Annotated in this window: 49 protein-coding genes, 1 pseudogene and 1 riboswitch (1 of these 51 running past the window's edge); of the genes and pseudogenes, 17 read left to right on the top strand and 33 right to left on the bottom strand. The window is 70.9% G+C overall.

The genetic code is table 11. The features are described 5' to 3' along the window. Nucleotides 1-316 precede the first annotated feature (316 nt). Nucleotides 317-1750, top strand: a complete 1434-nt coding sequence (locus EDD90_RS15080; protein ID WP_123973509.1) for an endo-1,4-beta-xylanase — start codon at nucleotides 317-319, stop codon at nucleotides 1748-1750. A 398-nt stretch (nucleotides 1751-2148) separates the two neighbouring features. Here the strand turns inward: EDD90_RS15080 and EDD90_RS15085 are convergent, their stop codons facing one another. Both EDD90_RS15085 and EDD90_RS15090 read right to left on the bottom strand, forming a co-directional pair. Next, the gene (locus EDD90_RS15085; protein ID WP_123981276.1) at nucleotides 2149-3027 is read right to left on the bottom strand and encodes a universal stress protein; all 879 of its coding nucleotides are present in this window, start codon (nucleotides 3025-3027) and stop codon (nucleotides 2149-2151) included. 123 nt (nucleotides 3028-3150) lie between these two features. Continuing rightward, nucleotides 3151-3807 (bottom strand): annotated as a pseudogene (locus tag EDD90_RS15090) (GNAT family N-acetyltransferase); the annotation flags it as partial. A 496-nt stretch (nucleotides 3808-4303) separates the two neighbouring features. Here EDD90_RS15090 and EDD90_RS15095 point away from each other — a divergent pair. Then, nucleotides 4304-5497 carry a S53 family peptidase gene (locus EDD90_RS15095; RefSeq protein WP_260327871.1) on the top strand — a complete coding sequence of 398 codons (1194 nt, stop codon included), beginning with the start codon at nucleotides 4304-4306 and terminating at the stop codon, nucleotides 5495-5497. 199 nt (nucleotides 5498-5696) lie between these two features. Here the strand turns inward: EDD90_RS15095 and EDD90_RS15100 are convergent, their stop codons facing one another. The 3 genes from EDD90_RS15100 to EDD90_RS15110 all read right to left on the bottom strand — a co-directional run bounded on the left by EDD90_RS15100 (nucleotide 5697) and on the right by EDD90_RS15110 (nucleotide 9314). Further along, nucleotides 5697-7973, bottom strand: coding sequence for a bifunctional polysaccharide deacetylase/glycosyltransferase family 2 protein (locus EDD90_RS15100; RefSeq protein WP_260327872.1), 2277 nt, complete (start codon nucleotides 7971-7973; stop codon nucleotides 5697-5699). A gap of 14 nt (nucleotides 7974-7987) precedes the next feature. Further along, nucleotides 7988-8665 (bottom strand): hypothetical protein, encoded by a 678-nt coding sequence (locus tag EDD90_RS15105; RefSeq protein WP_123973512.1) that lies wholly within the window; start codon nucleotides 8663-8665, stop codon nucleotides 7988-7990. A 187-nt stretch (nucleotides 8666-8852) separates the two neighbouring features. Continuing rightward, the gene (locus tag EDD90_RS15110; RefSeq protein ID WP_123973513.1) at nucleotides 8853-9314 is read right to left on the bottom strand and encodes a DUF1877 family protein; all 462 of its coding nucleotides are present in this window, start codon (nucleotides 9312-9314) and stop codon (nucleotides 8853-8855) included. Between the two features lie 490 nt (nucleotides 9315-9804). On the opposite strand from EDD90_RS15110, the gene EDD90_RS15115 reads away from it, so the two are divergent. Both EDD90_RS15115 and EDD90_RS15120 read left to right on the top strand, forming a co-directional pair. Beyond that, a complete protein-coding gene (locus tag EDD90_RS15115; protein WP_123973514.1) occupies nucleotides 9805-10437 on the top strand; it encodes an RNA polymerase sigma factor in 633 nt (210 codons plus the stop codon). Nucleotides 10438-10601: 164 nt separating this feature from the next. Continuing rightward, on the top strand, nucleotides 10602-11321 hold the full coding sequence (locus EDD90_RS15120) for a hypothetical protein (protein WP_123973515.1): 720 nt from the start codon (nucleotides 10602-10604) through the stop codon (nucleotides 11319-11321). Nucleotides 11322-11887: 566 nt separating this feature from the next. Here EDD90_RS15120 and EDD90_RS15125 read toward each other — a convergent pair. Further along, on the bottom strand, nucleotides 11888-13216 hold the full coding sequence (locus EDD90_RS15125) for a class I SAM-dependent RNA methyltransferase (RefSeq protein WP_123973516.1): 1329 nt from the start codon (nucleotides 13214-13216) through the stop codon (nucleotides 11888-11890). An 87-nt stretch (nucleotides 13217-13303) separates the two neighbouring features. Further along, nucleotides 13304-15352 carry an APC family permease gene (locus tag EDD90_RS15130; protein WP_123973517.1) on the bottom strand — a complete coding sequence of 683 codons (2049 nt, stop codon included), beginning with the start codon at nucleotides 15350-15352 and terminating at the stop codon, nucleotides 13304-13306. A gap of 363 nt (nucleotides 15353-15715) precedes the next feature. Between EDD90_RS15130 and EDD90_RS15135 the strand changes: the two genes are divergently transcribed. Continuing rightward, a complete protein-coding gene (locus EDD90_RS15135; RefSeq protein ID WP_123973518.1) occupies nucleotides 15716-16387 on the top strand; it encodes a TrkA family potassium uptake protein in 672 nt (223 codons plus the stop codon). Next, entirely contained in the window at nucleotides 16387-17058 is a 672-nt protein-coding gene (locus tag EDD90_RS15140) for a TrkA family potassium uptake protein (RefSeq protein ID WP_123973519.1), read from the top strand. Before EDD90_RS15135 ends, EDD90_RS15140 begins: the two co-directional genes overlap by 1 nt. Nucleotides 17059-17113: 55 nt before the next feature. Here EDD90_RS15140 and EDD90_RS15145 read toward each other — a convergent pair whose 3' ends face one another. The 9 genes from EDD90_RS15145 to EDD90_RS15185 all read right to left on the bottom strand — a co-directional run bounded on the left by EDD90_RS15145 (nucleotide 17114) and on the right by EDD90_RS15185 (nucleotide 25756). Next, nucleotides 17114-17869, bottom strand: a complete 756-nt coding sequence (locus tag EDD90_RS15145; protein WP_123973520.1) for a DUF3159 domain-containing protein — start codon at nucleotides 17867-17869, stop codon at nucleotides 17114-17116. A 3-nt stretch (nucleotides 17870-17872) separates the two neighbouring features. Next, a complete protein-coding gene (locus tag EDD90_RS15150) occupies nucleotides 17873-18271 on the bottom strand; it encodes an OB-fold nucleic acid binding domain-containing protein (RefSeq protein ID WP_123973521.1) in 399 nt (132 codons plus the stop codon). A gap of 69 nt (nucleotides 18272-18340) precedes the next feature. Continuing rightward, nucleotides 18341-19027, bottom strand: coding sequence for a response regulator (locus EDD90_RS15155; protein ID WP_123973522.1), 687 nt, complete (start codon nucleotides 19025-19027; stop codon nucleotides 18341-18343). Beyond that, on the bottom strand, nucleotides 19024-21582 hold the full coding sequence (locus EDD90_RS15160; protein WP_123973523.1) for a sensor histidine kinase KdpD: 2559 nt from the start codon (nucleotides 21580-21582) through the stop codon (nucleotides 19024-19026). Before EDD90_RS15160 ends, EDD90_RS15155 begins: the two co-directional genes overlap by 4 nt. Before the next feature lie 157 nt (nucleotides 21583-21739). After that, nucleotides 21740-22432 carry an ABC transporter ATP-binding protein gene (locus EDD90_RS15165; protein WP_123973524.1) on the bottom strand — a complete coding sequence of 231 codons (693 nt, stop codon included), beginning with the start codon at nucleotides 22430-22432 and terminating at the stop codon, nucleotides 21740-21742. 103 nt (nucleotides 22433-22535) lie between these two features. Next, nucleotides 22536-23702: an alginate lyase family protein gene (locus tag EDD90_RS15170; RefSeq protein ID WP_123973525.1), complete on the bottom strand. Its 1167-nt coding sequence runs from the start codon at nucleotides 23700-23702 to the stop codon at nucleotides 22536-22538. Nucleotides 23703-23866: 164 nt separating this feature from the next. After that, nucleotides 23867-24628, bottom strand: coding sequence for a DUF3710 domain-containing protein (locus tag EDD90_RS15175; RefSeq protein WP_123973526.1), 762 nt, complete (start codon nucleotides 24626-24628; stop codon nucleotides 23867-23869). Nucleotide 24629: 1 nt separating this feature from the next. Continuing rightward, nucleotides 24630-25175 (bottom strand): dUTP diphosphatase, encoded by a 546-nt coding sequence (dut, locus tag EDD90_RS15180; RefSeq protein ID WP_123973527.1) that lies wholly within the window; start codon nucleotides 25173-25175, stop codon nucleotides 24630-24632. After that, nucleotides 25172-25756 (bottom strand): PaaI family thioesterase, encoded by a 585-nt coding sequence (locus tag EDD90_RS15185; protein WP_123973528.1) that lies wholly within the window; start codon nucleotides 25754-25756, stop codon nucleotides 25172-25174. Before EDD90_RS15185 ends, dut begins: the two co-directional genes overlap by 4 nt. Nucleotides 25757-25814: 58 nt before the next feature. Here EDD90_RS15185 and EDD90_RS15190 point away from each other — a divergent pair, with 58 nt between their 5' ends. Beyond that, complete coding sequence (locus EDD90_RS15190; RefSeq protein ID WP_123973529.1) at nucleotides 25815-26282, top strand: DUF3093 domain-containing protein; 468 nt, start codon at nucleotides 25815-25817, stop codon at nucleotides 26280-26282. A 245-nt stretch (nucleotides 26283-26527) separates the two neighbouring features. Here the strand turns inward: EDD90_RS15190 and EDD90_RS15195 are convergent, their stop codons facing one another. From EDD90_RS15195 to EDD90_RS15210, 4 genes are all read right to left on the bottom strand, one after another. Beyond that, a complete protein-coding gene (locus EDD90_RS15195) occupies nucleotides 26528-27445 on the bottom strand; it encodes a hypothetical protein (protein ID WP_123973530.1) in 918 nt (305 codons plus the stop codon). Between the two features lie 13 nt (nucleotides 27446-27458). After that, on the bottom strand, nucleotides 27459-27755 hold the full coding sequence (locus tag EDD90_RS15200; RefSeq protein WP_003997302.1) for a DUF4193 domain-containing protein: 297 nt from the start codon (nucleotides 27753-27755) through the stop codon (nucleotides 27459-27461). Between the two features lie 401 nt (nucleotides 27756-28156). Further along, on the bottom strand, nucleotides 28157-29404 hold the full coding sequence (locus EDD90_RS15205; protein ID WP_123981279.1) for a HAMP domain-containing sensor histidine kinase: 1248 nt from the start codon (nucleotides 29402-29404) through the stop codon (nucleotides 28157-28159). Between the two features lie 5 nt (nucleotides 29405-29409). After that, complete coding sequence (locus EDD90_RS15210; RefSeq protein WP_003993508.1) at nucleotides 29410-30063, bottom strand: response regulator transcription factor; 654 nt, start codon at nucleotides 30061-30063, stop codon at nucleotides 29410-29412. A 418-nt stretch (nucleotides 30064-30481) separates the two neighbouring features. Here EDD90_RS15210 and EDD90_RS55455 point away from each other — a divergent pair, with 418 nt between their 5' ends. Further along, the gene (locus EDD90_RS55455; RefSeq protein ID WP_185149105.1) at nucleotides 30482-30655 is read left to right on the top strand and encodes a hypothetical protein; all 174 of its coding nucleotides are present in this window, start codon (nucleotides 30482-30484) and stop codon (nucleotides 30653-30655) included. A 705-nt stretch (nucleotides 30656-31360) separates the two neighbouring features. Here the strand turns inward: EDD90_RS55455 and EDD90_RS15220 are convergent. After that, nucleotides 31361-32176: an inositol monophosphatase family protein gene (locus EDD90_RS15220; protein ID WP_123973531.1), complete on the bottom strand. Its 816-nt coding sequence runs from the start codon at nucleotides 32174-32176 to the stop codon at nucleotides 31361-31363. 8 nt (nucleotides 32177-32184) lie between these two features. Further along, a complete protein-coding gene (locus tag EDD90_RS15225) occupies nucleotides 32185-33312 on the bottom strand; it encodes a ferrochelatase (RefSeq protein WP_123973532.1) in 1128 nt (375 codons plus the stop codon). Nucleotides 33313-33471: 159 nt separating this feature from the next. On the opposite strand from EDD90_RS15225, the gene EDD90_RS15230 reads away from it, so the two are divergent. From EDD90_RS15230 to sepH, 3 genes are all read left to right on the top strand, one after another. Continuing rightward, nucleotides 33472-34710, top strand: a complete 1239-nt coding sequence (locus EDD90_RS15230; protein ID WP_123973533.1) for an MFS transporter — start codon at nucleotides 33472-33474, stop codon at nucleotides 34708-34710. Next, on the top strand, nucleotides 34670-35989 hold the full coding sequence (locus tag EDD90_RS15235; protein ID WP_123973534.1) for a D-arabinono-1,4-lactone oxidase: 1320 nt from the start codon (nucleotides 34670-34672) through the stop codon (nucleotides 35987-35989). The genes EDD90_RS15230 and EDD90_RS15235 overlap by 41 nt, the downstream gene beginning before the upstream one ends. Nucleotides 35990-36449: 460 nt before the next feature. Beyond that, nucleotides 36450-37487 (top strand): septation protein SepH, encoded by a 1038-nt coding sequence (gene sepH / locus EDD90_RS15240; protein WP_123973535.1) that lies wholly within the window; start codon nucleotides 36450-36452, stop codon nucleotides 37485-37487. Nucleotides 37488-37581: 94 nt separating this feature from the next. Here sepH and EDD90_RS15245 read toward each other — a convergent pair whose 3' ends face one another. Next, nucleotides 37582-38430 (bottom strand): sulfurtransferase, encoded by an 849-nt coding sequence (locus EDD90_RS15245; RefSeq protein WP_123973536.1) that lies wholly within the window; start codon nucleotides 38428-38430, stop codon nucleotides 37582-37584. Between the two features lie 314 nt (nucleotides 38431-38744). Here EDD90_RS15245 and EDD90_RS15250 point away from each other — a divergent pair, with 314 nt between their 5' ends. Beyond that, nucleotides 38745-39548 (top strand): VOC family protein, encoded by an 804-nt coding sequence (locus tag EDD90_RS15250; protein ID WP_123973537.1) that lies wholly within the window; start codon nucleotides 38745-38747, stop codon nucleotides 39546-39548. A 152-nt stretch (nucleotides 39549-39700) separates the two neighbouring features. Here the strand turns inward: EDD90_RS15250 and EDD90_RS15255 are convergent, their stop codons facing one another. The 4 genes from EDD90_RS15255 to EDD90_RS15270 all read right to left on the bottom strand — a co-directional run bounded on the left by EDD90_RS15255 (nucleotide 39701) and on the right by EDD90_RS15270 (nucleotide 45109). Beyond that, on the bottom strand, nucleotides 39701-40345 hold the full coding sequence (locus tag EDD90_RS15255) for a thymidine kinase (protein ID WP_123973538.1): 645 nt from the start codon (nucleotides 40343-40345) through the stop codon (nucleotides 39701-39703). 43 nt (nucleotides 40346-40388) lie between these two features. Then, nucleotides 40389-41582, bottom strand: a complete 1194-nt coding sequence (locus EDD90_RS15260) for an alkaline phosphatase family protein (RefSeq protein ID WP_398924560.1) — start codon at nucleotides 41580-41582, stop codon at nucleotides 40389-40391. Continuing rightward, nucleotides 41582-42178, bottom strand: a complete 597-nt coding sequence (locus EDD90_RS15265; protein ID WP_123973540.1) for a DUF5998 family protein — start codon at nucleotides 42176-42178, stop codon at nucleotides 41582-41584. Before EDD90_RS15265 ends, EDD90_RS15260 begins: the two co-directional genes overlap by 1 nt. 102 nt (nucleotides 42179-42280) lie before the next feature. Next, the gene (locus tag EDD90_RS15270) at nucleotides 42281-45109 is read right to left on the bottom strand and encodes a bifunctional GNAT family N-acetyltransferase/acetate--CoA ligase family protein (RefSeq protein WP_185149106.1); all 2829 of its coding nucleotides are present in this window, start codon (nucleotides 45107-45109) and stop codon (nucleotides 42281-42283) included. A gap of 176 nt (nucleotides 45110-45285) precedes the next feature. Between EDD90_RS15270 and EDD90_RS15280 the strand changes: the two genes are divergently transcribed. After that, nucleotides 45286-45567: an HPr family phosphocarrier protein gene (locus EDD90_RS15280; protein ID WP_123973541.1), complete on the top strand. Its 282-nt coding sequence runs from the start codon at nucleotides 45286-45288 to the stop codon at nucleotides 45565-45567. 251 nt (nucleotides 45568-45818) lie between these two features. On the opposite strand, the gene EDD90_RS15285 is transcribed toward EDD90_RS15280, so the two are convergent. The 4 genes from EDD90_RS15285 to EDD90_RS15300 all read right to left on the bottom strand — a co-directional run bounded on the left by EDD90_RS15285 (nucleotide 45819) and on the right by EDD90_RS15300 (nucleotide 50655). Further along, nucleotides 45819-46514, bottom strand: coding sequence for a GntR family transcriptional regulator (locus EDD90_RS15285; protein ID WP_123973542.1), 696 nt, complete (start codon nucleotides 46512-46514; stop codon nucleotides 45819-45821). A 197-nt stretch (nucleotides 46515-46711) separates the two neighbouring features. Then, on the bottom strand, nucleotides 46712-47467 hold the full coding sequence (locus EDD90_RS15290) for a M23 family metallopeptidase (protein ID WP_123973543.1): 756 nt from the start codon (nucleotides 47465-47467) through the stop codon (nucleotides 46712-46714). A 12-nt stretch (nucleotides 47468-47479) separates the two neighbouring features. After that, nucleotides 47480-47643: riboswitch (cyclic di-AMP (ydaO/yuaA leader) on the bottom strand. A gap of 223 nt (nucleotides 47644-47866) precedes the next feature. Then, nucleotides 47867-49255: a pitrilysin family protein gene (locus EDD90_RS15295; RefSeq protein WP_123973544.1), complete on the bottom strand. Its 1389-nt coding sequence runs from the start codon at nucleotides 49253-49255 to the stop codon at nucleotides 47867-47869. After that, the gene (locus tag EDD90_RS15300; protein WP_123973545.1) at nucleotides 49252-50655 is read right to left on the bottom strand and encodes a pitrilysin family protein; all 1404 of its coding nucleotides are present in this window, start codon (nucleotides 50653-50655) and stop codon (nucleotides 49252-49254) included. Before EDD90_RS15300 ends, EDD90_RS15295 begins: the two co-directional genes overlap by 4 nt. 265 nt (nucleotides 50656-50920) lie before the next feature. On the opposite strand from EDD90_RS15300, the gene EDD90_RS15305 reads away from it, so the two are divergent. Beyond that, on the top strand, nucleotides 50921-53377 hold the full coding sequence (locus EDD90_RS15305; protein ID WP_123981283.1) for a DNA topoisomerase (ATP-hydrolyzing) subunit A: 2457 nt from the start codon (nucleotides 50921-50923) through the stop codon (nucleotides 53375-53377). Here the strand turns inward: EDD90_RS15305 and EDD90_RS15310 are convergent. Next, nucleotides 53374-54453 carry a GTP-binding protein gene (locus EDD90_RS15310; protein WP_260327879.1) on the bottom strand — a complete coding sequence of 360 codons (1080 nt, stop codon included), beginning with the start codon at nucleotides 54451-54453 and terminating at the stop codon, nucleotides 53374-53376. The two genes, EDD90_RS15305 and EDD90_RS15310, sit on opposite strands and share 4 nt — an antisense overlap. A gap of 320 nt (nucleotides 54454-54773) precedes the next feature. Between EDD90_RS15310 and EDD90_RS15315 the strand changes: the two genes are divergently transcribed. Both EDD90_RS15315 and EDD90_RS15320 read left to right on the top strand, forming a co-directional pair. Continuing rightward, nucleotides 54774-55322 (top strand): DUF6082 family protein, encoded by a 549-nt coding sequence (locus EDD90_RS15315; RefSeq protein ID WP_123973547.1) that lies wholly within the window; start codon nucleotides 54774-54776, stop codon nucleotides 55320-55322. A gap of 132 nt (nucleotides 55323-55454) precedes the next feature. Beyond that, entirely contained in the window at nucleotides 55455-55691 is a 237-nt protein-coding gene (locus EDD90_RS15320) for a hypothetical protein (protein ID WP_123973548.1), read from the top strand. Nucleotides 55692-55855: 164 nt separating this feature from the next. On the opposite strand, the gene EDD90_RS15325 is transcribed toward EDD90_RS15320, so the two are convergent. Next, nucleotides 55856-57022, bottom strand: a complete 1167-nt coding sequence (locus EDD90_RS15325; protein ID WP_123973549.1) for a citrate synthase/methylcitrate synthase — start codon at nucleotides 57020-57022, stop codon at nucleotides 55856-55858. Between the two features lie 110 nt (nucleotides 57023-57132). Here EDD90_RS15325 and EDD90_RS15330 point away from each other — a divergent pair, with 110 nt between their 5' ends. Next, nucleotides 57133-57418, top strand: partial view of a citrate synthase gene (locus tag EDD90_RS15330; protein WP_123973550.1) — the 5' end (the start) only. Its footprint extends 971 nt past the window's final position; the window shows 286 of its 1257 coding nt (coding positions 1-286); it begins with the start codon at nucleotides 57133-57135; its stop codon lies off the right edge, out of view.

Raw genomic sequence — 57418 nt, forward strand, 5'->3', positions numbered from 1 at the left:
GTTCGCACCAGCGCACCTGGCTCTTCCCGCAGTGGGAGAGGCATGCGACGCCGTGTGACGGTCCCCCGGCTGAGCCGCGCTGGAGTACCCGATGCCTGTGTCGAGACGTGGAACACGCCCGCCGCCCGCCGTACGTCGCCCGACGGCCGACCGGGTGCGGCGCCCGGGCCGTTGGCGTCATCCCGGTCCCCATGACTGCGGTGTCCGGTGATTCCGTCCTCCCCGGGCTCCGACCTGCCCCGTCCGTCTGCCGGACGGGGCCGGACGACGCAATGCGCTTCAGTCGATCAGCGATTTCTACCTCGGAGGCACAGTCATGGGCTCGTATGCCCTTCCCAGATCCGTTACCCGCCGGAAGATCCGCAGCCTGCTGCTGGCGCTGGTCGTCGGCGTCCTCGGTGCGGTCACCGCACTGGCCGCACCGTCGACCGCGCACGCCGCCGAGAACACGCTTGGCGCCGCGGCGGCACAGAGCGGCCGCTACTTCGGCACCGCCATCGCCTCCGGCAGGCTGGGCGACTCGGCGTACACGACGATCGCAAGCCGTGAGTTCAACATGGTGACGGCCGAGAACGAGATGAAGATCGACGCCACCGAACCACAGCGGGGCCAGTTCAACTTCAGCGCCGGCGACCGCGTCTACAACTGGGCGGTGCAGAACGGCAAGCGGGTGCGTGGCCACACACTGGCCTGGTATGCCCAGCAGCCCGGCTGGATGCAGAGCCTCAGCGGCAGCTCACTGCGCCAAGCGATGATCGACCACATCAACGGCGTCATGGGCCACTACAAGGGCAAGATCGCCCAGTGGGACGTCGTGAACGAGGCCTTCGCCGACGGCAATTCGGGAGGTCGGCGGGACTCCAACCTGCAACGCACGGGCAACGACTGGATCGAGGTCGCCTTCCGCACCGCGCGCGCCGCCGACCCGGCGGCCAAGCTCTGCTACAACGACTACAACATCGAGAACTGGACCTGGGCCAAGACCCAGGCCGTGTACGCCATGGTCCGGGACTTCAAGCAGCGCGGCGTGCCGATCGACTGCGTCGGGTTCCAGTCGCACTTCAACAGCGGCAGCCCCTACAACAGCAACTTCCGCACCACCCTGCAGAATTTCGCCGCCCTCGGCGTCGACGTGGCCATCACCGAACTCGACATACAGGGCGCCTCGGCCTCGACCTACGCCAACGTGACCAACGACTGCCTGGCCGTCCCGCGCTGCCTCGGCATCACCGTCTGGGGTGTGCGCGACACCGACTCCTGGCGATCGGGGGACACGCCGCTGCTGTTCAACGGCGACGGCAGCAAGAAGCCTGCCTACACCGCCGTCCTCAACGCACTCAACGGCAGCGGCTCCACGACGCCCCCTGCGGATGGCGGACAGATCAAGGGCGTCGGTTCGGGCCGTTGCCTGGACGTGCCCGGAGCCGGCACCACCGACGGCACACAGCTCCAGCTGTGGGACTGCCACAGCGGCACCAACCAGCAGTGGACGTACACCGACGCCGGCGAGCTCAGGGTCTACGGCAACAGATGCCTTGACGCCGCCGGCACAGGCAGCGGTTCCAAAGTCCAGATCTACAGCTGCTGGGGCGGCGACAACCAGAAATGGCGCCTCAACTCCGACGGATCCATCGTCGGCGTCCAGTCCGGCCTCTGCCTCGACGCCGTCTCGGGCGGCACCGCCAACGGCACCCCGATCCAGCTCTACTCCTGCTCGAACGGCAACAACCAACGCTGGACCCGTACCTGAGGGGGCCTGCCACAAACGAAGGGGTGAAGCCGTGACAGCCCGCGGCTTCTCCCGCCCCTCCGCAAGGACATCGTCGACGGTTCCGGGTCGCCGCCGTGGTGGCGGCGACCTCGCGATCGGGATGCTCGCCGCGGTGCATCCGGCGCCCGCCGAGGCGGCGAGGGCGAACACCGTGGCCGAGAGTCCGCCCTGGTCAGGGCTGAGCAGACTGCGGCAACCAGCTCACCGGGGATCCGCCCTCGCTCGCTTCGGACACCGGCTCGCACTCGGCTGCCGCCATCCCGGAGTGCGGGTGCGCGTCGCCTTCCGCCGACAGGACGTGCCAGCTGGCGATTGACCCGCGCTGTCTGATCCGGGACAACCGCGTCACGCTCCGTCAGAATCAGCGTCGAACCATTTCACTCGTTGCCGCGGACCACCGCCACGGAGCAGTGCGCGTGATGCAGCAGGGCCTGGCTCACGGAGCCGAGCAGCAGGCCGGTGAAGCCACCGCGTCCACGGGCACCGGCCACGACCAGCTGCGCGTCATGACTCGCCTCGATCAGCGCCGGGCGGATCCGGGAACGTACCAGGCGACGCTCCACCGTGGCCTGCGGATAGCGCGTCTGCCACGGGGACAGGGTCTCGTCCAGCAGCCGCTGCTCCTCATCGCGGAGCCGGTCGATGTCGACCACCATGTTCAGCGGGTTGCTCGGATCCTCGTAGGCCCGTTCGCTCCAGGTGTTCCACACGTGCAGGGCCAGCAGGTCCGCACCGCGCATCTTCGCCTCGGCGAAGGCGAACTCGACAGCGCGTTCACCTGCCGGGGAGCCGTCCACCGCCAGCAGTACGGGACCGGCCGGGTTCGGCAGGCCCCGCACCACCAGCACCGGGCAATGCCCGTACGCGGCCAGATGTACGGCGGTGGAACCGAGGAGCAGGCTGCCGAACGCGCCCAGCCCGCGGCTGCCCACCACGACGAGGGAGGCGGTGCGCGACTCGATCTCCAGCACCATCAGCGGCTCGCCGACGGTGACCTCGCGCGTGATGTCCAGCCGCGGTGCGATCTCGCGTGCCCGCAGCTCGGCCTCGGCCAGCGTGCCGTCCACCAGCTCACGCACCCCCGCCCTGGCGGGATTCCAAGGCGGTCCACCAGGCGGTGGATGGATCGAGGGCCACCCGAAGGCGTGCACCAGCCGCAGGCCGACGGCGCTCAGCACCGCCTCGTGTGCCGCCGTCTCGACCGCGTCCAGGCTGGCCGGTGAGCCGTCGACCCCCACGACGACCGGTTTCGTCATGCCGCACCTCCTCGCTGCGCCGACTTTGCGCCCGTCTGCCGGCCCTCGTCCATCCTCCGCCACCCCGCCGAGCAGCGCATCGGCTCCGATGGCCTTCCCCGCACCCCTTCGACGCGGCGGTGGCCGCGAGGCCACCGCTTTGGCGAAACTGGTCTTTCCGGTGCCGGGCGGGCCGAACAGGATGACCGCCTTGGCCGGGACGACGCCGTAGCGGTCGGCCAGCGCCGGCTCGGTCAGCGGGAGCACGACACGGCGTTCGATGACTTCCTTCTCCCTCCCCATTCCGGCCATGGCGTCCCAGCGGCCCTCGGGGAGCATGCGCCCGCCCAGCAGCAGCGAGGACGTCGGCGTTCGCGGTTCCCGGCGGTTCGAGTTTCTCGTAGTAGACGAGGTCGTCGCGGAACTGGCAGCCGGAGTCCTCCAGAGCCTTCGTCCCGGCGGCGTGGGCGGGGAGCAACGCCCTGATGTGGCGAACCCCCCGTGCCCGCAGCCGCCGCTCCACCTCGGCCACGAGCGCACTGCCGATCCCGCGCTCACGCCAGCGGGAGGCGAGCGCCACCAGGAGGATCCACCTCGCTTGCCGGACGCCTGCGCCACGGCTATGCCCACCAGTTCGTCGCCGACCACCGCGACCACCGCCGTCTGACCGGCCTTGGCCGCGACCATCACCTCGGAGACCGGGAACACCCGGTCCTCGTCGGCCCGGCGGCTCTGGTCCCAGATCTGGATGGCCTGGTCGAGATCGTCGTCGTGATAGTCACGCAGATGCCACGCAGGCATCGTCACCACCACCTCACCCGGCGCGGGAGCCCCATTGTCTCCCGCGGGCGTACCGGGTGACGAACCCAGCCGAGTCCGCACGCCTCGGCAGGCAGAGGCCGAGCGATCCGCCGTACAAGCCGTACAAGAGGACAGGCCGCACTCCGCGGGGGCCGGTCGTGCCTGTCCCCGCTCCGCCGGGCACGGGGAGCTGCCCGCAAAAGGCCAAGTCCTTCAACGGAACCCAGGGCGAACGTCACCCAGGCCGGTCGAGTCATGGGCGGCCCGAATTCCAGCCATGCCCCACCCAGAGACAACACGTGGAATGCACAGGAAAGGCAAAGAAACAGCCCTGCTTCAACATCCACCTTGTTGACGTGGCCCCGACATCCGTACAGTCTGCCCGACCACGGCGCGTACCCCGCACCGAGGTCGTACCGCGCACCCCCCACAGCCCTTCCCGGTTCATCCACCATGTGGAGGACGTACGTTGCGCAGAATCGTTTCTCTCCCCACCGTGGCGACGCTCGCCGCGGCCGCCCTCACCCTGGCCGCCCCCGTCGGCCAGGCGGCCCAGACCACCGCCTCCGCGTCCCACGGAGTCTCTGTCGCCCGCGCCTGCACCGCCCCGACGAAACAGAACGAGATGGCCTGCAACGCCCTGCAGGTCACCGCGGGCACCCCGAAGTCGGCGCGCGCCGAGAGCGAGCTGTCCGCGGCCGCCGCGCCCTCCGGCTACGGCCCCGCCTCGCTCCAGTCGGCGTACAACCTGCCGTCCGCCAGCGGCGGTTCGGGCCAGACGGTGGCGATCGTCGACGCCTACGACGACCCCAACGCCGAGTCCGACCTCGCCGTATACCGCTCCCAGTACGGCCTGTCCGCCTGCACCACGGCCAACGGCTGCTTCACGAAGGTCGACCAGAACGGCGGCACCAGCTACCCGCGCGGCGACTCCGGCTGGGCCGAGGAGATCTCCCTCGACCTCGACATGGTCAGCGCGGCGTGCCCGAACTGCAAGATCCTGCTGGTCGAGGCCAAGACCGCGTCCATGACCAACCTCGGCACGGCCGTGAACACCGCCGTCAGGCTGGGCGCGAAGTTCGTCTCCAACAGCTACGGCGGCTCCGAGTCCTCCAGCGACGCGACCTACGACTCCAGCTACTTCAACCACCCAGGCGTCGCCATCACCGTCTCCTCCGGTGACGGCGGCTACGGCGTCGAGTACCCGGCCGCCTCCAAGTACGTGACGGCGGTGGGCGGTACGTCCCTGAACACCGCCTCCAACTCCCGCGGCTGGACCGACACGGTCTGGAGCGGAGCAGGCTCCGGCTGCTCCAAGTACGACGCCAAACCCAGCTGGCAGAAGGACACCGGCTGTGCCGACCGTACCGTGGCGGACGTCTCCGCGGTCGCCGACCCGAACACCGGCGTCGCGGTCTACGACAGCTACCGCTCGGCCACCGGCTGGATGGTCTTCGGCGGCACCAGCGCGTCCTCACCACTGATCGCGGCGACCTACGCGCTGGCCGGCGCCCCGTCCTCCGGCTCCTACCCGGCGTCCTTCCCGTACGCCCACACCTCGGCCCTGTACGACGTCACCAGCGGCTCCAACGGCAACTGCGGCGGCTCCTACCTCTGCACCGGCACCACCGGATACGACGGCCCGTCCGGGCTCGGCGTCCCGAACGGCACCACCGCCTTCATCGGCTGAACAGCCCTATGAGGTGAGCCGGTTGGCGCGGGCCGGAGTCGGCGATGATGCCGGCTCCGGCCTTCCGCGCGAACAGCACCTGTCAGGTCGGCAGAAACGTCTGGGAGGATCTCGCGGCGACCAGCGGCGATGACGCCGACCGCCGGATGCTCCATTTCGGCGAGCACTGATGACGGCCCGGACCGGCCGACGGCATGCTTCACTGCCAATCGTGCCGTTCTCCGGGTGAATACCCGTGAACAGGGCCGGTCTGGAACGGTGGATGCCTCTCGTACGACGCCTGCTGCTGGACGGACTCGTACGGTGCCGACTCCGGGGCGAGTGTCTGCGTGCCCGTCGGTGCTTGCAGGCTGCCGTAGCGTTCCATGCGCTGCCACCGCACCCGCGAGCCCGACACCGCGGTGAAGACGGACTGGATGACCACCAGGTACATCAGCTGGCGGTAGACGAACTGCTGCAGAGGCAGGCTCCACAGCGAGCCGGGCCGCTCGCCGTCCAGGCGGAACGCGTACAGGCCCATCAGCAGTTGCAGCAGCAGGAACGCGAGCCACAGCGCGGTGATCCGGAGCGGGTCGAGGAAGAGCAGGCCGTAGACGGCGAAGACGTCGACGACCGGTGCGAGCAGGGGCAGCAGGACCTGGAAGAGCAGGAGGTACACCAGCCCCCGGCGGCCGAGCTTGCCTGCGGCACCGCGCTGGACCAGGGCGCCGCGGTGTTTCCACATGGCCTGCAGGGTGCCGTAGCACCAGCGGTAGCGCTGGCGCCACAGGGCGCCCAGGGACGCCGGTGCCTCGGTCCAGGCGATCGCATGCTCCTCGTAGACCACGCGCCAGCCGGCCCGGCACAGCGCCATGGTGAGGTCGGTGTCCTCGGCGAGGGTGGTGTCGCTGACGCCGCCGAGGGCGAGCAGGGCGCGGCGGCGGAAGGCACCGACCGCGCCGGGCACGGTCGGCATGCACTCGGCGAGGTCGAACAGGCGGCGGTCGAGGTTGAAGCCGACCACGTACTCGATGTGCTGCCAACGGCCGAGCAGGCCACCGCGGTTGACGACCTTGGCGTTGCCCGAGACGGCTCCCACGCCCGGGTCGGCGAAGGGCTGCACGAGGGTGCGTACGGTGCCGGGTTCGAAGACCGTGTCGCCGTCGACCATGACCACCAGATCGCAGGTGGCGGCGGCGAGACCGGTGTTGAGCGCGGCCGGCTTGCCCGCGTTCTCCTGCCGGATCACCCGCACCCCCGGCAGGCCGAGGGACTCCACCAGGTCGGCGGTGCCGTCGGTGGAGCCGTCGTCCACGACGATGATCTCGACCGGATGGTCCGAAGCGAGCAGGGAGCGTACGGCGGCCTCGATTCCGGCGCTCTCGTTGTACGCGGGGACGATGACGCTGACCCGTTCGGTCACCGGCGGTCCCCAGGCCCCGGCCCGGCGGCCCGTCCGCAGCCGCCGGTGCCGGCGGGCCGCGAACAGCACGACCGCCGCGCGCAGGACGCTGACCGCACCGGCCGCGAACATCAGTACGCCCAGCAGCCGTACGATCCAGTCGCCGCCCCGCAGCAGGCCGATCAGGGCCATCCCCTGGAGGTGGTCGCCCAGTCCGGCACGCTGGACCGGACCGGCCATGCCGACCGCGGCGCCGACCGTCGCGAACCGGAAGCCCCGGGCCTTGAGCCGGGGTATCAGGGTGTTCAGCGCGGCGACGGTCTGGGCGCGGTCGCCGCCGCCGTCGTGCATGAGCAGGATCTGTCCGGCGCGGCCTTTCGGGGTGGCGTTCACGAGGATGCGTTCCGTACCCGGGCGCTGCCAGTCCTGGGCGTCCTGGGTGGAGAGCACCGTGACATAGCCTGCCGCGCCGGCCTGCTTGAGGACCGACCAGTCGGCGTCGTCCAGCGCGTCGTTCTCCGAGGAGTACGGCGGCCTCAGCAGCGCGGTGGTCACCCCGGCCGCGCCGGCCACCGCGAGCTGGGTCTCGCGCAGCTCCAGCGAACGCTGCCACGGGGCGAGACGGGACAGGTCGGGGTGGGTGAAGGTGTGGATGCCGATCTGGTGGCCGTCGGCGACGATCCGCCGGACCAGGTCGGGGTGATCCACGACCTCGGTGCCGACGACGAAGAAGGTCGCCTGCACGTGCTGGCGGCGCAGCACGTCGAGGATGCGCGGCGTCCAGGTGGGGTCGGGGCCGTCGTCGAAGGTGAGGGCGATGGTGTGGGTCTTCGGACGGGCGGTGTGCGGGGCGGTGTCGGCGTCCGCGATCACGGGGCCGCCCTGGGCCACCCGGCCGGGCACCGCTCCGGCGCGGCCCCGGGGGCCGGTCACGTCGTCCGAGGTGATCCCGAACATGTGGTGGGTGTAGCCCTGCAGCAGCAGGGCGGCCGACAGGGTCACCAGGAGCACGGACAGCAGCAGCCAGTGGGTGCGTGGGGTGATCCGGCGGGTGCGGCTGCGGCGGCGAGGATTGGTGCGGCGGCGATCGGTCACGTCAGGGCCTTGGATCACTTCACGGGCTTGTGGGACGTCCCGAGGGCGCGCCCCTGGGAGGACGGGGTCGGGGTCGGGCCGGTGGTGGCCGTCGGAGAAGCGGCCCTGGTGGGCGCCGCGGTGGACCCGGACGTGGCCACGGAGGCGGTCGAGGCTGTCGGCCGCACTGGCGCGGAGGTCCGCTGCGCCGTGGGACCGGACTTGTCGTGCGCTCCGGTGGAACTCGCGCTCCCCGCCGAGTGGCCGGTGCCGGACGGGGAGTCGGAGGCGGTCACGCGGGGCGCGGCCCCGTGTGCGGTGTCCGGCTGCGGGACGAAGGGGGCGCTGATGCCGGGGCCGCCCAGCATGGTGCTGATCAGCAGGGCGACATAGCCACCGGCGGGGATCACCAGCAGCCGGGCGACTCGCAGCACGAGGCGCTGGCGTCGCCCGGAGGAGTCCACGAAGACCGGCCGCACCGGTCCATTCCCTGGCGTCTCCGGGGCCGGCTCGGATGCCGTCTCCGGCGCCGGCATGAAGGGGATGGGCTGTGTGTCGGTCTCCGGGGCCGACACGGTGAGGACGTCGCCATGGGCGGCGTCCCACGTCGCCGGGTGGGGTTGCGTCCAGTGCGCAGACTGCACCGGGTCCCAGGTCGGCGCGGCCATGTCGCCGCTGTACCCCTCATGGCCGTACCCGCCGGGGCCGTACACCTCGCGACCGTACCCGTCGTGACCGTAGCCATACGCGTACCCAGCGCCACCATACGGATCCTCGCCGTACGCTTCGCTGCTGCCGTTCGTCCACTGCACTAGTCGTGTCCCCTGTCCCGGCCGACCGACATGGCCGCCCGCATGGACAGAGCGCGGCAGGCCGGAACTGTTACACCTCACGCACAACTCACGCCTCGGACAGCCACTTCACCACCGCGTCTCCGCACTCGGCCGTGTGCACGTAGAACGCCGTCAGTTCCCGGTGCGCCGCCGCGAAGGCGCCCCGTGTCTCGGGCTCCGTGATCACGCCGCCGTAGCGCGGCAGCAGTTCGTCCCGGGCGGCATCCCACAGCGCCTCGAAGTCGGCCGCGGCGAGGAACCGGGCCACTTGGCGGGCCTGGGCCGCCGTCAGCACCAGGAGCGGCGTCTTGTGCCGGTCGGCACGGAACACCGGCCAGCCGCCGAGCACCACCTGGGTTCGGGGCCGGCTCTCGGCAAGGGGATACAGGGGAGCGCCGGTATAGATGCGCTCTAAGTCCCGGCAGCGCCGTACGGTCTCAGCGTCGCCCTCGAAAAGCCGTTCCAGCCATGTCGCGCTGTTGCGCAGTGCCGGGGGTGGCACCGCGCGCAGACGGAGGTACGCACTCATGCCAGGAGGAGCGCACGGGGGCGTCTGGGCATCACGTGGGCGGACGGAACCGGGGTGCGGATCCGACGCCGCCCATGAGGGGGGCCGGGACCCCGTTCAGTGGTCGAGGCCCCGGCCCCCGTCCCTCTCCGTACCGCCACGGGGGGAGTTACGGACGGCATGGAGAGAGGTCCGGGGTGGGCTGCGGCGCTGGCGCCGGCGGAGCGGTCGCTCTTGGCCTGCCCGGCAGCGAACCCGGCATTCCCCCAGCGCACGGGCCATACGCAACGTCACCCGGCCCGGACCGCACCGGCGGCCCTCAGTCGTACACGCATAGGTGGGCCGGATCCAGGGGCCGGGGCACGGGGACACCGGAGAGAACGTGTGGGATGCCTGATGGGTTGTGACACTTCCGTGACGGCGGACGCTGAACATCATGGGGCCGTCGATGTGACCGGAGCGTGGCGGACGGCAGGCACTCGCTACGAACCAAGCACGAACGAGGACGATCTTGGGCCAGGTACGGCAACCCCGACGCATACGGGCGCGCGACGGGGAACTGGGCGCGGCGGTCGCGCAGGCCCAGGAGGGCGACGAGGCCGCTTTCACAGTCGCCTACCGGATCGTTCAGCCGGGCATGCTCGGCTACCTGCGTGGCATTGTCGGCGACGACGCGGAGGACGTGGCGTCCGACGCCTGGCTGGAGATAGCCCGCGACCTCGGGCGTTTCAAGGGCGACGGCGCGGGTTTCCGCGGCTGGACCGCGACCATCGCCCGGCACCGGGCGCTGGACCACCTGCGCCGCCAACGCGTACGGCCCCAGGCCGGCGGCACCGACCAGGACGTACTGGATCTGGCCGGCCCGCACCACACTCATGAGCAGGCCCTGGAGTCGATCTCCACCGAGTGGGCCCTGGAGCTGATCCGCGGACTGCCCCGGGACCAGGCCGAGGCCGTGCTCCTGCGGGTCGTCGTCGGCCTGGACGGTCCCGCCGCCGCGCGCGTCCTCGGCAAGCGCTCGGGAGCGGTGCGCACAGCCGCCCACCGGGGCCTGAAACGCCTGGCCCGCCAGTTGGGCATCGGCAACGAGGCCGAGGAGGGTGTGACGGATGGGGCTTACCGCGCGCTGGGGAAGTCGGCATGAACGATGCCGGCAGCGGGCCGACGGGCGGGCACCCCGGCCCGGCAGGCCGAATGAAGAGAATCTGTGGGACAGGAACGGAAGCGGACATGGGTGAAGGGCTGAGCGGCGGCGGAGTTCCGGGCCGTCGACGTGGGCCTGACGGCGCCCTGTCCGACCTTCCGAACGTGCGTGCCGCCGCCACCCTGGAAACGATCCTGGCCGCCGCCATCCGTACCGGCGATCTCGACTCCCAGGCCGAGCAGCGGGCTGTGGCCGCCTTCCGGTCCGCCCGCGTCGAGGGCGCGCATCAAGCAGCACGTACCCGGCGCCGGGACGACTGGCGGCTGCCCGCGGAGCGGCGGGCCCGGCGTCCTTTGAAGGTGACGTTCGGCGTGGTGTTCGCCAGCCTCACCCTGGGTGGCGTCGCCGTCGCGGCCATCGGTTCCGTGAGCTCCTCCTCCGACGGTGCCGACGGCGACCGGGGCACCACGCACCCGTCGGCGCTCGCTCCGGACCGGCCTGGCAGTGCACCCTCGTCGTCGTCCTCCCAGGGCTCCCGGCCGACGGACCGACCAGCCCCCGCCCAGGACACCGAAGCCCACTGCCGCGCCTATGAGCAGGTCCAGGACAACGGCAAGGCACTCGACGCGAAAGTCAGGCAGCAGCTCGTCGCGGCCGCCGGCGGCAAGGCCAAGGTCGCCGCCTACTGCTCCGAGCAGCTGACGCGGGCGACGGCCACGCCGGGTGGATCGGCCAGTACGGGTAAGTCCGGTGAAGGCACCACGGGCACCGGAAACGGCACGGAGGGTAAAAACGGCATATCCGGCAACAGTACCGGCGGCACGAACAGCACGGCAGGGAAGGGCCAGGCAGGCGCCGGCCAGGGGAGCGGGAAGCGCAAGTAGCCCGCACAGCAGGGCCCGCGCGGGCGGAGAAACCTCCGGGAAGGGCAAGGCCGACGCGCACTGCCCCGAGCAGCTGGCCTGAGCGGCAGCCTCGCCGAGCGAGCCGGGCAACACGAACGATCCCGGCGAGGGCACGGCGGGGAACAGCGCCCATCAGGACTCCAACCCCTGAACCGGTTCACCACTTCTCAGGACGCAACCCAGCTGAGCACGACAGAATCACAGGGGGCGGCGTTGCAGTTCTCCGCCGCGCCGCCCGCGACAAGCCGGGCCAGGAAACCCATCACACGTGGGCTGCCCTGCTGCGGCCCGGCAGCAAGACAAACGTGAGCATACGAGGAAGCCGGCCAGCTCGCCTCCGCACCTGTTCCAGGCCCTCCAACGACCTGTCGGTCATTCAGGCCGTGCGTCATTCGTGCGTCACGCCGCAAGAACCAAGGGGCCACGCCACCGCCACGCACCCCTCCCGCTCAGACGAATGCGCAGGTCACGCGGCATCGTCCGCCTTCACCCGTTCCCACCTCCCAAACAGGTCGAGCCGACGAAAGAAATCAGAAAACCGCAGGTCAAGAGCCCTTTTCAGCGCGTTCCAGGATCGCGACGCACTCCACATGCGCGGTCATCGGAAACAGATCGAACGCCCGCAGTGTCCGCACCCGGTACCCCCCGTCCCGGAAGTACGCCAGGTCCCGGGCCAGGGCGGCCGGGTCGCAGGCGACGTAGGCGATGCGGCGGGCGGCGAGGGACGTCAGGTGTTCGACCGTCTTGCGGCCCGCGCCCGCGCGGGGCGGGTCGAGGACGATGAGGTCGACCTCGGTGATGCCGGTGCGCGGGAGGACCGACTCGACCTTGCCCTGTTCGATGCGGACCCGGGGGAAGTCGGCGAGGTTGTGCCGGGCGTCCTCGACCGCGCGCTTGCCGGACTCGATACCGAGGACCGCGCCCTTCTCGCCGAGGCGGTCCGCGAGGGCGCCGGCGAAGAGGCCGACGCCGCAGTAGAGGTCCAGGGCCATTTCGCCCTTGCGCGGGAGGAGGCCCTGCATGACCGCCGTGACCAGGGTGTCCGCCGCCTTCGGGTGGACCTGCCAGAAGCCGCCGCTGCCGACCCGGTGGGTGCGGCCGTCGGCGCGCTCGCGGACGAACGCGCGGCCGTGGACGCGGTGGATGCCGCCGTCGTGCTCGTCGACCCGCATGACCGAGACCGGCCGGTCGAGTTCGACGAGGGGGAGGCGGGCGCCGGGGCGGGGCTCCAGGATCACCATGCGGTCCTGGGAGCCCGTCGCGGCGATCGCGTCGACCGAGACCATGCCCGACCAGTCGCGCTCCTCGATGCCCAGCTCGCTGATGCCCGGCGCCGCGATCATGCAGTGCTCGATCGGCTCCACCTCGTGCGAGCGGTGCCGGCGCAGCCCCGCGTTGCCGTCGGCGTCGACGGCGTACTGCACCCGGGTCCGCCACTGCGGCACCTCGCCCGCCGCCAGTTTGTCGCCCTCGGCGGGCATGACCGTGCCGTCCCAGCCGACGTCCTCGGGCGTGAGGCCGGCGAGCCGCTGGAGCTGTTCGGCGATCACCTCGCCCTTGAGGCGGCGCTGGGCGCCCGGTTTGGCGTGCTGCCAGTCGCAGCCGCCGCAGCGGCCGGGACCGGCGTAGGGGCAGGGAGCCGGCACCCGGTCCTTGGACGCGTCCAGGATCTCGACCGCGTCGGCGCGCAGATAGCGGGCCCCCTCCTCGCCCTCGGTCACCCGGGCCACGACCCGCTCGCCGGGCAGCGTGTGCCGGACGAACAGGACCTGGCCCTCGGCGGTGCGGGCGATGCAGTGCCCGCCGTGTGCGACCGGGCCGACCTCGACCTCGTACTCCGTCCCCACCAGCGTTTTCTTCGGTTCTGCCTGCATGGCGGGGTGACTCCAGATCAGAGAGAGGGGGGAGCGGCCACGCGTGGGCCGACGACAGCCCACCAGTCTACGTGGTCCCGGAAACCCCTAGTTACTGCCGCTGGGCTCCTTCGGCCGTGCCTCCGCCGGACCACGCCGCACCGCACCCGGCGCGTTCCACTCCTGCCGCTTGCGCGCCCGGATCTTGGCCGCCTCGGAGGACGCCAGCTGGTAGGGCACGGAGGTCACCATCACACCGGGTGTGAACAGCAACCGGCCCTTCAGCCGCAGCGCGCTCTGGTTGTGCAGGATGTGCTCGTACCAGCGGCCGACGACGTACTCCGGGATGATCACGGAGACCGCGTCGCGCGGCGACTGGGCGCGCAGGCTCTTCACGTACTCGATGATCGGCCGGGTGATCTCGCGGTACGGCGAGTCGAGGACCTTCAGCGGTACGTCTATACCGCGCCGCTCCCACTCCTCGCGCAGCGCCTTCGTCTCGGCCGGGTCGACGTTGACGGTGAGCGCCTCCAGGGTGTCCGAGCGCATCAGCTTGGCGTAGGCCAGGGCGCGCAGGGTGGGGCGGTGGATCTTGGAGATCAGGACGACCGAGTGGACGCGGGAGGGGCGGACGAGGTCGTCGTCCGGTTCCTCGGGGGCCGAGATCTCCTCGGAGACGCGGTCGTAGTGCTTACGGATCGCGGTCATCGTGGCGTAGAAGATGCACATGCCGAGCAGCGCCACCCAGGCACCGTGGGTGAACTTCGTGACCAGGACGACGACCAGCACCAGGCCGGTGAAGAAGGCGCCGAAGGCGTTGATCGCGCGGGAGCGGATCATGTGGCTGCGCTTGGCCGGGTCCTGCTCCACCGCCAGGTGGCGGTTCCAGTGCCGGACCATGCCGGTCTGGCTGAGCGTGAAGGACACGAACACGCCGACGATGTAGAGCTGGATCAGGCGGGTCGAGTCGGCGCCGTAGATGACCGTGAGCAGGGCGGCGGCGCCGGCGAGCAGCACGATGCCGTTCGAGAAGGCGAGGCGGTCGCCCCGGGTGTGCAGCTGACGCGGCAGGTAGCGGTCCTGGGCGAGGATCGAGCCGAGGAGGGGGAAGCCGTTGTAGGCGGTGTTCGCGGCCAGGAAGAGGACGAGGGCGGTGGCGGCGGCGAGCACGATGAACAGGAAGCTGCCCTTGCCGAAGACGGCCTCGGCGACCTGGGAGATCACCGGGTTCTGGACGTAGCCGGAGCCGATCGGGACGCCGTTGTGGATCAGGTCGGTGGCCGGGTTCTCGGCCATGCGGACCTTGGTGACCGCGGCGAGCGCGATGATGCCGCAGAACATGGTGACGGCCAGCAGGCCCATCATGGCCAGCGTGGTCGCCGCGTTCTTCGACTTCGGCTTGCGGAAGGCCGGCACGCCGTTGGAGATCGCCTCGACTCCGGTGAGCGCGGCACAGCCGGAGGAGAAGGCGCGGAGGAGGAGGAAGACCAGGGCGAAGCCCGCCAGGCCCTGGTGCTCGGCCTTGATGTGGTAGTCCGCGGTCGGGGCGCGCATCGTGTTTCCGAGGACCAGGCCCCGGAACGCACCCCACGCGATCATGATGAAGACGCCGCCGACGAACACGTACGTCGGGATCGCGAAGAGCTTGCCGGACTCCTTCACACCGCGCAGGTTCATCAGCGTGAGCAGCACGATCACGGTGACCGCGCACAGCACCTTGTGCTCGACGACGAAGGGGACCGCGGAGCCGAGGTTCTCGATGCCGGAGGCGATGGAGACGGCGACGGTCAGGACGTAGTCGACGAGCAGGGCACTGGCGACGGTGAGGCCCGCCTTGGCGCCGAGGTTGGTGGTGGCGACCTCGTAGTCACCGCCGCCGCTCGGGTAGGCATGCACGTTCTGCCGGTAGGAGGCGACCACCGTGAACATCAGCACGACGACCGCGACGGCGATCCAGGGGCTGAAGTGGTAGGCCGACACGCCCGCGATGGACAGGACCAGCAGGACCTCCCCCGGCGCGTAGGCGACGGAGGACAGCGGGTCGGAAGCGAACACGGGGAGTGCGATGCGCTTCGGCAGGAGCGTTTCGCCCAACCGGTCGCTGCGCAGTGCGCGCCCGATCAGGATCCGTTTGGGCACGTCGGTCAGTTTGGACACGAGAGAGGATCGTAGGCCTTCCACCTGGCAGGTCTCCAGCCACAGTGCCGGATCTGCCTCCCGAGTGAAAAAGGTGACGGATGGAACTGCGGATTCCGCAGCTTACGCCCCATCCGTGCCTAGATGGCAGACCCCGCCTGTCTTCGCACTTCGGAGGTCCCATGCCCGCGACCGCAGAGCTGATCGGCGCCACGGTCGCCCTCGTCGGCCTCGGAATCCTCACCGCCTGGAGCGTGCGCAGCATCACTCGGCGATGAGCTTGGCCGAGGGGTGCCCGGCGGGGACGGTGCGTGTGTAGCTTGGGCCTCAGTCTGAGACCCTGATGTGGCTGAGCAGTAACTTTGGGACACCGGAAGGACGGTCGTGCACATCGTCATCATGGGCTGCGGCAGAGTGGGTTCCGCTCTCGCCCAGACCCTGGAGCAACAGGGGCACACGGTCGCCGTGATCGACCAGGACCCCACCGCCTTCCGCAGGCTGGGCCCCGGATTCGGGGGCCGTCGGGTCACCGGAGTCGGCTTCGACCAGGACACCCTGCGCGAAGCCGGCATCGAGGAGGCGGGCGCCTTCGCCGCCGTCTCCAGCGGTGACAACTCGAACATCATCTCCGCGCGGGTGGCCCGTGAGATGTTCGGTGTGGAGAACGTCGCGGCCCGGATCTACGATCCCCGGCGCGCCGAGGTCTACCAGCGCCTCGGTATCCCGACCGTCGCCACGGTCCGCTGGACCGCCGACCAGATGCTGCGCCGGCTGCTCCCCTCGGGCGCGGAGCCGCTGTGGCGCGACCCCACCGGCGGGGTCCAGCTCGCCGAGGTGCACGCCTCCCCGAAGTGGGTCGGCCACAAGATCAGCAAGCTGCAGGAGGAGACCGGTGTCCGGGTCGCGTTCCTGACCCGGCTCGGCGAGGCGATGCTGCCCACCTCGCAGACGGTCCTGCAGGAGGGCGATCTGGTGCACGTGATGATGCGGACGGACGACGTCGACAAGGTCGAGGCCGCCTTCGCCGAGGGTCCGGAAGAGGAGGGCGGTCACTGATGAGGGTCGCCATTGCCGGAGCCGGCGCGGTCGGCCGCTCGATCGCGGGCGAGCTGCTGGAGAACGGCCACGAGGTCCTGCTGATCGACAAGGCCCCGACCGCCATCTCGGTGGAGCGGGTCCCCCAGGCGGAGTGGCTGCTGGCCGACGCCTGCGAGATCACCTCGCTGGACGAGGCGGCGCTGCAGCGCTGCAACGTCGTGATCGCCGCCACGGGCGACGACAAGGTGAACCTGGTCGTCTCGCTCCTCGCGAAGACGGAGTACGGCGTTCCGCGCGTCGTCGCCCGGGTGAACAACCCGAAGAACGAGTGGCTGTTCAACGAGGCCTGGGGCGTGGACGTCGCCGTCTCCACGCCGCGTCTGATGTCGGCCCTCGTGGAGGAGGCGGTGAGCGTCGGCGACCTGGTCCGCCTGCTGCGCTTCAGCCACGGCGACGCCAACCTCGTCGAGCTCACCCTGCCCGAGGAGTCGGCCCTGGCCGGCACCCAGGTCGGCGACGTGGAGTGGCCCCAGGACACCTCCCTGGTCACGATCATCCGCGGCAACCGGGTCCTGACCCCCTCCCACGAGGACTCCCTGGAGGCGGGCGACGAACTTCTCTTCGTGGCCGCGCAGGCCCGCGAGGAGCAGTTGGAGGACCTGCTGTCGGTCCGGCGCGAGGACAGCTGACGCAGGCAAGGAAGAAGGGCGCCCTCCGCTGCGGAGGGCGCCCTTCTCTCGTGTGCTACCTGCGGTGGCGTCCGCCGGAGGCCTCGCCGCTCTCCGCGGCCGACGCCGCCTTGCGCTCCTCCTCGGCCTTCTCCGCCGCCTCCATCTCCGCGAAGACGTCGATCGGCGCCGGCGCCTTGGCCAGGAAGACCCAGGTCAGCCAGACGGCGAGCAGGAACGGCGGGATCTTCAACGCGACCAGCACCCAGCCGAGTTGGGCGGTGTTGGCCCACCAGTAGAGCGGGAAGAGGATCGCGCACTTGGCGAGCAGGATCAGGCCCCAGGCCCAACTGGCCTTGGCGTAGGCCTTCTTGCGGCCCGGGTTGCGGGTGCGCCAGGAGAGGTTCTCCTTGAAGACCGGGCCGAGGATCAGGCCGATCAGCGGGACCCCGCACAGGGTCGTGACGATGTACGCCAGCGCCAGGCCCAGCGTGTAGAGCATGCCGGGCAGGTAGAAGTCCTTGGCGTTGCCGGTCATCATCGCGAAGACGACGCCGAAGGCGACGCCGAAGACACCGCTGAAGGCGTGCTTGACGGTGTCCTTCATGGCGAGGCGGACCACGACCAGCACCAGGGAGACCGCGAGGGCGGCGATCGCCGACCAGTGCAGGTCCTTGTTGATGGTGAAGATCGTGACGAACAGCAGGCCGGGCAGGACGGTTTCGACCATGCCGCGCACGCCGCCGAACGCCTCGAACAGCGCAGCCTCGGTCACCGCCCGCGCATCGGCCTGCGCCTGCGTGTCTTCGGTCGGCTTGTCGAGCGACGTCACCGGCTACTCCCTACCGAGGGGTCTCAGTTCGTACTTGGGATTGAACAGCACCCGGCGGCCCCGGCTCATCGAGATCCGGCCAGATGCGATCAGCCTGCGCCCCGGTTCTATGCCCACGATGGAGCGCCTGCCGAGCCACACCACGTCCAGCGCGGCGGAGCCGTCGAACAGCTCCGCCTCCAGGGCCGGGACTCCGGCCCGCGGCCGCAGTGTGACCGTGCGCAAGGTACCAGTAACAGTGACGATCTGCCGGTCCTGGCAGTCGCCGATCCGGATACAGCCCGCGATGTCGGCATCCTCGCGCAGCTCCTCCGACTCCAGGTCCTCCTGGGACGAGGAGAGCCGGTCGAGCATGCGCCGGAACCGGCCGACCGGCCTTTCGGAACGAGGAACAGCACTCATGTCTGAAAGCGTACCGGGGCCCGCCGACACCACCGTAGTCCAGCTCGCCTCCCGGACCGGCGGCCTGGATCACTTCTCGAACCGATAGCCCATCCCCGGCTCGGTGATGAAGTGCTTCGGGTGCGACGGGTCCGCCTCCAGCTTCCTGCGCAGCTGGGCCATGTACACGCGCAGGTAGTTGGTCTCCGTCCCGTACGACGGCCCCCACACCTCCTGGAGCAGCTGTTTCTGGCTGACCAGCCGGCCGGTGTTGCGGACCAGCACCTCCAGCAGATGCCACTCGGTCGGGGTGAGCCGGACGTCCCGGCCGGCCCGGTTGACCTTCTTCGCGGCCAGGTCGACGGTGAACCCCTCGGTCTCCACCAGGACGTCGTCCTCGTCGCCCCCGGCGACGGGTTCCGCACGGCGTACGGCGGCCCTGAGGCGGGCCAGCAGCTCGTCCATGCCGAAGGGCTTGGTGACGTAGTCGTCGGCGCCCGCGTCGAGCGCCTCCACCTTCTCGTCGGAGGAGTGGCGGGCCGAGAGCACCAGGATCGGCACCCTGGTCCAGCCGCGCAGCCCCCTGATCACCTCGACGCCGTCCATGTCGGGCAGGCCGAGGTCGAGGACGACCACGTCGGGGTGGCGGGAGGCGGCCGTTTCGAGAGCGGTCCGGCCGTCGGGGGCCGCGTCGACCTCGTACTTGCGCGCCTTGAGGTTGATCACGAGGGCGCGCACGATCTGCGGCTCGTCGTCGACCACGAGCACACGGGTCATGAGGCCTGCCTTTCCGGTTCTGCCACGCCGTCCGCCACGGCTTCTGTTACTGCGGTGACCGATCCTGCCGCGAGGAGGCTGAGGACCATGGTGAGCCCGCCTCCGGGCGTGTCCTCGGCGTTGAGGGTGCCGCCCATCGCCTCGGCGAAGCCCCTGGCGACCGCGAGCCCCAGTCCGACCCCGGCGCCGCGCGGGGCGTCACCGTAGCGCTGGAAGGGCTCGAATATGCGGTTCTTGGCCTCGTCGGGCACGCCGGGCCCGCGGTCCACGATCCGTACCTCCACGCGGTCCGCGATGGCGCTGGCGGAGACGAGCACGGCGCAGTCCTGCGGGCTGTACTTGACGGCGTTCTCGACCAGGTTGGCCACGGACCGCTCCAGGAGCCCGGCGTCGGCCCGGACCATGGGCAGGGTCTCGGGGACGTCCAGGTCCACGCTGCCCTCGGGGACGCCGACCAGGGCCATCGGGACCACCTCGTCGAGGTCGATCTCGCGGACGATCGGGGCGACGGTGCCGGTCTGCAGGCGGGACATGTCGAGCAGGTTGCCGACGAGGTGGTCCAGCCGGTCGGCGCCGTCCTCGATGCCTTCGAGGAGCTCCGCCCGGTCCTCCTCGGACCACGCCACGTCGTCCGAGCGCAGTGACGACACCGCGGCCTTGATCCCGGCGAGCGGGGTGCGCAGATCATGGCTGACGGCCGCCAGGAGGGCCGTACGGATCCGGTTGCCCTCGGCGAGCGCGCGGGCCTGCTCGGCCTCCTCCTGGAGGCGTCTGCGGTCCAGTACGACGGCGGCCTGGGCGGCGAAGGCGGCGAGCACCCGGCGGTCCTCGGCGGGCAGCACCCGGCCGGTCAGCGCGAGCGCCATGTGGTCGCCCACGGGCATGTCGACGTCGGCGTCCTCGGGGCGCTCCAGCGCGGGTCCGAAGCCGGCCCGCCCGGCGCAGGTCCACGGCTCGACGTCGCCCGCCCGCTCCAACAGGGCGGCGGACTCCATGCCGAAGGTCTCCCGGACCCGTTCGAGCAGTTCCTCCAGGCTGGTCTCGCCGCGCAGCACGTTGCCGGCGAGGAAGGAGAGGATCTCCGACTCGGCGCGCAGCCGGGCCGCCTGGTGGGTGCGGCGGGCGGCGAGGTCCACGACCGAGGCGACCGACAGCGCGACCCCGAAGAAGATCACGATGGCGACGATGTTCTTCGGGTCGGCGATGGTCAGCCGGTGCAGGGGCGGGGTGTAGAAGTAGTTCAGCAGCAGCGAGCCGAAGGCCGCCGAGGCCAGGGCCGGGAAGAGCCCGCCGAGCAGTGCGGCCGCGACCGTGAAGGTCAGGAACAGCAGCATGTCGTTGGCGAGGCCGAGCTCGACGGTGTTGAGCAGCAGCGCCATGACGACCGGGCCGACCAGACCGACCAGCCAGCCCGCGATGATCCGGCCGCGCCCGAGCCGGGCGCCCCGGGCCACCGGAAGGCCGCGCCCCTTGGCGACCTCCTCGTGGGTGACGATGTGGACGTCCAGGTCGGGCCCCGACTCGCGGGCGACGGTGGCGCCGACGCCGGGCCCCAGGACGTACTGCCAGGCCTTGCGGCGCGAGGAGCCGAGGACGATCTGGGTGGCGTTGACGCCGCGTGCGAAGTCGAGCAGGGCGGCGGGGATGTCCTCGCCGAGGACCTGGTGGAAGGTGCCGCCGAGGTCCTCGACGAGGGCGCGCTGGACGGCGAGTTCCTTCGGGGAGGCGGAGGTCAGCCCGTCGCTGCGGGAAATGTAGACGGCGAGCACCTCGCCGCCGGCGCCCTTCTCGGCGAGCCGCGCGGCCCGTCGTATCAGCGTCCGGCCCTCGGGCCCGCCGGTGAGGCCGACGACGATCCGCTCCCGGGAGCCCCAGATCGCCGAGACCCGGTGCTCGCTGCGGTACTGCTTCAGGTACTCGTCGACCCGGTCGGCCACCCACAGCAGCGCCAGCTCGCGCAGGGCGGTGAGGTTTCCGGGGCGGAAGTAGTTGGACAGGGCCGCGTCGACCTTGTCCGGCTGGTAGATGTTGCCGTGCGCCATGCGCCGGCGCAGCGCCTGGGGCGACATGTCGACCAGCTCGATCTGGTCCGCACGCCGTACCACCTCGTCGGGCACCGTCTCACGCTGGCGCACGCCGGTGATGGACTCCACGACGTCGCCGAGCGACTCCAGGTGCTGGATGTTGACCGTCGAGATCACGTCGATCCCGGCGGCCAGCAGCTCCTCGACGTCCTGCCAGCGCTTGGCGTTGCGGGAGCCGGGGATGTTGGTGTGGGCGAGTTCGTCGACCAGGGCGACGGCGGGGGCGCGGCCCAGTACGGCGTCCACGTCCATCTCGGTGAACGTGGCGCCCCGGTACTCCAGCTCCCTGCGCGGGATCTGCTCCAGGCCGTGCAGCATCACCTCGGTGCGCGGCCGGTCGTGGTGCTCGACGAAGCCGACCACGCAGTCCGTGCCCCGCTCCACGCGCCGGTGCGCCTCGGAGAGCATGGCGTAGGTCTTGCCCACACCCGGTGCCGCACCGAGATAGATCCGAAGCTTGCCGCGTGCCATGGTCCTATTGTCTTCCCGTGACTGCTGCCTACGCAGCGTCGACCTTACGGCCGACAGTCCCGGTGAACGGAACGGAAGGCCGGGCGGCGGGCATCTTTGACGCAACTCTGATGGCGCGGGTCGGTGCGTTCGGCTCGGATGGCATCGTCCGGCGTGGTCAGTGCTCGGCGATCTCCCCGTCGGCCAGTTCCAGCACCCGGTCGGCCAGGTCGAGCAGGGTCGTGTCGTGCGTCGCCACCAGCGCGGTGACGTTCTCACTCCGTACGACCGCGCGCAGCAGCTCCATCACGGCGTGCCCGGTCTCGGCGTCCAGCTGGCCGGTCGGTTCGTCGGCGACGATCAGCGCGGGGCGGTTGGCGAGGGCGCGGGCCACGGCGACGCGCTGCTGCTGGCCGCCGGACAGCTCACCGGGCCGCTGGGCCGCGTGCTCGGCGAGGCCGACCAGGCCGAGGAGCAGTTCGACGCGCTCCTCGCGCTCGCGGGCGTCGGTCCGGCGCAGCCGCATCGGCACGCCCACGTTCTCGGCGGCGGTGAGGATCGGGATGAGCCCGAAGGACTGGAAGACGAAGCCGATCCGGTCCCGGCGCAGTTCCAGCAGCCCGTTCTCGCCCAGCTCGGCGAGGTTGCGCCCGTCGACCGTGACACTGCCCCGGTCGGGTGTGTCGAGGCCGCCGACGATGTTCAGCAGGGTGGTCTTGCCGGAGCCCGAGCGCCCCTTGAGGGCGACCAGCTCACCGCGTGCCACCTCGAAGGAGACCCCGCGCAGCGCGTGCACGGCGGCGGCGCCTCGGCTGTAGGACCTGTGGACGTCCTCGACGCGCACCATCGTCTCGGTGATCACTCGGCTCATGCCCCGCTCCCCCGGTCGGCCGGGCGCCAGTATCGGGGGCCGGCGCCCGGCCGTTCAAGCGTTCGTCGGATCCGGTCGGGTTCAGGCCGGCTTCAGGTCGGGTTCAGTTCGGGTTGTCGCCGTGGGTGAGGGTCTCCCAGGCGACGAAGAGGTTGTTGGTGCCGGCGGGGCGGTTGGCCAGGGTGAGCGTCTGGGTGTTGGTCATGGCGATGCCCAGGCGGTTGTGGAGGGCGTTGTAGCCGACCTCGGTGACGGGGCCGAGGCCGAGGTTCAGGGAGCCGCCGCAGAGCCAGCTGGGGACGGCGGTGCCCAGCTGGTACTTGGACTGGAAGCCGAGCGCCTGCCGCAGCCGCTCGCCGACGTCGGTGCCGTACAGGTCCTCGCCCTGGATCCGGCTGGTCTCGGCGACGTGCGAGATCGCGGAGATCCCGTACCCGGTGTGGACGAAGTCCCGGCAGGTCTCCTGGGTGAGGCCGGTGACGAAGGTGGACTGGCCCTGCCAGTACGAGACGATCTTGGCGGTGGTGTCGAGGTTCTGGCTGGGCACGGTCTTCGGCACCGAGCCGTCGGAGGCGAGGTAGACATAGGCGGCCGTACGGGTGCGGAACCTGGCCATGGCCGAGTCGTAGGACGCCTTGTCCTCCAGGAAGACGGAGATGCCGACGGCGGCCTCCATCATCTTCAGCTCCCAGTTGCCGTTGGAGTTGGAGCCCTTGATGACGGTGGGGAGGTAGACGTTGCGCAGCATGGTGGCGAAGCGGGCCTCGTTCGCCCAGGTGCCGGTGTACGTGTACCTGATGATCTCGGCGGCCTTGGGCCAGGAGGAGCCGGCCCAGCCGGTCTGCAGGGGCGCGTTGCTGTTGGCGTGGCCGGTGATGGTGGCCGACCAGGCGTCCATGATCTGGATGGCCTTCTCGGCGTAGCGGGCGTCCTTGGTGATGTACCAGGCGAGCGCGTCTGTGTAGGCGGCGATCGCGTCCTCGCGCTCGTCGGTGCAGCCGTAGTCGGGGTCCGAGTACGGCCCGCACTCGACGGTGGCCCACGGCTTGGGCGTGCGGTTCAGGTCGGCGTACTTGCTCGCCATCATCTGGTCGTAGGCCGCCTTCCAGGGCTGGGCGCCCGCCAGCACCTCGGTGCGGGCGAAGTCCAGCTGGGACCGCGAGACGGTGACTCCGGGGTGCACGAAGGTGGCGGGGGCGGCCTGGGCGGGCCAGGAAAGGGCTGTGGCCACGAGGGCGACGACGGCCACCAAGAGTCCGGTTCTGCGCATACCTGAGGGCCTTCCGTTCTTTCATGTGAACGCGAGGCGCCTTTATGAACAGACGCGTTGAGCCGTGACGGTAGGTACAGACCAATGCGCCGTCAAGAGGTCACGCATATGAAAGGGCCGCACCCCTCGTGAGGGGTGCGGCCCTTGTCGCTTGCCGTGTGTTCTTACCGGACCTCGGTGATCTCCGGTCCGCGCTGGAGCTGGCCCATGCCGCCGGAGAAGCGCGAGGACTCCTCCTGCTGGACGCCCTCGGGAACCATCTGGGCGTCGTTCGGCAGCTTCAGGACGATCGGGTCGCGGGGCGCCATCGGGCCCTCGCCGCGGACCACGACGGTGTCCCGGAAGATCTGCTCCAGGAGCCCGGCGGCCTGCGGCTGCACCGCGCCCTGCCCGGAGATCACACCGCGCAGGAACCAGCGCGGCCCGTCCACACCGACGAACCGCACGACCTGGAAGCCGCCCGTGCCGTCCGGCAGCTGCACCGGCACCTGGGCACGCAGCTCCCAGCCCAGCGGACCCTCGACCTCGTCGACGATGCCGCCCTGCTGGGTGATGCCGGAGCCGATCTCCTCGCGCACCTCGCCCCAGATGCCCTCACGCTTGGGGGCGGCGAAGGCCTGCAGCTGGACGGCGCTGTCGCGCAGCACCACGGTCGCCGCGACGATCGCGTCACCCGCGACCTCGACGCGCAGTTCCATGCCGTCGACGCCGGGCACGAACAGACCGCCGAGGTCCACCCGGCCCTCGCCCGGCTCCCGCACCTCGGAGTCGTCCCACGGTCCGTCGGGCCGGGGCTCCGGTTCCAGGCGTACGCGCTCGCGCTCGCCCTCTTCCTCGTCCGCCTCGGTGTCGACGCTGTCGACGACCTGCTCGGCCTCGCCGGCCGCGTCCTCGGCGGCACCCTTCTTCTTGCGACGTCCGAACACGTCACTGTCCTTCCCGGTCGGATACGACCGAAGCGTATCGATTCCCACCCGTCGGACCGCCCTCGGCGGCCTGACCGCTTGTGCCGCTCACATCGCCCACCGCGGCATGACCGCCGGTGGACCCGAAGCCCCCCTCGGCCCGCGCCGAGCCGGGAAGCTCCGCCACCTCCTGGAAGCGAACCTTCTCGACCTGCTGGACGACCAGTTGGGCGATCCGGTCGAAGCGCTCGAACCGCACATCCTCGCGCGGGTCGAGATTCACCACGATCACCTTGATCTCCCCACGGTACCCGGCATCAATCGTCCCCGGGGCATTCACGAGGGCCACACCGCACCGGGCGGCGAGACCCGAACGGGGGTGCACGAAGGCCGCGTACCCGTCCGGGAGCGCGATCGACACCCCCGTGGGCAGTACGGCCCGTTCTCCCGGCTTCAGCTCACACGCCTCGGTGGTCCGCAGATCGGCCCCCGCGTCGCCGGGGTGCTCGTACGCCGGAAGCGGTACATCGGGGTCGACGCGGCGGATGAGGACCTCGATCGGACTCATGGGTTCACCTCGAAGGCACGGGTGCGCCGGACCTGGTCCGGATCGCTCATGGCGGCCCGGATCTCCTCACCGCGGCCGTTGTCGACGAAGTGTTCGACCGGGACCTCGATGAAGAGGGCGTCGGCGCGAACGGCGACGGGGCCCTCGGGGCCGTCCATGCGTCCGGTGGCGGTCGAGTAGATCTTCCGTCCGGCCACCGCGACGACCTCGGCCGCCAGGTGCAGCGTGGTGCCCACCGGCACCGGCCGTACGAAGTCGGTCTCCAGCCGTCCGGTGACGGCGATCTTCCGCAGCAGCCAGTTCAGCGAACCCAGCGTCTCGTCGAGGGCGGTGGCGAGGACTCCGCCGTGCGCGAGGCCCGGGGCGCCCTGGTGGGCGGGCCGAACGGTGAACTCCGCGGTGAGGGAGACCCCGTCACCGGCCCGCGCTTCCAGCTGCAGCCCGTGCGACTGCTCGTGACCGCACCCGAAACAGTGTTCGTAGTGGGCGCCGAGGAGCTCCCCGGGCGCGGGCGCATCGGGGTGCCGCACCGGTTTCCGGGCACTGGCGGGAGGCTGAAGAGCTGCGGAACTACCACTCACAGCCGCAGACCTTACCCGCGCGTCCAGTGAATCCGGACACCGTGCCAAGCTTGGCTCCATGCAGCTTTCCGCCACCCCGTACGAAGAACGCCTCACCGCCCCCCGGTCGTGGTGGTTCATCAGCTTCCTGGTCGGCGTCTCGTTCGCCCTGATACTGCTGCCCTTCGGCACTCTGCCGGCGCTGGGCGGCCTGGTCGGCGGCACGGCGGCGGCCGCCGTGGTGGCCAGTTCGTACGGCTCCCCGCGCATCCGGGTCGTGGGGGACTCGCTGATCGCGGGCGAGGCGAAGATCCCGGTGTCGGCCCTCGGCGCGTCCGAGGTCCTGGACCCGGAGGAGGCGCGCGCCTGGCGCACGTACAAGGCCGACGTCCGCGCCTTCCTGCTGCTGCGCGCCTACATCCCCAGGGCCCTGCGGGTGGAGGTCACGGACCCGGACGACCCGACGCCGTACCTGTACCTGTCGACGCGTGAGCCGGAGGCCCTGGCGGCCGCGATCGAGGCGGCCAGGACAGCGGCAAAGGCCTAGCGAAGCCTTCTGGGCTTCCGCGGGACAGCTGAGCCGCACGCGCCGCGACCGACGCCGGTCTCGCCGCGCACCGAGGGTCGGCCTGATCGCTCCCGGACGACTGGCCGCGTCGCGTCCGACAGCTGACCTGATCTCGACCCCGGCGGTTGATCCGCTGCTGATCTGCGCATGCATCCACCCCGACGGCGCTCGGCCACGGCGGCGGGATTCGGCGGTGCCGAACCCGGGTGCGCCCGGAGCGCCCCTCAGCCCCCGAAGTCCTCCGGAAGCTCCGCGATCGGCAACGGCTCCGCCGGCCTCTCCAGCGGCGGCAGCTCCGGCAGTTCCTCCCACGGCACCTGGATCTTTTTCAGGTCCGTCCGGATCCGCGCAGCCAGCTTTCTGGTGTCCCGGCGGTTCATGACCGCCCCCACCGCGGCACCCACCATGAACGGCATCAGGTTCGGCAGGTCCCGCACCACCCGCTTCATGATCTGCTGGCGCAGCTCGCGCTTCATCTGCCCGCCGAGGGCGTTGTTGATCGTCGACGGTCTCATCACGTCGATCCCACGCTCCCCCGACCAGGAGGACAGATACGCGGTGCTGCGGGCCTTCAGGCTCCCCGGCGGCCGCACGCCGTACACCTCGTGCAACTCGGCGATCAGCTTCAGCTCGATCGCCGCGACCCCGGTGATCTCCGCGGCCAGCTCGGTCGGCATCGCCGGCGGCACCGGCAGCATCGCCGCGGCACCGATCCCGGCCCCGACCGCCGAGGTCGCACCCGCGGCACCCGTCACCAGCTTGTCGGCGAGCTGCTCGGGCCCGAGGCCCGGGAACTGCCGACGCAGGGTCGCGAGGTCACGTACGGGGACACGCGGGGCGATCTCGATGATCCGGTCCGCGAGGTAGGCCAGCCCCGCTTTCGCCCGGCTGCCGCCCATACGGGCGCCTTCCCGGGCCACGTCCACGGCCTTGTCGCGGATGGCCGCGGCCCGTCGTCTAACGACGGGCGCGGGCTCGTCCGCCGGTACCGGGAGGTCACCCCGGCCGGCCGCCGGTTCGAGCGAGGCTCCCGGATCGGGCGAGCCTCGCTCGTCATCACGCGCACGTGGGCCGTCGGACGGCCCCGAGTCCGCTCCCCGCAGGGGGAAGCGGCGCTTCCGAGGTGGGGTCGAGCCAGTCATGCCCGACCCGTCCTCAGTCGCAGTCGCGGCAGATCGGCTGACCGTTCTTCTCCCGGGCCAGCTGGCTGCGGTGGTGCACCAGGAAGCAGCTCATGCAGGTGAACTCGTCCTGCTGCTTGGGCAGCACCCGGACGGCCAACTCCTCGTTCGAGAGGTCGGCGCCGGGCAGCTCCAGGCCTTCGGCGGCCTCGAACTCGTCGACGTCCACCGAAGACGTGGACTTGTCGTTCCGCCGGGCCTTCAGCTCTTCAAGGCTGTCCGAGTCGACGTCATCGTCGGTCTTGCGTGGAGTGTCGTAGTCGGTTGCCATGTCGCTCTCCCCCTCTGGGTGTTTGCGGTGTCTCCAGCGCACGTAACGCGTGAGAGGCCGGACTTGTGCCCGACCCGAGGCGGAGATTTTGCCTCACATCAAGGTCTGTTACTCAATCGACACCCAACCGGAGCCCTCAAGAGTGATCGGGTTGAATGGCGATGGGGACCGTACACGGTCCACTTGAAGCACCTCAAAGGCGCCTCACCCTGTACTTCCCGTGATCAAGACCCCTGAAAACAGGGATTTTCCCGGCTTTATTCCCCTGGCCATGATCACGGAGAGTAGATGGCTGGAAATCCGTCCGTGTGATCGATCACACATGGGCCAGCCTGCCACGCCGCCCGAAAATTCCGCGCAAAGCGAACATCCTCCGCGAGTGTCGCGATCTTGAATTCAGGTCAAATCGGCAGAGTGACCCTCATCACGAGCCCACCGCCCTCACGGGGCTGGGCCGCGATGTGACCACCGTGTGCCCGCGCCACGGACCGGACGATGGACAGGCCGAGGCCGACACCCTTGTCGCTGCCCGTGCGCTCGGTACGGAGCCGCCTGAAGGGCTCGAAGAGGTTGTCGATCTCGTACGCCGGCACCACCGGTCCGGTGTTCGCCACGGAGAGTACCGCCTGGCCGTGCTGGATTTCCGTCTCGACCTCGACCCAGCCGTCCTCGGGGACGTTGTAGCGCACCGCGTTCTGCACCAGGTTCAGGGCGATCCGTTCGAGGAGCACGCCGTTGCCCTGGACGACCGCCTGCTTGCGCTGCCCCCTGATGGTCACGCCCTTGGCCTCCGCCTCGCCGTTCACCTGGTCGATGGCCTGGGAGGCCACCTCGGCCAGGTCGACCGGCTTGCGCTCGACGATCTGGTTGTCGCTGCGGGCGAGCAGCAGCAGGCCCTCCACGAGCTGCTCGCTGCGCTCGTTGGTGGCCAGCAGGGTCTTGCCGAGCTGCTGCAGCTCCGCGGACGCGTTCGGGTCCGAGAGGTGCACCTCCAGGAGCGTGCGGTTGATCGCCAGGGGCGTGCGCAGCTCGTGGGAGGCGTTGCCGACGAAGCGCTGCTGGGCGGTGAAGGCCCGCTGCAGCCGCTCCAGCATGTCGTCGAAGGTGTCCGCGAGCTCCTTGAGCTCGTCGTCCGGGCCGTCCAGCTCGATCCGGCGGGACAGGTCCGAGCCGGCCACCGCACGGGCGGTGCGGGTGATGCGGCCGAGCGGGGACAGCACCCGGCCGGCCATCGCGTAACCGAACGCGAAGGCGATCACGGCGAGGCCCAGCAGGGCCAGCAGCGAACGGCTGAGCAGGTTGTCCAGGGCCGCCTGGCGCTGGTGGTCCACGCACTGGGCGATCGCGTCGTTGAAGTCCGAGAGCGGCAGGCTGGACGTGTTGATCGTGGGGCAGCTGTCGCTGGAGACCTTGAGCCCCGAGAAGTTGACGATCTTGAACAGCGGCTGGTTGCCGGTGCTGATCGCCTGCGCGGCGAGCAGGTAGATGATCGACAGCAGCAGGATGCCGGCGATCAGGAACATGCCGCCGTACAGCAGGGTGAGCCGTATCCGGATGGTCGGGCGCAGCCACGGGAAGACCGGCTGCGGCCTCCGGGGGTCCCAGGTGGGCTTGGGCGGTGCCTGCGGAGGTGCGGGGGTGGTGGCCACGGTCATCAGATCCGGTATCCCGAGCCGGGGACGGTGACGATGACGGGAGGCTCACCGAGCTTGCGGCGCAGCGTCATCACGGTCACCCGCACGACGTTGGTGAAGGGGTCGGTGTTCTCGTCCCACGCCTTTTCGAGCAGCTGTTCGGCGGAGACCACCGCGCCCTCGCTGCGCATCAGCACCTCCAGGACCGCGAACTCCTTGGGCGCGAGCTGGACCTCCTTGCCGTCGCGGAAGACCTCGCGGCGGTTCGGGTCGAGCTTGATGCCGGCGCGCTCCAGGACGGGCGGCAGGGGCACGCTGGTACGGCGGCCGAGGGCGCGCACGCGCGCGATGAGCTCGCTGAAGGCGAAGGGCTTGGGAAGGTAGTCGTCGGCGCCGATCTCCAGTCCCTCCACCCGGTCGCTGACGTCGCCGGACGCGGTCAGCATCAGCACGCGCGTGGGCATGCCGAGCTCGACGATCTTGCGGCAGACGTCGTCGCCGTGCACGAGGGGGAGGTCGCGGTCGAGAACGACCACGTCGTAGTCGTTGACGCCGATGCGCTCCAGGGCGGCCGCCCCGTCGTACACGACGTCGACGGCCATGGCCTCCCGGCGCAGTCCGGTGGCCACCGCATCGGCGAGCAGTTGCTCGTCCTCGACGACGAGTACGCGCACGTCGCTTGTCCTTCCTCTGTCCACCCGCGCAGCGCGAACCGGCGCACGCGGGCAGGGGTCTCCGTGGGGTGTGTGACCTCCATCCTGCCCTTTTCGGCCATAAGTCGGCAGTAAGACGGGGGAAGGACGGCCGGATCGGCGGTGCCGGGCGGGGAATGCGAGATTTTCTCTTCCGGTTGAGGTTTCCACGGAGGGGAGCGGGGGGAGGACGGCATGTACACCCCGCGATCACGCTCTGCATGTGCCGCAGCACCATGCGGTACGTACTTCGCCGCTACAGCAGAGTGGACGATGGGGGTGTCCGGCACCGTCGCCGCCCGGCAGGGCAGCGCTGGGCACCCGCGAGAGACGTGATCGCCCCTTCCCAACGGCACACCCCCGTGCCACCGACCCACGACCCAGGACGAGGGGGCGCAGCATGGACGCATTCACGACGGGACTTCTGCAGCGCATAAAGGCGACCGAGTCCGACCTCACGCGAGCTCTTGACGAGGGCGACGACTTCCTCGTCGAAGTGGAACAGGCCGAACTCGACGACCTGCGCCGTCTCGCCGCCGAACACGGTGTGGAAGTAGGCGCGACCAGCGTCTGATCCTGCACACGGACAGGGCCCCGGCGAATCCAGCGCCGGGGCCCTGTCCGTACCTGTTCCCTTCCCACCGCAACAGCGTTCGATTCCAGCCGACGGCCGACGAACGAGATCTTTTTCAGGAGAGGCAGAACCACAGACCGACGGACCACAGACCGACGGACCACAGACCGGCGAACGGCAGGTGGCAGGCGGCAGGCGGCAGGCGGCAGGCGGCAGGCGGCAGGCGGCAGGCGGCAGGCGGCAGGCGGCAGGCGGCAGGCGGCAGGCGGCAGGCGGCAGGCGGCAGGCGGCAGGCGGCAGGCGGCAGGCGGCAGGCGGCAGCATCCAACAGGGCTCGCCGCCCTGTCCCACTGCTCGCCGTCGATCTCTTGCGCCGCTCTGTCCCGCTCCCCGCTGCCGATCCTCTTCCCGCCGCCACGGCGCCCGGCCGAGACGGCGCAGCCCGGCGGTGCCCAGCCACGCCCAGCCGACCGCAGCGCCCTCCGACTTCCCCCACCGTCGAATCACGCCCCCGCGGTCGCACATCCTTTCCCCGCCGCGACAGCGCTCAGCCAAAACGGCGCAGTCCGGCGGTGCCCAGCCACACCAGCCACCAGCACCCCCCAGCACGCCGCCGCCGACGTTCTTCCCCGCCGCGACGGCGGTCTGCCACGACGGCGGTCTCCGGCGGTGCCGTGCCCCCTCAGCCCCCGCGTGCGGCCCTCCTCAGTCGTGCCACGCTCCGAAGTCCTCCAGCAGGCGCTGGAGGGGCTCGAAGACGCCGGGTGTGCCGGCGATCGTCAGGTCGCGGGACGGGCGCTCTCCGGGGCGGCCACCCGTGCGTGCGCCGGCCTCGCGGGCGATCAGGTCCCCCGCTCCCCAGTCCCACGCGTTCAGCCCGCGCTCGTAGTACCCGTCCAGCCGGCCGCAGGCCACGTCGCACAGGTCGATCGCCGCCGACCCGCTGCGCCGGATGTCGCGGAGCAGCGGGATCAGCCGGGCGGCGACCTCGGCCTGATGGGTGCGGACCTCGGTGACGTAGTTGAAGCCCGTGGAGACCAGCGCCTGGTCCAGCGGCGGCGCCGGCCGGCAGGTCAGCTCCCGCTCGCCCGCCCACGCCCCGGTCGCCCGGGCACCGCCGCCCCGCACCGCGTGGTAGGTCTCGCCGCGCATCGGGGCCGCCACGACGCCGACCACAGTCTCCCCGTCCTGCTCGGCCGCGATGGAGACCGCCCAGGTGGGCAGCCCGTAGAGGTAGTTGACCGTGCCGTCAAGCGGGTCGATCACCCAGCGCACCCCGCTCGTGCCCTCGGTGGACGCGCCCTCCTCGCCGAGGAAGCCGTCGTCGGGCCGCCGGGCGGAGATCACGTCGGTGATCAGCTTCTCCGCCGCGATGTCCATCTCGGTCACGACGTCGATCGGGCTGGACTTGGTCCGGGCCACGGCGAGATCGGCCGGGCGCCCGTCCCGCAGGAGCTCGCCCGCGAGGGCGGCCGCCTCCCGGGCGAGCTCCAGCAGGTCGGTGTGCAGGGTGTCGGTCACGGGGTTCCTCACGCGTAGGGGCTGTCGGCGCCCGCGGCGGCCGGGCGGGCGGCGCGGGCCGGGCAGCAGCCGACCGGGCAGAGGTTGTGGCTCGCGCCGAGCGTGCCCAGGGCGCACGGGGTGACCTCGCGCCCGCTCTCCGCCGCCGCGCGCTCCAGGACCAGGTCGCGGATCGCGGCGGCGAACCGCGGGTCGTCCCCCACGGTCGCGGACCGCCGTACCGGCAGACCCAGTTCCTCGGCCTTGGCCGTGGCCTCCGTGTCGAGGTCGTAGAGGACCTCCATGTGGTCGGAGACGAAGCCGATGGGGGCCATGACGACGGCCGGGACCCCGGCGCCGTGCAGTTCCTCCAGGTGGTCGCAGATGTCGGGCTCCAGCCACGGGATCTGCGGGGCGCCGGAGCGGGACTGGTAGACGAGCCGCCAGGGGTGGTCGATGCCGGTGCGCTCGCGGACCGCGTCGGCGATCAGCTCGGCCACGTCAAGGTGCTCCTCGACGTACGCGCCGCCCTCGCCGTGCGTCCCGACCGGCCCGGAGGTGTCGGCGGACGCGGTCGGGATGGAGTGGGTCGTGAACGCGATGTGGGCGCCCGCGCGGACGTCCTCGGGCAGATCCGCGAGCGAGGCCAGCACGCCGTCGATCATCGGGTCGAGGAAGCCGGGGTGGTTGAAGTAGTGCCGCAGTTTGTCGATCTTCGGGAGTTCGAGGCCCTCGGCCTCCAGCGCGGCCAGCGAGTCCGCGAGGTTCTCGCGGTACTGGCGGCAGCCCGAGTAGGAGGCGTAGGCGCTGGTGGCGAGCACCAGGATGCGGCGGCGGCCGTCGGCGACCATCTCGCGCAGGGTGTCCGTCAGGTACGGCGCCCAGTTGCGGTTGCCCCAGTAGATCGGCAGGTCCAGGCCGTGCTCGGCGAAGTCCTTGCGCAGGGCGTCCAGCAGGGCGCGGTTCTGGTCGTTGATCGGGCTGACCCCGCCGAACAGGAAGTAGTGCTGCCCGACCTCCTTGAGGCGTTCCTTCGGGATACCGCGCCCGCGCGTCACGTTCTCCAGGAACGGGACCACGTCGTCCGGGCCTTCCGGGCCGCCGAAGGAGAGCAGGAGCAGGGCGTCGTAGGGGGTGGCATCGAGCGCGTCTGACATGTGCCGATCCTGCCACCCGGCGCTGACGGCCCGGAAACAGGAGCGTGAAGAGTCGGATTCGGGAGGTTTATCCCCAGCACCGAGCGGGTGCATTAGGTTCCCCTTACTCGTAAGCTGTATCAGCCGCACTCACGCCTTACTCAGCCGTCGGAGACCTCCGTGCCCAGCCCCTATCGCGCCCTGTTCGCCGCACCCGGCAGCAAGGGCTTCTCCGCCGCGGGCTTCGTCGGCCGGATGCCGCTGTCGATGATGGGCATCGGCGTGGTCACGATGATCTCCCAGATCAGCGGGCGGTACGGGCTCGCGGGCGCGCTCTCGGCCACCATGGCTCTGTCCGCCGCCGCGCTCGGACCGCAGGTGTCCCGGCTGGTCGACCAGTACGGCCAGCGCCGCGTCCTGCGCCCCGCGACCCTGCTCGCGCTGGTGGCCGCGGCCGGGCTGCTGTTCGCCGCGCACTACGGGTGGCCCGACTGGGTGCTGTTCATGTGCGCCGCCGGGATCGGCGCGGTGCCGAGCCTGGGCGCGATGATCAGGGCCCGCTGGGCCGCCGTCTACCGGGGCACCCCGCAACTGCACACCGCCTACTCGTTCGAGTCCGTCGTCGACGAGGTGTGTTTCATCTTCGGGCCGATCCTCTCCATCGGCCTGTCCACCACCTGGTTCCCGGAGGCCGGGCCGCTGCTGGCCGCCTGCTTCCTCGCCGCCGGTGTCTTCTGGCTGACCGCCCAGCGCGCCACCGAGCCCGAACCGCACCCGCGCGAGCACCACGGCGGCGGTTCGGCGCTGCGCGCACCCGGCCTCCAGGTGCTGGTGGCGACCTTCGTGGCCACCGGGGCGATCTTCGGGGCGGTGGACGTCGTGACGGTCGCCTTCGCCGACGAACGCGGCCACAAGGGTGCTTCCAGCGTCGTCCTGGCCCTGTACGCGGCGGGCTCCTGCCTGGCCGGGGTGATCTTCGGCCTGATGCGGTTCGCGGGGAAGCCGGAACGCAGGTGGCTGCTGGGCATATGTGCGATGGCCGTGAGTATGATCCCCCTCCTACTGGTCGGAAACTTGCCGCTTCTGGCCGTGGCGCTGTTCGTTGCGGGCCTGTCCATCGCGCCGACGATGATCACGACGATGTCCCTCATCGAAGAGCACGTACCTCGCGCGAAGCTCACCGAGGGCATGACCTGGGTGAGCACCGGCCTCGCGGTCGGGGTGGCGCTCGGCTCCTCGGTCGCCGGCTGGGTGATCGACGCGGCCGGCGCCCGTGCCGGGTACGGGGTTCCGGCCGTGTCCGGGGCCGTCGCGGTCGCGGTCGGTTTCCTCGGGTACCGCCGGCTCAACAGGCCGGTCACGCGTCGGGGAGGCACCGTTGAGCAGCACAGCGAGCGGGAAGAGCGGCACGTGGCGTAACTGGGGAGGGAACGTCACCGTCCGCCCCGCACGGGAGGTCACGCCCGCCTCCGTGGACGAGCTGGCTGCGGCCGTACGGCAGGCGGCGGAGGACGGCCTGAAGGTGAAGGCGGTCGGCAGCGGCCACTCCTTCACCGCGATCGCCGCGACCGACGGTGTCTCGATCCGCCCTCAACTGTTGACGGGCATACGCAACATTGACCGTAAAGCCATGACCGTCACGGTCGAGGCCGGCACCCCGCTCAAGAGACTCAACATCGCCCTGGCCCGCGAGGGCCTGTCGCTGACCAACATGGGCGACATCATGGAGCAGACGGTCTCCGGGGCCACCAGCACGGGTACGCACGGCACCGGCCGTGAGTCCGCCTCGCTCGCCGCCCAGATCACCGCACTCGAACTGGTCACAGCCGACGGCTCGGTGCTCACCTGTTCGGAGAAGGAGAACCCGGAGGTGTTCGCGGCCGCGCGAGTCGGTCTCGGCGCGCTCGGGATCGTCACCGCGATCACCTTCGCCGTGGAGCCGGTCTTCCTGCTCGCCGCGCGCGAGGAGCCGATGCCGCTGGACCGGGTGCTCGCCGAGTTCGATCAACTCCGCACCGAGAACGAGCACTTCGAGTTCTACTGGTTCCCGCACACCGACAACACCAACACCAAGCGCAACAACCGCAGCGCGGGGCCGCCCCAGCCGGTCGGGCAGCTGGCAGGCTGGTTCGAGGACGAGTTCCTCTCCAACGGGGTTTTCCACGCGGCCCAGTTGGTCGGCCGCGCGGTGCCGGGCGCCGTGCCGACGATCGCCCGGATCTCCAGCACGGCACTGTCCTCGCGGACCTACACGGACATTCCCTACAAGGTCTTCACATCCCCGCGCCGGGTGCCCTTCGTGGAGATGGAGTACGCCGTCCCGCGTGAGGCGCTGGTGGACACGCTGCGGGAACTGAAGGCGATGGTCGACCGTTCCGGTCTCAGGATCAACTTCCCGGTCGAGGTCCGCACCGCCCCCGCCGACGACATCGCCCTGTCCACCGCCTCCGCACGGGACAGCGCCTATGTGGCCGTGCACATGTTCCGGGGTACGCCCTACCAGGCGTATTTCACCGCCGCCGAGCGCATCTTCACCGCGCACGAGGGCCGCCCGCACTGGGGCAAGGTGCACACCCGGGACGCGGACTACTTCGCCGAGGTCTACCCGCGCTTCGGCGAGTTCACGGCACTGCGGGACCGGCTGGACCCGAACCGGCTGTTCCAGAACGACTACTTGCGGAGGGTTCTGGGCCAGTAGCCGCGGATCGTCCCCTACTTGTTCGACCGGCCGCGCAAGAAGGGGACGTACGAACGAAACCATTAGTTCCGTTTCTGATGATTGCGTGAAGTACGCCACGTTCAAGATCGGCCGCATGGGCAAAGCGCGGCCAGGGAAAGGTTGTTGCCAGAAGTTGGGCGGCGCGCCAATCCACGCACGTGGCCCGAATGGAGTACTGTTTCGAGCCCTGGGTCCGGTCTCCCGCCAGGGCGTCCGGGGCCTTGCAGGACCGCCGGGAGGGGGCTAGTTGCACAGGGTGACAGAGTTGGTCACTTAGCGTTGCGAATAGGTAACCGTGCCATAACGGCGTTCCAGGGCCCGTGCCCGACACGCCGGGCAACTCGGCAAGGTTGTGGCAGGCTGCACCCGGGCAGGCCACACTCGACTAGCGGAAGCAGCGACGCACGTGACGTCGGCAGGCACCACCCGGGAGGTCCCCATGCCCGAACTGCGTGTCGTGGCCGTCTCCAATGACGGCACACGGCTGGTGCTCAAGGCTGCCGACTCAACGGAGTACACCCTTCCGATCGACGAACGGCTCCGTGCCGCCGTACGCGGCGACCGGCCCCGGCTCGGACAGATCGAGATCGAGGTCGAGAGCCATCTCCGGCCCCGGGACATCCAGGCGCGGATACGGGCGGGCGCGACCGCGGAAGAGGTCGCCCAGCTCGCCGGGATCCCCGTCGACAGGGTGCGGCGCTTCGAGGGTCCGGTACTGGCCGAGCGCGCCTTCATGGCCGAGCGGGCTCGCAAGACGCCCGTCCGTCGGCCCGGCGAGAACTCCGGTCCGCTGCTCGGCGAGGCCGTACAGGAGCGGCTGGTGCTGCGCGGCGCCGAGAAGGACACCGTGCAGTGGGACTCCTGGCGCCGCGACGACGGCACCTGGGAGGTCCTCCTCGTCTACCGGGTCGCGGGCGAACCGCACTCGGCGAGCTGGACCTACGACCCGCCCCGGCGGCTCGTCCAGGCGGTCGACGACGAGGCCCGCTCCCTGATCGGCGAGTCCGACGACCTCGCCGTGCCGGAGCCGAGCTTTCCGTTCGTGCCGCGCATCGCGCGGCTGCCGCGCGACCGCCCGCTCGACCGCTCCGCCGACCGGGACCGCGAGCGGCCGAGTCTGCCCGCGCAGTCGTCGGAACCTGCCGAGGAGAGCATCGCCGAACGGGACTCGCTGACCAGCCTGCTGGAGGCGGTGCCGAGTTTCCGGGGCGACATGGTGGTCCCGGAGCGCCCGGTGGAGCCACAGGAGGAGCCCGTCGAGGAACCGGTGACGGAGGAGCCTCCGGCTCCGGCGGCTTCCGCGGGCTCCGCCTACGCGGACGTCCTCATGCCCCGCTCCGTCGGCAGCCATCGCGACCGGCTGATCGGCGCCACCGACCGCCAGGCCGAGGCCGACGGTGTCCGCCCCGGCCGCCGGGCCGCCGTGCCGAGCTGGGACGAGATCGTCTTCGGTACGCGGCGCAAGAAGCAGGAGTAAGAACGGGTCGTACGGCCGTACGACCCGTTCGAAGAATCCATACGAAAGAGGGGCACGCGTGCGTGCCCCTCTTTCGGCTGCCGTCCGGGGGCCGTTACTGCGGGTCCGGGCCGACCGCGACCGGGCGGGACGGGTCGGAGGACCACTCCGACCACGAACCCACGTACAGCGCCGCCGGGATGCCCGCGACGGCCAGCGCCAGCACCTCGTGGGCGCCGGAGACGCCGGAGCCGCAGTACACACCCACCGGGGCCGCCTCCGAGGCGCCCAGGCCCTTGAAACGGTCGTGGAGTTCGGAGGCGGGCAGGAAGCGGCCGTCCGGACCGACGTTCTCGGTGGTCGGCGCCGACACCGCACCAGGGATATGGCCGCCGACCCGGTCGATCGGCTCCACGTCACCCCGGTACCGTTCCCCCGCACGGGCGTCGAACAGCACACCCGAGCGAGCGAGCGCGGCCGCCCCGTCCGCGTCCAGCAACTGCTCCGCGCCCGGCACCGGTTCGAAGTCACCCTCGGCGGGCTCGGTCACCTCAGTCGAAAGAGCGCCCTCCCAGGTCGGCAACCCGCCGTCGAGGACCCGCACGTCCGGGTGACCCGTCCAGCGCAGCAGCCACCAGGCGCGTGCGGCCGCCCAGCCCTGTCCGCCGTCGTACACGACGACCGGCCGGCCCGCAGACACGCCCGCGCGGCGCATCGCCGCACCGAAGACGGCCAGGTCGGGCAGCGGATGGCGGCCGTGCGCGCCGGGCGCCGAGGCCAGTTCCTCGTCCAGGTCCACATAGACGGCGCCGGGCAGATGCCCGGCCGAGTACACGGCCCGGCCGTCGAAGGGCGGCGTGCCGGGCGTGGTCAACGTCAACTGCCAGCGGACGTCCAGCAGGACGGGCGGGTTCGGCCCGCCCAGGTCGTCGGCGAGTTCGGTTGCGGTGATGATGGCTTCCATGGCCCCATCCTTACGCCAGGGGTGGCCGCATCGTCCAGGTACGACTACTCTGCTCGGCCGGACAGCCTCGATCACCGGGCGTACGGGATCGGGCACATGCTGTACAGCTGATGGACACCCGACGGCGATCGACCGGAAACGGGCGAGAAACGGCAGACCAGGCATCCTCGCGGCGGAGCCGCCCCCACAGTCGTGGACACCAGTCGCCACGCAGGGTGCGAGCATCGGCACGGGGCGTGTCCGCGGCTGCGGCACAACCGGTCCGGGCAGCGGAAGCGACACGGCCACCGCGAGGGGCCGAGGAGAGAGTGACGATGACCGAGGTACGGGGATCGGCGGCCGCGAACGGCGGCACGCACGCTCGGCGCGCGCCCGGCACCCCCTGCTGGGTGAGTCTGATGGTGCACGGCTTGACCGCGACCGAGGAGTTCTACGGAGCGTTGTTCGGCTGGGAGTTCGAGCCCGGGCCCCACCAGCTCGGCCCCTATGTCCGGGCGCTGCTCGACGGGCGGGAGGTCGCGGGCGTCGGACAGCTGCCGCCGGACCTCCATCTGCCGATCGCCTGGACCCCGTACTTCGCCTCGGACGACGTGGACCTGACGGCCGAGGCGGCCCGGCTGTGCGGCGGCACGGTGGGCGTCGGCCCGCTGGACGCGGCCGAGGCGGGGCGGCTCGCCATCGGCTCCGACCCCTCGGGCGCGGTGTTCGGCATCTGGCAGGCCTCGGCCCACCTCGGCACGGCGGTCACCGGCGTTCCCGGCTCCCCCGCCTGGAACGAGCTGCTGACCTTCGAGACCACGACCGTCGCCAAGTTCTACGAGACGGTGTTCGGTTACGAGGAGGAGCCGTTGGTCTCCGCCGGCTTCGACTACGTGACCCTGCACGTCGAAGGCCGCCCGGTGGCCGGCATCCACGGCGTCGGCCTCTCACTGCCCCGGGACCGGGGGCCGCACTGGCTGACGTACTTCGAGGTGGCCGACGCGGACGCGACCCTGCGCAACGTCGCCGAACTCGGCGGGCAGGTGCTGAAGCGGGCCCGGGACAGCGAGCACGGGCGGGTCGCGACGGTGGCGGACCCGGAGGGCGCGGTCTTCTCGGTCGTCGAGAGCCCACGGTGAGCCGTCGCGGTTCAAGCGCTCGTAGCCGTACGAGACGGTCTGGCCGCGGCCGTCGGTCGCCGCCAGGACACAACCGTCGGTGTCGTACTCGTAGCGGGTGCGGCGGTCGGCGGTGGTCAGTGTCGGACCGGGCGGAGGCGTGCCGGACGGGCTTATGTGACCGGCAGCACGTCGGGTGACAGCGCCGCCGCCCGGGCCGTCGCGCTCGTCATGCGCTTGCGGTGGTGGCGTCGGCACAGCACCTCGTAGCCGACCTTCCCGACCGAACCGTTGACGTCCCCTACGACCACCTGGGCGCCCTCGACGACCATCTCGCCGCCGACCGTACGGGCGTTGTGCGTGGCGCGGGCGCCGCACCAGCACAGGGCCTCCACCTGGAGCACCTCGACCCGGTCGGCCAGCTCCACCAGCCGTTGGGAGCCGGGGAACAGCTTGGAGCGGAAGTCGGTGGTGATGCCGAACGCGTAGACGTCCATGCCCAGGTCGTCGACCACGCGCGCGAGCTGGTCGATCTGCTCCGGCGCCAGGAACTGCGCCTCGTCGGCGATGACGTAGTCGGCGCGGCCGCCCTGGGAGAGATGGTCGACCAGGTAGGCGTAGAGGTCCTGGCCGTCCTCGACCTCGACCGCGTCCGTGACCAGGCCGAGCCGCGAGGACAGCTTGCCGTGACCGGCGCGGTCGTCGCGGCTGAAGATCATGCCGACGAGACCGCGGGCCGACCGGTTGTGCTCGATCTGCAGAGCCAGGGTCGACTTCCCGCAGTCCATTGTTCCGGAGAAGAACACCAGCTCGGGCATGAGGAGTTGAGCACCTTTCGGCGAGTCGTCGGGAGGGGAGGCGTCAGGAGCGTACTTCGAGCAGGGGTACGAGCTGCTCGGCGGGGGTCATCGAGCCATGGTTGCCGACCATGGTCGACTCCTTGGGCTCCCGCTCGGAGGCGATGATCAGCACGTCGTCGTACGCGGCCGCGACCACGTCACCGATCCGGTCGTACACCCGCCCCTCGAACCGGTCCGGCGGGCCGAACCAGCTCGCGGCGATCGCCTCGTCCCGCGAGGCCACCCAGAACTGCTCGCCGAGCACCTCGCGCCAGCAGGTCAGCACGTCGTTCCCGGCGCCCGGGACGGCGTACACATGGCGGGCCCGGCCCTCGCCGCCGAGCAGGGCGACCCCGGCCCGCAGCTCCCAGTCCTCGTCGAAGTCGATGCGGTGCTGCTCGTCGAACGGGATGTCGACCATGCCGTGGTCGGCGGTGACGTACAGCGCGCTGCGCGGCGGCAGCTGCTCGGCGAGCCGCTGGACGAGCCGGTCGACGTGCATGAGCTGGCCGCGCCAGGTGTCGGAGTCGACGCCGTAGCGGTGCCCGGCGCCGTCCAGCTCGGCGTAGTACGTGTACACCAGGGAACGGTCGGCGGCGGCCAGTTGCTCCGCCGCGAGGTCCATGCGCTCCTCGCCCGTCAACCGCCCGTGGAACGTTCCGCCGCTGAGCGCGACCTTGGTGAGCGGGGTGTGCTCGAAGTGCGGGGAGGACACCTGGGCGGCGTGCACCCCCGCGTCGTGGGCGAGCTGGAAGACGGTGGGGTACGGCTGCCAGGCGGCCGGGTCGGACCACGGCTGCCAGCGCAGCTGGTTCATCAGCTCGCCGGTGGCCGGGTTGCGGACGGTGTACCCGGGCAGGCCGTGCGCGCCCGGCGGCAGGCCGGTGCCGACGGAGGCGAGGGAGGTCGCGGTGGTGGCCGGGTAGCCGGCGGTGATCGGCCGTCCGGTGCCGCCGCGCGAGCTGCCGAGCAGCGCGGTGAGGTAGGGCGCCTCGTCCGGGTGGGCCTTGATCTGCTCCCAGCCGAGCCCGTCGATCAGGAAGACGCAGTTGCGGTCGGCCGGCGTCAGCTCGCTGATCGACGCGGTCATACCGGGTACGGCCATGCCGGCGGCCAGGGTGGGCAGCAGGTCGGCGAGGGAGCCGCTGCCGTACTCGGGCAGCGGCGCGGAGGCGAGGGTGAGGGGCTCCGGGTGGTCCCAGGCGGCGTACGCCATCAGCGCGTGACGTCCGCGGTCGCCTCGGAGATGGCCTGGGCGAAGGCGAGCGCCTGGCGCACCGTCTCCGGGCCGTCCCCGGCCTCGCTGACGCGCAGGCTGAGGTCGTCCGCCGTGGAGTTGCCCGTGTAGCCGTGGTCGGCCTCGCAGTTGGGGTCGCCGCAGGCGGCGGGCTCCAGGTCGATCCGGGAGACGGCACCCCAGCCGATGGTCAGCACGATCTCGCGGGGCAGGGTGCCCGGCGTGTACTGCTCCGGGTTGGCGACGACCCGGCTCACCACGACGGACGAGATCCGGCCGAGCTTGACCGACTCCGTCGAGGTGGTGGCGTACGGCGTCGGGGAGGTGCTGTCGGCGGCCTGCTCGTCGGTGTGGCTGACGATGAAGCGGTTGCCGGTGAGGACCAGCACGGTCACATGCCGCCGGACCTCGTTCTGGTCGAACGTCGTCTCCTGGTGGACCAGGTACGACCGGATCGGCTCACCGCCCACGGCAGCCTCCACCGCCTCGGCCACGAGGGCCGGGTAGTAGCCGCTGCGCTCGATCGCGACGCGCAGCCCCTGGGTCGTCGTACTGGTCTTGGCCATGGCGTCCATCCTAATCCGTGGGCAGGGGGACCCGGGCCAGTCGCGGGCACCCGCCTCGAACGCCGTCGCCCTAGGCAGGCGTTCGTCTCCGTACTCGTCTCAGTACCCGGGTCAGTACGCGGGCAGGGTCCGCGGACCCAGGTCGTCACGGGCCGGCGGTGGCGCGAGTCTGACGGTGGCACCGAGGACGCTCACGCCCTGCCGGGCGACCACGACGGGCTCCAGAGTGACCGCGACCACTTCGGGATGGTCGTCGACGAGCCGGGAGACGCGCAGCAGCAGCTCCTCCAGAGCAGGCGTGTCGACCGGTTTCGAGCCACGCCAGCCGAAGAGCAGGGGCGCGGTGCGGATCGACCGCACCAGCGAGGTCGCGTCCCGGTCGGTGACCGGAACCAGCCGGTGGGCCATGTCCCCCAGCAGCTGCGACGCGGCCCCCGCGAGCCCGAACGACAACACGGCCCCGGCGGCCGGATCGATCACGGCCCGTACGACGGTGTCGACGCCCCGGGGCGCCATCCGCTGCACCACGGGACGCAGCTCCTCGGGCTGCCCGAACAGCTCCGTCAACTCGGAGTACGCCCGGCGCAGTTGCTCCTCGTCCGCGAGGTCCAGCCGCACCCCGCCCAGGTCCGCGCGGTGGCGCAGGTGAGGGGCGGTGGCCTTGAGGGCGACCGGATAGCCGAGGTCACGGGCAGCCGTGACGGCGGCGTCCGCGGTGGGCGCGGGCAGCGCCCGGTGGACGTCCAGGCCGTACCTGCCGAGCAGCGCGCAGGTCTCCTCGACACCGAGGGTGAGCCCCTCCCCGCGTTCGAGCAGCCCGCCGATCAGCTCGGCGGCCCCCTTCTCGTCGATGTCGTCGTACTCGGGCACCTTGCCGGGCTCGGCGGCCTCCCGCCGCCACTGCGCGTACTTCACGGCTTCGGCGAGGGCACGTACGGCGCGTTCGGCGGCGGGATAGGCGGGGATCAGGCGGGAGTACGAGTGGCTGACCGCGGTGGGCGGGCGTTCCGCGGGGGGCAACGGGTGGGCACCGCCCCCGGTGCCGGATGCCGGTGCGGTCGCCTGCGGTGCGGTACGGCCCGCGGCCGAAAGCGCCTCCGCGAGCCCCCCGAGCTCCACGTGCACCACAAGAACCGGCTTGCCCGGAACCCTCTCGGCCGCCGACCTGAGCGCCTCCGCCAGCTCCGCGTCCCCGACCGCCCCCTCCCCGATCGTCGGAATGGCCGTGACCACGACCGCGTCGCACGACTCGTCCGCCAGCGCCTCCGACAGCGCCCGGTGGAAGTCCGCCGCGGTCGCCCCGGTCGTCAGGTCCAGCGGCCGCGCCGGGCGCAGCCCCTCCGCCAGGCACCGGTCGTACGTGAGCAGCCCCAGCGACTCCGAGTTCCCGAGGATCACCACGCGCGGCCCCGCCGGCAGCGGCTGCCGGGCGAGCAGCAGCCCCGCGTCGACCAGCTCGGTGATCGTGTCGACGCGGATCACCCCGGCCTGCCTGAGCAGCGCGGACACCGTGGCGTGCGGGAGCCGCGTCGCCCGTACCGCGTGTCCCTGCGGCGCCGACCCCTCCCCCTGCACCACGACCAGCGGCTTCGCCGCCGCCGTCCGCCGCGACAGACGCGTGAACTTGCGCGGGTTGCCGATGGACTCCAGGTACATGAGGACGACGTCGGTGTCGGGGTCGTCGTACCAGTACTGGAGGACGTCGTTGCCGGAGACGTCCGCGCGGTTGCCCGACGACACGAAGGTGGACACGCCCGTGGTACCGGTGACGCCGCCGCCCCGCCGGTGCAGCCGGGACAGCAGGGCGATGCCGATGGCACCGGACTGGGCGAACAGGCCGATGCGGCCGGGGCGGGGCATCTCGGGCGCGAGGGAGGCGTTCAGCCGGACGTCGTCCGCGGTGTTGATGATCCCGAAGGCGTTGGGGCCGATGATCCGCATGCCGTACGTGCGCGCGTGCCGGACGAGTTCGCGCTGGCGTTCGCGGCCGTCCGGGCCGCTCTCCGCGTACCCGGCGGCGAGGACGACGAGGCCCTGGACGCCGTGTTCGCCGCACTCGGTGACGACGTCGGGGACGTGATCGGCGGGTACGGCGACGACGGCCAGGTCCACCGGCCCGTCGATGTCCCGGACGGATCGGTGGGCGGACACCCCGTCGACCTCCTTGAGGTCCGCCGGGAAGGCCTGGTTCACGGCGTGCAGGCGGCCGGTGAAGCCGGCCTCGCGGAGGTTGCCGAGGACGCTGCGGCCGACCCCGCCGGGCGTGCGGCCGACGCCGATCACGGCCACGGATCCGGGCGCCAGCAGCCGTCGTACCGACCGCGCCTCCGCGCGCTGCTCCCGGGCGCGCTGGACCGCGAGGGAGCGGTCCGTGGGCTCCAGGTCGAACTCCAGGCGGACGACGCCGTCCTCGAAGCTGCGCTGCTGGGTGTAGCCGGCGTCCATGAACACCTTGATCATCTTGGTGTTGGCGGGCAGCACCTCGGCGGCGAAGCGGCGGATCCCGCGCTCGCGCGCGACGGCGGCGATGTGCTCCAGGAGGGCGGAGGCGACGCCTCTCCCCTGGTGGGCGTCCTGGACGAGGAAGGCCACCTCGGCCTCGTCGGCGGGCGCGGAGGCGGCCATGCCGCCCGGGCCAATGCGGTCATAGCGTACGGTTGCGATGAACTCGCCGCCGATGGTGGCCGCGAGTCCCACCCTGTCCACAAAGTCGTGGTGCGTGAAGCGGTGGACGTCCTTGGCGGAGAGCCTGGGGTACGGCGCGAAGAAGCGGTAGTACTTCGACTCGTCCGAGACCTGCTCGTAGAAGCTGACCAGGCGGTCGGCGTCGTCGACGGTGATGGGCCGGATGCGCGCGGTGCCGCCGTCGCGCAGTACCACGTCCGCTTCCCAGTGGGACGGGTACTCGTGCCGGTCCTGCGGGTCCGCCGGGGTCTGCATGGGCCCCAGAGTACGGCTCGCGTCCGACAACGGCGCGAGGCAGTCTGTGCAGGACGGAAGTCGGACCGAGGCCGCGGTCCGACGACACACCCGGAGGGGCCCATGCCCGCTCCGGGGATGCTTCACGATATGGGAAACTGGTCTAGACAACCCTGAAAACCGAAGGGCAGCATCACATGGCTGAGCGCCGCGTCAACGTCGGCTGGGCCGAGGGCCTCCACGCCCGCCCCGCTTCCATCTTCGTCCGAGCCGCCACGGCCGCAGGCGTCCCGGTGACGATCGCCAAGGCCGGGGGCAACCCCGTCAACGCGGCCTCCATGCTGGCTGTCCTGAGCCTGGGCGCCCAGGGCGGCGAGGAGATCGTCCTCGCCTCCGAGGCCGAGGGCGCGGACGCCGCCCTCGACCGCCTGGCCAAGCTGGTCGCCGAGGGTCTCGAGGAGCTCCCCGAGACCGTCTGAGCGCCATAGCGCCCGCACCTCACGACCGAGGCCGCGCCACCCCGTTCGAGGGCGGTGCGGCCTCGCCGTTTCCGTCTCCCGGCTTTACCCGGCGTCGATGTCCACTCGCACACCGCAGGTCTTTTGCACCGCGCCGAACATTTGCAGCGGGCACGCGAATGACATGCCACCGGGAATTCCCGGCACGCATGAATAAGGGCAGCGGAAATACGGCTCCACCGAATAACACCTCTTTGTATACGGTGCGCGTGTTAATGCCGCAGGCCCGACATGTTTACGGGGTGTTGCGAAGTCCTCACACTGTTCGCCCGGTCCGCGCCGCCGGCGAAACGCAGCCGGTGCGCGGCCGTCGAGCGCTCGGTGTGCAGCGCGGTGACCGCCCGCGCGCGCTCACCGTCGCCACGGGTCACCGCGTCCACGATGGCGCCGTGCTCGGCCCAGGAGTCCACGGGGTCGGCGGGCGCGTCGACGGTGTACATCCATGCGATCTTGTGCCGCAGCTGGGTGAGTGTCGAGGTCAGGGCCTGGCTGCCGGAGGCCTGGGCGAGCGTCTCGTGGAACCAGCCGCCCAGCGAGCGCAGGTCCTCGCTGCTGCCCCGCCTGGCCCGCTCCTGACCAAGCCGGACGAGTCCGCGCAGCACCTTGAGGTGGGCCTCGGTGCGGCGCTGGGCCGCCCGGGAGGCGCCGAGAGGCTCCAGGAGCAGGCGCATCTCCAGCAGGTCGGCGGCCTCCTGCTCGGTCGGCTCGGCGACGCACGCGCCCGCGTGCCGGCGCGTCACCACGAAGCCCTCGGCCTCCAGGGTGCGCAGGGCCTCGCGGACGGGAACGCGCGAGACGCCGTAGCGGCGGGCCAGGAGTTCCTCGGTGAGCCGGCTGCCGCGCTCGTAGACACCAGCGACGATGTCGTCCCGGATCGCAGTGCATACCGAGTGCGCCGGAATACGCATGTCCGACCTCCGCCTTAATCCCCGTGAAACGCCGCCGAGTGGCGCCCGTTCGGTGACTCTATTGCAATGAGCGGGAATTTCCGACGGCGGGCCGGAATCCAGGGATATATTTTGGACACCGGGGGCACGAAAACGGCGAAAGCCCCGGCTCGGCGGCCGGGGCTTCGAAGGATCTCGCGGTGCTCACATCATCCGCGTCAGACGTTCACGCCGTGCTTGCGGAGGTAGGCGACCGGGTCGACGTCGGAGCCGTACTCGGCGGTCGTGCGGGCCTCGAAGTGGAGGTGCGGTCCGGTCGTGTTGCCGGTCGAGCCGGAGAGGCCGATCTGCTGGCCCGGGGTGACCTTCTGGCCCACCGAGACGCCGATGGACGACAGGTGGCCGTACTGGGTGTACATGCCATCGGCCATCTTGATGACGATCTGGTTGCCGTACGCCCCGCCCCAGCCCGTGGAGACGACCGTGCCGGTGCCGACCGCGTGCACGACCGTACCGCTGGCGGCGTGGAAGTCGATGCCGGTGTGGGTCCCGGAGGACCACAGGGAGCCGCCGGTCTTGTAGCCGGTGGAGACGTACGAGTCGGAGATCGGCGCGACGAAGGCGTTCAGGCGCTTGCGCTCGGCCTCGCGGGCGGCGCGCGCCTTGGCCTCGCGCTCCTTCTTGGCCTCTGCCGCGGCCTGCTTGCGGGCGGCCTCCTCGGCCGCCTTGCGTTCGGCGGCGGCCTGCTGCGTGGCGGCCTGGGCGTCGATCTGGTCGGCGACCGAGTCGCTGACCGTGATGACCGGGGTGAGGCCGGTCTGCTCGACGGAGTTCTCGGCGGCGAGCGCCGGAGCGGCGGAGACGGTGCCGATGACACCGGTGGTGGTGAGGGCCGCGATACCAGCGGCCTGCGCGGTGGTGCGCTTCACCCGGCCGGGACGACGGTGCTTCCCGGAGGCGCACATGAACGCCATGTAGAGGCTGGTCCTTTCCTTCCCTCTCGCCTACCGGGTTAGCTGACGGGTTCGGAGCAGGAAGGTCTCCTACGGGCCCCCTCACGACACGCGCGGGCGCCCGATTCACCCCAGGGACTGCATGGGTCCCCGGCTCCCCTGGCTCGCGCCGTACGGGGACTCGGCGATGGCTGTCCGGTGCCGCGGGCGCGGCGCAGTGCCTGACGGACAGCCCGGAAGAACCTATGAGGGCGTGCTTTCAATACCCAAACGGATCGCGGTTTTTGTAGCGCATCCCACAGGGCAGACAGGCAACCTCCGCCCCAATTCGGACATAAGAGAGCCCTGGTGGCCGACGGCCACCAGGGCTCCGCACACGCGCGTGGAGCTATGTGCAGCTACGCGTGGAGCTACGTGGCGCTACTCCGCCGCTACGACCGTGACTTCGCCGATCCCGAGCGCCTCGACGGGCTCCTTGATCTGTGCCGCGTCACCGACGAGGACGGTCACCAAGCGGTCCACCGGGAACGCGTTCACGACCGCCGCGGTGGCCTCCACCGTGCCGGTGTTGGCCAGTTGGCGGTAGAGCGTGGCCTGGAAGTCGTCCGGCAGGTACTGCTCGACCTGGTCGGCCAGAGTGCCGGCGACGGCCGCCGCCGTCTCGTACTTGAGCGGCGCCACGCCCACGAGGTTCTGCACGGCGACATCGCGCTCGGCGTCCGTGAGGCCCTCGGCGGCGAGCTTGCGCAGCACTGTCCACAGGTCCTGGAGGGCGGGGCCGGTGTTCGGGGTGTCCACGGAGCCGCTGATGGCGAGCATCGAGGCGCCGGTGCCGTCGGGGGCGGAGCGCAGGACCTGTCCGAAGGAGCGGACGCCGTAGGTGTAGCCCTTCTCCTCGCGCAGGACGCGGTCCAGGCGGGAGGTGAGGGTGCCGCCGAGGCAGTAGGTGCCGAGCACCTGGGCGGGCCAGACGCGGTCGTGCCGGTCGGAGCCGACGCGGCCGATGAGCAGCTGCGTCTGGACGGCGCCGGGACGGTCCACGATGACGACACGGCCGGTGTCGTCGGCGCTGATCGAGGGAACCGGCCGGGGCTGGGCGGTGGAGCCGTGCCAGGCGCCCAGGGTCTCGCCGAGCAGCTCGTCCAGGTCGATACCGGTCAGGTCGCCGACGACGACCGCGGTGGCGGTGCCGGGGCGGACGTGCCGGTCGTAGAACGCGCGGACGGCGGCCGCGTCGATCTTCTCGACCGTGTCCTCGGTGCCCTGACGCGGACGGGACATCCGCACGGTCGCCGGGAACAGCTCCTTGTAGAGCTCCTTGGCGGCCCGGCGGCTGGGGTTGGCCAGCTCGTGCGGGATCTCGTCGAGGCGGTTGCGGACCAGCCGCTCGACCTCGCTGTCGGCGAACGCGGGCGCCCTGAGGGCGTCGGACAGCAGCCCGAGGCCCTTGGCGAGACGGGAGGCCGGGACCTCCAGGCTGATGCGGACGCCGGGGTGGTCGGCGTGCGCGTCGAGGGTGGCGCCGGCCCGCTCCAGCTCGGCGGCGAACTCCTCGGCGGAGTGCTTGTCGGTGCCCTCCGAGAACGCGCGCGCCATGATGGTGGCGACGCCGTCCAGGCCGGCCGGTTCGGCGTCCAGGGGCGCGTCGAGAAGTACCTCGACGGCGACGACCTGCTGGCCGGGGCGGTGGCAGCGCAGCACCGTCAGGCCGTTGTCCAGGGTGCCGCGCTCGGGAGCAGGGAAGGCCCAGGGCCTGGCCTCGCCCGGCTGGGGCTGCGGATGGAAGTCCATGCTGGCGAGCTCGGTCACTTGGCCGTCTCCTCGTTATCGTTGCCGGCCTCTACGGTCGCTTCCTGCTCCGGGTCCTCGCCGCGCCCCGCCTCCTGGGTGTGCTCCGCGGACTCCGCGGACAGCGGCTCGTAGACGAGCACCGCGCGGTTGTCGGGCCGCAGACGGGCCTTGGCGACCTCCTGGACCTCCTCGCGGGTGACCTGGAGGACGCGCTGGACGGCGGTCAGGGCGAGCTGCGGGTCGCCGAACAGGACGGCGAACCGGCACAGTTCGTCCGCGCGGCCCGAGACGGTGCCGAGCCGGTCCAGCCATTCGCGCTCCAACTGGGCCTGGGCGCGCTCCATCTCCTCGGGCGTGGGGCCCTCCTCGGCGAACCGGGCGAGCTCCTCGTCGATGGCGGCCTCGATGACCGGCACCTCGACGTCACCGGAGGTCTTCACGTCCAGCCAGCCCAGGGAGGGCGCCCCGGCGAGCCGCAGCAGGCCGAAGCCGGCCGCGACGGCCGTACGGTCGCGCCGTACCAGGCGGTTGTAGAGGCGGGAGGACTCGCCGCCGCCGAGGACGGTGAGCGCCAGGTCGGCCGCGTCGGACACGCGCGTGCCGTCCTCCGGGAGCCGGTAGGCGGCCATCAGCGCCCGCGCGGGGACCTCCTCGACGACGACCTCGCGCAGCTGCTCGCCCATGATCTCGGGCAGCGAGCCGTCGCGCGGGGCGGGCTTGCCGTCGTGCGCCGGGATGGAGCCGAAGTACTTCTCGATCCAGGCGAGCGTCTGCTGCGGGTCGATGTCGCCGACGACCGACAGGACGGCGTTGTTGGGCGCGTAGTACGTGCGGAAGAACGCGCGGGCGTCCTCCAGGGTGGCCGCGTCCAGGTCGGCCATCGAGCCGATGGGCGTGTGGTGGTAGGGGTGGCCCTCCGGGTAGGCGAGGGCGGTCAGCTTCTCGAACGCCGTGCCGTAGGGCACGTTGTCGTAGCGCTGGCGGCGTTCGTTCTTGACGACGTCCCGCTGGTTTTCCATGGACTCGTCGTCCAGGGCGGCGAGCAGGGAGCCCATCCGGTCGGCCTCCAGCCAGAGGGCGAGCTCCAGCTGGTGGGCGGGCATGGTCTCGAAGTAGTTGGTGCGCTCGAAGCTCGTGGTGCCGTTGAGCGAGCCGCCCGCGCCCTGGACGAGCTCGAAGTGGCCGTTGCCCTTCACCTGGGCGGAGCCCTGGAACATCAGGTGCTCGAAAAGGTGAGCCAGACCGGTACGGCCCTTGACTTCGTGCCGGGAGCCGACGTCGTACCAGAGGCAGACCGCCGCGACCGGGGTCAGGTGGTCCTCGGAGAGCACCACGCGCAGACCGTTGGCCAAGCGGTGCTCGGTCGCTGTCAGGCCTCCGGAGCCTGCCTCGGCCGTGGTCGTGTGACCCATGGGCATGTACGTCCCTTCGCTCGCGGAAGCGGTCTAGAACCGGCTTTTTCTGCCGGTCCTGCCACTGTATGCAAGCGTGCGGGGACCCGGCGAAGTTCCCGCACGACGTACGCCCAGAGCGGATCGCGTAGCCTGCGTCCCACCCGCTTCCGAACGCCTCCCAGGCACCGGGGCGGGCCGCGGAGACCGGGTCCTGGCCCGGGTTGTCAGTACCGCGGTCCACAATGGTCCGCGTCAGATCCGTTCACGCATGAGCAAGGAGCCGGCAGCGATGGCCCGCCGCAGCACGAAGACCCCGCCGCCCGACGACTCGTTCGAGGAGAGAATCCTCGATATCGACGTCGTGGACGAGATGCGCGGCTCCTACCTCGAGTACGCGTACTCGGTCATCTACTCGCGCGCTCTGCCGGACGCCCGCGACGGTCTCAAGCCGGTGCACCGGCGGATCGTCTACCAGATGAACGAGATGGGGCTGCGCCCCGAGCGCGGCTATGTGAAGTGCGCGCGCGTGGTCGGCGAGGTGATGGGCAAACTGCACCCGCACGGCGACGCGTCGATCTACGACGCGCTGGTGCGCATGGCCCAGCCGTTCTCGATGCGGGTCCCGCTGGTCGACGGCCACGGCAACTTCGGTTCGCTGGGCAACGACGACCCGCCGGCCGCCATGCGGTACACCGAGTGCCGGATGGCCGAGGCGACCAGCCTGATGACCGAGTCGATCGACGAGGACACGGTCGACTTCGCGCCCAACTACGACGGCCAGGAGCAGGAGCCGGTGGCGCTGCCCGCCGCGTTCCCGAACCTGCTGGTCAACGGCTCGTCGGGGATCGCCGTCGGCATGGCGACCAACATGCCGCCGCACAACCTCGGCGAGGTGATCTCGGCCGCCCGGCACCTGATCCGCTACCCGAACGCGGACCTGGAAACGCTGATGAAGCACGTCCCGGGCCCGGACCTGCCGACCGGCGGCCGGATCGTCGGCCTGGAGGGCGTGCGGGACGCGTACGAGACGGGCCGCGGCACCTTCAGGATCCGGGCCACGGTGGCGGTGGAGACCGTGACGGCCCGCCGCAAGGGCCTGGTCATCACCGAACTGCCGTTCGCGGTCGGCCCCGAGAAGGTCATCGGCAAGATCAAGGACCTGGTCAACGCCAAGAAGCTGCAGGGCATCGCCGACGTCAAGGACCTCACCGACCGCGAGCACGGGCTGCGTCTGGTCGTCGAGATCAAGAACGGCTTCGTGCCGGAGGCGGTCCTGGAGCAGCTCTACAAGCTGACGCCGATGGAGGAGTCCTTCGGCATCAACAACGTGGCCCTGGTGGACGGCCAGCCGCTCACCCTGGGCCTCAAGGAACTCCTCGAGGTCTACCTCGACCACCGCTTCGAGGTGGTCCGCCGGCGCAGCGAGTTCCGCCGCACCAAGCGCCGCGACCGTCTCCACCTGGTCGAGGGCCTGCTGACCGCCCTGGTCGACATCGACGAGGTCATCCGGCTGATCCGCTCCAGTGAGAACAGCGCGGAGGCCAAGCAGCGCCTGATGGAGCGCTTCTCGCTGTCGGAGATCCAGACGCAGTACATCCTCGACACGCCGCTGCGCCGTCTCACCAAGTACGACCGCATCGAGCTGGAGGCGGAGAAGGAGAAGCTCACCGCGGAGATCGCCGAGCTGACCCGGATCCTGGAGTCGGACGCGGAGCTGCGCAAGCTGGTCTCGGCCGAACTGGCCGCGGTGGCCAAGAAGTTCGGCACCGAGCGGCGCACGGTCCTGCTGGAGGCCTCGGGCGCCCCGGCGGCCGTGGTGCCGCTCCAGGTGGCCGACGACCCGTGCCGGGTGCTGCTGTCCTCGACGGGCCTGCTGGCACGCACGACGAACGGCGAGCCGTTCCCGGAGGACGCCGACGGCAGGCGCGCCAAGCACGACGTGATCGTCTCTGCGGTCCCGGCGACCGCGCGCGGCGAGGTCGGCGCGGTGACCTCGACGGGCCGGCTGCTCCGGATCAATGTGGTCGACCTGCCGCAGCTCCCGGAGACGGCGACCGCGCCGAACCTGGCGGGCGGCGCGCCCCTGTCCGAGTTCCTCTCCCTGGAGGACGGCGAGACGGTGGTCTGCCTGACCACGCTGGACGAGTCCTCGCCGGGGCTCGCCCTCGGCACCGAACAGGGCGTGGTCAAGCGAGTGGTCCCCGACTACCCGTCCAACAAGGACGAGTTGGAGGTCATCACCCTCAAGGAGGGCGACCGCATCGTCGGCGCGGTGGAGCTGCGCACCGGCGAGGAGGACCTGGTCTTCATCACGGACGACGCGCAGCTGCTGCGCTACCAGGCCTCCCAGGTGCGTCCGCAGGGCCGCCCGGCGGGCGGTATGGCGGGCATCAAGCTCACGGACGGCGCGAAGGTCATCTCGTTCACGGCGGTGGACCCGGCGGCCGACGCGGTGGTCTTCACGGTGGCGGGCTCGCGCGGCACGCTCGACGACTCCGTGCAGACGACGGCCAAGCTGACCCCGTTCGACCAGTACCCGCGCAAGGGACGCGCCACCGGCGGTGTGCGCTGCCAGCGGTTCCTGAAGGGCGAGGACTGCCTGTCCTTCGCCTGGGCGGGCCCGGTCCCGGCGAAGGCGGCCCAGAAGAACGGCACCCCGGCCGAGCTCCCGGAGGTCGACCCGCGCCGTGACGGCTCCGGCGTGTCGCTGCAGAAGACGGTGTCGGTGGTGGCGGGCCCGGTCTAGGTCTCGGGCCCGGTCTCGGCCTCGCCGTAGTCGTACTCGTCGCCCTGTACGTACCGCAGGACGCCCCACATGCCGTGCTCGTCGGCGTGTGGGGCGTCGTTCGTGCACGCCTCCAACTCCTTGCTCAGGGCGGGCGCGTCGATGCCCGAGCCGATCAGCACGAGCTGTGTGAGCCGTTCCTCGTCCGGCCCCCAGGCCTCCGGGTAGAAGCGCAGGAACCGCCCCACGGCATGCACGCCGTACCGGTTCCCGGTGTCGTACGGCCCGAAGTCGACGTACCCCTTGATCCGGTAGAGCCCCGCGGGCCGGCTGTCGAGGAAGGCCATGAGCCTGCGGGGGTCGAGGGGCAGTTCGCAGGCGAAGGACAGACTGTCGTACGCGGTGTGCAGATGCCCCTCGTGCTCACCCTCGGAGTCATGATCGTGCAGGTCGTCGAAGGACAGCTGCCCGATGCGCTCCTCGCCGGGCCGGCAGTCGAACAGGCACTCGGGATCGATACGGCCGTAGGTGGCCGGTACGACGGCGGCGGCCCGGTCGGTGAGCGACCGCACCAGCTCCAGTACGCGCTCGCCGCCCCGCTCGGCCCGGTCGAGCTTGTTCACGACGACGAGGTCCGCGAGGGCGAGATGCCGGTCGATCTCGGGGTGCCGGGTGCGCGTGTCGTCGAACTCGGCGGCGTCCACGACCTCGACGAGTCCGCCGTAGACGATCCCGGGATGTTCGCTGGCGAGCAGCATCCGGACGAGTTCCTGGGGTTCGGCGAGACCGCTGGCCTCGATCACGATGACGTCGATACCGGTGGCCGGGTCGGCGAGCCGCTCCAGGTACAGGTCCAGTTCGCCGGCGTCGACGGCGCAGCACAGGCAGCCGTTGCCGAGCGAGACGGTCGAGTCGCCGAGGGCGCCGGCCACCGCCATCGCGTCGATCTCGATGGCGCCGAAGTCGTTGACGATCGCGCCGATCCGGCTGCCGCCGCTGCGGTGCAGCAGGTGGTTGAGGAGCGTGGTCTTCCCCGAGCCCAGGAATCCGGCGAGTACGACGACCGGGATCTGCCGGGGGCTGCGGTGGTGCTCCAACGGGGGGCCTTCCTGACGTGGACGCGCGCACCGACTCGCGGGTCGGCACGCCTCCGGGGATCGAATGCCACCCCAGGATACGAGCGGTACGAACCTCGCGAAGTGAACGGTTGTTAGCAGCATGCGCGGGGCAGACGTTGGGCAAGGCGCCGGTTCGTGCGACCCTCGCTTCCTTCCGTGCGCCTCTTCTCCGCCTCCCCGCCGACCACATCGGCTCGGCACCCTGGGAGACGGCAAGCGCCGCCCACCGCTCGCCGGTCCCCGTCAGCCACCCCGCACTCCGACGCCCGGCGGACGGTCGCGTGATTTCGGGGGTTGACATGGCCACACAGAACTCTGGGAGGCGGGGGCTGAGCCGCGCTGCCGCCGCGGGAGCAGCCTTCGCCGCGGGAGCCCTCACCGCCCTCGCCGCGTATCAGCGTTGGCACGAGGCCTCGTGCTCACGCGCAAACCCCGCACGCCGGCTGGACGTGCAACGCGCCCGGCTCGCCGACTACCAGCGCCTCCAGCTCCGCCTGCTCGACAAGGCCATGGACGACCCCGATCTGGCGGCCGTGATGAGCACGGTCGAAACGGAATCCCCCGCACAGCGACGCCAGTACCTCTTCGCGAACGCGCTCTACGCCAACGCCGTCTTCGGCTACCGCATCGGCATCGCCAACCTGGAAGAGCTGCGGGGCCATCTGCGCGTGCTGGTGAGGAACCCGATTTTCCGCGCGTACTGGGAAGCCACCCGCCCGCATCGCGCGAGCCTCAGGGACGGCTCGGAGGAAGGACGCGTCGGCCGGATGGTGGACGCCCTCATCCGGGATCTGGACGAGGCCGACACGGACGAATGGTGGGTGGTGGGTGAACCTCCCACCGAATGACGGGGCCAGATAAGGGCCAATAAGCTACCACATACGACCGGTTGGCCCATCCGCACGCGCAACCGTATGACAATGTCTGCGCTATCGTCCGTCCCCTCTAGTCACAACCGACGCATGAGGACCGGATCCCCCTTGAAAATCGTGCGCCGCATCGGCGCGTCCCCACGTGAGCGCGGCAGTATGACCGGCGAGACCTGCCCGGACATCTTCGAACTCAGTGACGGCAATTTCGCGGTCATCGGAACCGAGGCCACCGCGGAACTGGACGACCAGCTCCCCTCGGACGCGGCTCGCGCCGCCTACGAGCGGATTGTCATCGTGAGCCGGGAAACCCTGGTTCGGGCCAAAGCCGACATCCCCGACGCCTGACATGCCTGCGGAGGACAGGCCACCCCCGCCTCGTCCACCGTCACACCGCCCCGCCGCACCCCAACGAGGAGCGGTACGGGCCGTTCCGAGCAACTCGACATCCCAGCCACTGCTCAGTCCTCCTCGTAGGCCCGGCGCCAGAAGCACCGGGCCACACGTATGCCTCAGGCCGCTTTCGGCACCACCACCGGCGCCACCGGCCCCACATACCGTGCCACCGGGCGGATGATCTTCGAGTCCGCCGCCTGTTCCAGGATGTTGGCGCTCCAGCCGACCACTCGGGCCGCCGCGAAGGTCGGGGTGAACATCTCGCGGGGCAGGCCGCAGAGTTCCATGACCACGCCCGCGTAGAACTCGACGTTGGTGTGGAGTTCTCGGCCGGGCTTCAGTTCGGCGAGGATGCGCTCGACGTGGCGTTCGACCTCGACGGCGAAGTCGACCCGGGGGCCGCCGAAGCCCTGGGCGATCTCGCGCAGCATGCGGGAACGCGGGTCCTCCGTACGGTAGATCGCGTGCCCGAAACCCATCACGCGGTCGCCGGCGAGGACCCGTGCGCGGATCCAGGGGTCGATCCGGTCCGGCGCCCCGATCGCGTCCAGGGTGTCCAGCGCCCGGCTGGGCGCACCGCCGTGCAACGGCCCGGAGAGCGCGCCGACGGCTCCCACCAGACAGGCCGCGACGTCCGCGCCCGTCGATGCGATGACCCTCGCGGTGAACGTTGATGCATTGAATCCGTGATCAATGGTTGAGATCAAGTATTGCTCAACCGCACGCGCCCGCCGGGGATCGGGTTCCGAACCCGTCAACATGTAGAGGTAGTTGGCGGCGTACGAGAGATCCTCACGGGGCTCCACGGGGTCGAGCCCCTTTCCGAGCCGGTACAGCGCGGTGAGCAGCGTCGGTACGGCCGCACAGGCGGCGACTGTGTCGGCCCGCCGCCGGTCCGCGTCGATGTCGTACACCGGCCGGAACCCCTGGGCCGCGCCGAGCAGCGAGAGCGCGGTGCGCATCCCGGCCAGGGGTCCGGACCTGCCGCTCGCCGCGGCCACCGCGGGCAGGGCCGCCCGGACCTCGTCGGGCAGGCGCCGCAGCGCCGCGGTCTCGGCGGCGAAGGCGGTGGCACGCTCCGCGTCCGGCAGTTCGCCGTGGATCAGCAGGTGCCAGACGTCCTCGAAGCCGCGGGTGCGCGCGAGTTCGACGGCCGAGTACTGGCGGTAGTGGTAGAAGCCCTCGGCTCCCCGGACATCACCGACCTCGGTGTCCGTGACGACGACGCCGGCGAGCCCGCGCGGTACTTCGACCAGGGTCGACGCGGTCCTGTTGACGGTCATGACGTGCCTCCGTTTTCCTCCCTGAACTTGATTCGACTGTCTATGATTGACTCAGATCCTGTCAATATTGATTGATTCAATACATGCCGAAGGCGGCTACGGTGACGCCCATGCGCGATCAACAACCCGTTCCCGGCAGTCCCGCGCGGCGGCTGAGCACCAAGGAGACCGCCGAGCTGCTCGGCGTGAAGCCCGAGACCGTCTACGCCTATGTGAGCCGCGGTCAGCTCAGCAGCAGGCGTGAACCCGGTGGCCGCGCCAGCACCTTCGACGCCAAGGAGGTGGAGGCGCTCGCCCGGCGCAACCGGCGGGAGGCCGCGGGGAGTCCTGGTTCCGGCGCCGACCTGTCGGTCCGCACCCGGATCACTCTGATCGACAAGGACCGGTACTTCTTCC

Origin of the sequence: Streptomyces sp. Ag109_O5-1 (assembly GCF_003814875.1) — a bacterium.
Classification (GTDB): Bacteria; Actinomycetota; Actinomycetes; order Streptomycetales; family Streptomycetaceae; genus Streptomyces; species Streptomyces sasae.

Bases quoted from the DNA above. Each gene is read 5' to 3' on its own strand.
- EDD90_RS15080 (WP_123973509.1), top strand. From the start codon at position 317: ATGGGCTCGTATGCCCTTCCCAGATCCGTTACCCGCCGGAAGATCCGC.
- EDD90_RS15085 (WP_123981276.1), bottom strand. From the start codon at position 3,027: ATGACGAAACCGGTCGTCGTGGGGGTCGACGGCTCACCGGCCAGCCTG.
- EDD90_RS15110 (WP_123973513.1), bottom strand. From the start codon at position 9,314: ATGAGTGCGTACCTCCGTCTGCGCGCGGTGCCACCCCCGGCACTGCGC.
- EDD90_RS15125 (WP_123973516.1), bottom strand. From the start codon at position 13,216: ATGCAGGCAGAACCGAAGAAAACGCTGGTGGGGACGGAGTACGAGGTC.
- EDD90_RS15140 (WP_123973519.1), top strand. From the start codon at position 16,387: ATGAGGGTCGCCATTGCCGGAGCCGGCGCGGTCGGCCGCTCGATCGCG.
- EDD90_RS15150 (WP_123973521.1), bottom strand. From the start codon at position 18,271: ATGAGTGCTGTTCCTCGTTCCGAAAGGCCGGTCGGCCGGTTCCGGCGC.
- EDD90_RS15155 (WP_123973522.1), bottom strand. From the start codon at position 19,027: ATGACCCGTGTGCTCGTGGTCGACGACGAGCCGCAGATCGTGCGCGCC.
- EDD90_RS15160 (WP_123973523.1), bottom strand. From the start codon at position 21,582: ATGGCACGCGGCAAGCTTCGGATCTATCTCGGTGCGGCACCGGGTGTG.
- EDD90_RS15165 (WP_123973524.1), bottom strand. From the start codon at position 22,432: ATGAGCCGAGTGATCACCGAGACGATGGTGCGCGTCGAGGACGTCCAC.
- EDD90_RS15170 (WP_123973525.1), bottom strand. From the start codon at position 23,702: ATGCGCAGAACCGGACTCTTGGTGGCCGTCGTCGCCCTCGTGGCCACA.
- dut (WP_123973527.1), bottom strand. From the start codon at position 25,175: ATGAGTCCGATCGAGGTCCTCATCCGCCGCGTCGACCCCGATGTACCG.
- EDD90_RS15190 (WP_123973529.1), top strand. From the start codon at position 25,815: ATGCAGCTTTCCGCCACCCCGTACGAAGAACGCCTCACCGCCCCCCGG.
- EDD90_RS15195 (WP_123973530.1), bottom strand. From the start codon at position 27,445: ATGACTGGCTCGACCCCACCTCGGAAGCGCCGCTTCCCCCTGCGGGGA.
- EDD90_RS15200 (WP_003997302.1), bottom strand. From the start codon at position 27,755: ATGGCAACCGACTACGACACTCCACGCAAGACCGACGATGACGTCGAC.
- EDD90_RS55455 (WP_185149105.1), top strand. From the start codon at position 30,482: ATGGACGCATTCACGACGGGACTTCTGCAGCGCATAAAGGCGACCGAG.
- EDD90_RS15225 (WP_123973532.1), bottom strand. From the start codon at position 33,312: ATGTCAGACGCGCTCGATGCCACCCCCTACGACGCCCTGCTCCTGCTC.
- sepH (WP_123973535.1), top strand. From the start codon at position 36,450: ATGCCCGAACTGCGTGTCGTGGCCGTCTCCAATGACGGCACACGGCTG.
- EDD90_RS15245 (WP_123973536.1), bottom strand. From the start codon at position 38,430: ATGGAAGCCATCATCACCGCAACCGAACTCGCCGACGACCTGGGCGGG.
- EDD90_RS15250 (WP_123973537.1), top strand. From the start codon at position 38,745: ATGACCGAGGTACGGGGATCGGCGGCCGCGAACGGCGGCACGCACGCT.
- EDD90_RS15255 (WP_123973538.1), bottom strand. From the start codon at position 40,345: ATGCCCGAGCTGGTGTTCTTCTCCGGAACAATGGACTGCGGGAAGTCG.
- EDD90_RS15260 (WP_398924560.1), bottom strand. From the start codon at position 41,582: ATGGCGTACGCCGCCTGGGACCACCCGGAGCCCCTCACCCTCGCCTCC.
- EDD90_RS15265 (WP_123973540.1), bottom strand. From the start codon at position 42,178: ATGGACGCCATGGCCAAGACCAGTACGACGACCCAGGGGCTGCGCGTC.
- EDD90_RS15270 (WP_185149106.1), bottom strand. From the start codon at position 45,109: ATGCAGACCCCGGCGGACCCGCAGGACCGGCACGAGTACCCGTCCCAC.
- EDD90_RS15280 (WP_123973541.1), top strand. From the start codon at position 45,286: ATGGCTGAGCGCCGCGTCAACGTCGGCTGGGCCGAGGGCCTCCACGCC.
- EDD90_RS15285 (WP_123973542.1), bottom strand. From the start codon at position 46,514: ATGCGTATTCCGGCGCACTCGGTATGCACTGCGATCCGGGACGACATC.
- EDD90_RS15290 (WP_123973543.1), bottom strand. From the start codon at position 47,467: ATGGCGTTCATGTGCGCCTCCGGGAAGCACCGTCGTCCCGGCCGGGTG.
- EDD90_RS15300 (WP_123973545.1), bottom strand. From the start codon at position 50,655: ATGCCCATGGGTCACACGACCACGGCCGAGGCAGGCTCCGGAGGCCTG.
- EDD90_RS15305 (WP_123981283.1), top strand. From the start codon at position 50,921: ATGGCCCGCCGCAGCACGAAGACCCCGCCGCCCGACGACTCGTTCGAG.
- EDD90_RS15315 (WP_123973547.1), top strand. From the start codon at position 54,774: ATGGCCACACAGAACTCTGGGAGGCGGGGGCTGAGCCGCGCTGCCGCC.
- EDD90_RS15325 (WP_123973549.1), bottom strand. From the start codon at position 57,022: ATGACCGTCAACAGGACCGCGTCGACCCTGGTCGAAGTACCGCGCGGG.